The sequence below is a fragment of the Mesorhizobium sp. M0040 genome (genome assembly GCF_040323505.1).
Classification (GTDB): domain Bacteria; phylum Pseudomonadota; class Alphaproteobacteria; order Rhizobiales; family Rhizobiaceae; genus Mesorhizobium.
The window spans coordinates 1-40,765 of record NZ_JAMYVA010000050.1; the positions used below are offsets into that span (position 1 = coordinate 1).

37 protein-coding genes are annotated in these 40,765 nt (G+C 62.7%); 18 read left to right on the forward strand and 19 right to left on the reverse strand.

Annotated features, from left to right (window positions below):
* A partial coding sequence (locus tag NKJ91_RS27790; protein ID WP_352458077.1) for an NAD-glutamate dehydrogenase occupies positions 1 to 3,857 on the reverse strand: 3,857 nt, incomplete at its 3' end.
* A gap of 130 nt (positions 3,858 to 3,987) precedes the next feature.
* On the opposite strand from NKJ91_RS27790, the gene NKJ91_RS27795 reads away from it, so the two are divergent.
* Together NKJ91_RS27795 and NKJ91_RS27800 are read left to right on the forward strand one after the other, a co-directional pair.
* Positions 3,988 to 4,551 carry a peroxidase-related enzyme gene (locus NKJ91_RS27795; protein ID WP_352458078.1) on the forward strand — a complete coding sequence of 188 codons (564 nt, stop codon included), beginning with the start codon at positions 3,988 to 3,990 and terminating at the stop codon, positions 4,549 to 4,551.
* Positions 4,552 to 4,688: 137 nt separating this feature from the next.
* The gene (locus tag NKJ91_RS27800; protein ID WP_023678126.1) at positions 4,689 to 5,012 is read left to right on the forward strand and encodes a YciI family protein; all 324 of its coding nucleotides are present in this window, start codon (positions 4,689 to 4,691) and stop codon (positions 5,010 to 5,012) included.
* A 9-nt stretch (positions 5,013 to 5,021) separates the two neighbouring features.
* On the opposite strand, the gene NKJ91_RS27805 is transcribed toward NKJ91_RS27800, so the two are convergent.
* A complete protein-coding gene (locus NKJ91_RS27805) occupies positions 5,022 to 5,636 on the reverse strand; it encodes a LysE family translocator (protein WP_352458079.1) in 615 nt (204 codons plus the stop codon).
* A gap of 393 nt (positions 5,637 to 6,029) precedes the next feature.
* Between NKJ91_RS27805 and NKJ91_RS27810 the strand changes: the two genes are divergently transcribed.
* On the forward strand, positions 6,030 to 6,656 hold the full coding sequence (locus tag NKJ91_RS27810) for a DUF1062 domain-containing protein (protein WP_352458080.1): 627 nt from the start codon (positions 6,030 to 6,032) through the stop codon (positions 6,654 to 6,656).
* Between the two features lie 46 nt (positions 6,657 to 6,702).
* Here the strand turns inward: NKJ91_RS27810 and NKJ91_RS27815 are convergent, their stop codons facing one another.
* Both NKJ91_RS27815 and typA read right to left on the reverse strand, forming a co-directional pair.
* Complete coding sequence (locus NKJ91_RS27815; protein WP_352458081.1) at positions 6,703 to 6,912, reverse strand: hypothetical protein; 210 nt, start codon at positions 6,910 to 6,912, stop codon at positions 6,703 to 6,705.
* A 16-nt stretch (positions 6,913 to 6,928) separates the two neighbouring features.
* The gene (gene typA, locus NKJ91_RS27820) at positions 6,929 to 8,758 is read right to left on the reverse strand and encodes a translational GTPase TypA (protein ID WP_023678130.1); all 1,830 of its coding nucleotides are present in this window, start codon (positions 8,756 to 8,758) and stop codon (positions 6,929 to 6,931) included.
* Between the two features lie 198 nt (positions 8,759 to 8,956).
* Between typA and NKJ91_RS27825 the strand changes: the two genes are divergently transcribed.
* Positions 8,957 to 9,238: a hypothetical protein gene (locus NKJ91_RS27825; RefSeq protein ID WP_352451242.1), complete on the forward strand. Its 282-nt coding sequence runs from the start codon at positions 8,957 to 8,959 to the stop codon at positions 9,236 to 9,238.
* Between the two features lie 46 nt (positions 9,239 to 9,284).
* On the opposite strand, the gene NKJ91_RS27830 is transcribed toward NKJ91_RS27825, so the two are convergent.
* Both NKJ91_RS27830 and NKJ91_RS27835 read right to left on the reverse strand, forming a co-directional pair.
* Complete coding sequence (locus tag NKJ91_RS27830) at positions 9,285 to 10,859, reverse strand: alkaline phosphatase D family protein (RefSeq protein WP_352458082.1); 1,575 nt, start codon at positions 10,857 to 10,859, stop codon at positions 9,285 to 9,287.
* Positions 10,860 to 11,136: 277 nt separating this feature from the next.
* Positions 11,137 to 12,420 (reverse strand): MFS transporter, encoded by a 1,284-nt coding sequence (locus NKJ91_RS27835; protein ID WP_352458083.1) that lies wholly within the window; start codon positions 12,418 to 12,420, stop codon positions 11,137 to 11,139.
* A gap of 82 nt (positions 12,421 to 12,502) precedes the next feature.
* Here NKJ91_RS27835 and NKJ91_RS27840 point away from each other — a divergent pair, with 82 nt between their 5' ends.
* Both NKJ91_RS27840 and NKJ91_RS27845 read left to right on the forward strand, forming a co-directional pair.
* Complete coding sequence (locus NKJ91_RS27840; protein ID WP_352458084.1) at positions 12,503 to 13,108, forward strand: TetR/AcrR family transcriptional regulator; 606 nt, start codon at positions 12,503 to 12,505, stop codon at positions 13,106 to 13,108.
* A gap of 98 nt (positions 13,109 to 13,206) precedes the next feature.
* Positions 13,207 to 13,797, forward strand: coding sequence for a hypothetical protein (locus NKJ91_RS27845; protein ID WP_352458085.1), 591 nt, complete (start codon positions 13,207 to 13,209; stop codon positions 13,795 to 13,797).
* 17 nt (positions 13,798 to 13,814) lie between these two features.
* Here NKJ91_RS27845 and ppa read toward each other — a convergent pair whose 3' ends face one another.
* The 6 genes from ppa to NKJ91_RS27875 all read right to left on the reverse strand — a co-directional run bounded on the left by ppa (position 13,815) and on the right by NKJ91_RS27875 (position 18,285).
* A complete protein-coding gene (gene ppa / locus NKJ91_RS27850; protein WP_352451245.1) occupies positions 13,815 to 14,345 on the reverse strand; it encodes an inorganic diphosphatase in 531 nt (176 codons plus the stop codon).
* A gap of 116 nt (positions 14,346 to 14,461) precedes the next feature.
* Positions 14,462 to 14,968: a GNAT family N-acetyltransferase gene (locus tag NKJ91_RS27855; RefSeq protein ID WP_023678138.1), complete on the reverse strand. Its 507-nt coding sequence runs from the start codon at positions 14,966 to 14,968 to the stop codon at positions 14,462 to 14,464.
* A gap of 117 nt (positions 14,969 to 15,085) precedes the next feature.
* The gene (locus tag NKJ91_RS27860; protein ID WP_352458086.1) at positions 15,086 to 15,724 is read right to left on the reverse strand and encodes a TPM domain-containing protein; all 639 of its coding nucleotides are present in this window, start codon (positions 15,722 to 15,724) and stop codon (positions 15,086 to 15,088) included.
* Positions 15,725 to 15,734: 10 nt separating this feature from the next.
* On the reverse strand, positions 15,735 to 16,577 hold the full coding sequence (locus NKJ91_RS27865) for a TPM domain-containing protein (RefSeq protein WP_352458102.1): 843 nt from the start codon (positions 16,575 to 16,577) through the stop codon (positions 15,735 to 15,737).
* Positions 16,578 to 16,629: 52 nt separating this feature from the next.
* Positions 16,630 to 17,475 carry a TPM domain-containing protein gene (locus NKJ91_RS27870; RefSeq protein ID WP_352458087.1) on the reverse strand — a complete coding sequence of 282 codons (846 nt, stop codon included), beginning with the start codon at positions 17,473 to 17,475 and terminating at the stop codon, positions 16,630 to 16,632.
* Positions 17,476 to 17,640: 165 nt separating this feature from the next.
* Positions 17,641 to 18,285, reverse strand: a complete 645-nt coding sequence (locus NKJ91_RS27875) for a LemA family protein (protein WP_352458088.1) — start codon at positions 18,283 to 18,285, stop codon at positions 17,641 to 17,643.
* A 161-nt stretch (positions 18,286 to 18,446) separates the two neighbouring features.
* Between NKJ91_RS27875 and NKJ91_RS27880 the strand changes: the two genes are divergently transcribed.
* The 3 genes from NKJ91_RS27880 (at position 18,447) to NKJ91_RS27890 (ending at position 20,421) form a co-directional block, all read left to right on the forward strand.
* Complete coding sequence (locus NKJ91_RS27880) at positions 18,447 to 18,698, forward strand: hypothetical protein (RefSeq protein ID WP_352458089.1); 252 nt, start codon at positions 18,447 to 18,449, stop codon at positions 18,696 to 18,698.
* Positions 18,699 to 18,706: 8 nt separating this feature from the next.
* The gene (gene pdxY / locus NKJ91_RS27885; RefSeq protein ID WP_352458090.1) at positions 18,707 to 19,591 is read left to right on the forward strand and encodes a pyridoxal kinase PdxY; all 885 of its coding nucleotides are present in this window, start codon (positions 18,707 to 18,709) and stop codon (positions 19,589 to 19,591) included.
* Positions 19,592 to 19,653: 62 nt separating this feature from the next.
* A complete protein-coding gene (locus NKJ91_RS27890; RefSeq protein WP_352458103.1) occupies positions 19,654 to 20,421 on the forward strand; it encodes a DUF429 domain-containing protein in 768 nt (255 codons plus the stop codon).
* 12 nt (positions 20,422 to 20,433) lie between these two features.
* Here the strand turns inward: NKJ91_RS27890 and NKJ91_RS27895 are convergent, their stop codons facing one another.
* Positions 20,434 to 21,636 carry an aromatic ring-hydroxylating oxygenase subunit alpha gene (locus tag NKJ91_RS27895; protein ID WP_352458091.1) on the reverse strand — a complete coding sequence of 401 codons (1,203 nt, stop codon included), beginning with the start codon at positions 21,634 to 21,636 and terminating at the stop codon, positions 20,434 to 20,436.
* A 420-nt stretch (positions 21,637 to 22,056) separates the two neighbouring features.
* Here NKJ91_RS27895 and NKJ91_RS27900 point away from each other — a divergent pair, with 420 nt between their 5' ends.
* Positions 22,057 to 22,461: a hypothetical protein gene (locus NKJ91_RS27900; protein WP_023678146.1), complete on the forward strand. Its 405-nt coding sequence runs from the start codon at positions 22,057 to 22,059 to the stop codon at positions 22,459 to 22,461.
* A gap of 88 nt (positions 22,462 to 22,549) precedes the next feature.
* Here the strand turns inward: NKJ91_RS27900 and NKJ91_RS27905 are convergent, their stop codons facing one another.
* Positions 22,550 to 24,637, reverse strand: a complete 2,088-nt coding sequence (locus NKJ91_RS27905) for a PAS domain S-box protein (RefSeq protein ID WP_352458092.1) — start codon at positions 24,635 to 24,637, stop codon at positions 22,550 to 22,552.
* Positions 24,638 to 24,676: 39 nt separating this feature from the next.
* Complete coding sequence (locus NKJ91_RS27910) at positions 24,677 to 25,456, reverse strand: response regulator (protein WP_352458093.1); 780 nt, start codon at positions 25,454 to 25,456, stop codon at positions 24,677 to 24,679.
* Positions 25,457 to 25,502: 46 nt separating this feature from the next.
* On the opposite strand from NKJ91_RS27910, the gene NKJ91_RS27915 reads away from it, so the two are divergent.
* Positions 25,503 to 26,189, forward strand: coding sequence for a winged helix-turn-helix domain-containing protein (locus NKJ91_RS27915; protein ID WP_352458094.1), 687 nt, complete (start codon positions 25,503 to 25,505; stop codon positions 26,187 to 26,189).
* Between the two features lie 75 nt (positions 26,190 to 26,264).
* On the opposite strand, the gene NKJ91_RS27920 is transcribed toward NKJ91_RS27915, so the two are convergent.
* Positions 26,265 to 26,432 carry a hypothetical protein gene (locus tag NKJ91_RS27920; RefSeq protein WP_352451255.1) on the reverse strand — a complete coding sequence of 56 codons (168 nt, stop codon included), beginning with the start codon at positions 26,430 to 26,432 and terminating at the stop codon, positions 26,265 to 26,267.
* A 600-nt stretch (positions 26,433 to 27,032) separates the two neighbouring features.
* On the opposite strand from NKJ91_RS27920, the gene NKJ91_RS27925 reads away from it, so the two are divergent.
* Entirely contained in the window at positions 27,033 to 27,497 is a 465-nt protein-coding gene (locus tag NKJ91_RS27925; protein ID WP_352458095.1) for a L,D-transpeptidase, read from the forward strand.
* A 43-nt stretch (positions 27,498 to 27,540) separates the two neighbouring features.
* Here NKJ91_RS27925 and NKJ91_RS27930 read toward each other — a convergent pair whose 3' ends face one another.
* Positions 27,541 to 30,627, reverse strand: coding sequence for an efflux RND transporter permease subunit (locus NKJ91_RS27930; RefSeq protein WP_023678152.1), 3,087 nt, complete (start codon positions 30,625 to 30,627; stop codon positions 27,541 to 27,543).
* Entirely contained in the window at positions 30,624 to 31,901 is a 1,278-nt protein-coding gene (locus NKJ91_RS27935; RefSeq protein ID WP_502903641.1) for an efflux RND transporter periplasmic adaptor subunit, read from the reverse strand. The genes NKJ91_RS27930 and NKJ91_RS27935 overlap by 4 nt, the downstream gene beginning before the upstream one ends.
* 150 nt (positions 31,902 to 32,051) lie before the next feature.
* On the opposite strand from NKJ91_RS27935, the gene NKJ91_RS27940 reads away from it, so the two are divergent.
* The 6 genes from NKJ91_RS27940 (at position 32,052) to NKJ91_RS27965 (ending at position 38,820) form a co-directional block, all read left to right on the forward strand.
* The gene (locus tag NKJ91_RS27940; RefSeq protein ID WP_352458097.1) at positions 32,052 to 32,588 is read left to right on the forward strand and encodes a TetR/AcrR family transcriptional regulator; all 537 of its coding nucleotides are present in this window, start codon (positions 32,052 to 32,054) and stop codon (positions 32,586 to 32,588) included.
* A 138-nt stretch (positions 32,589 to 32,726) separates the two neighbouring features.
* Positions 32,727 to 34,331: an inorganic phosphate transporter gene (locus NKJ91_RS27945; protein ID WP_352458098.1), complete on the forward strand. Its 1,605-nt coding sequence runs from the start codon at positions 32,727 to 32,729 to the stop codon at positions 34,329 to 34,331.
* Positions 34,332 to 34,417: 86 nt separating this feature from the next.
* A complete protein-coding gene (locus NKJ91_RS27950) occupies positions 34,418 to 35,443 on the forward strand; it encodes a transporter (protein WP_352458099.1) in 1,026 nt (341 codons plus the stop codon).
* Positions 35,444 to 35,609: 166 nt separating this feature from the next.
* On the forward strand, positions 35,610 to 36,254 hold the full coding sequence (locus tag NKJ91_RS27955; protein WP_352458100.1) for a carbonic anhydrase: 645 nt from the start codon (positions 35,610 to 35,612) through the stop codon (positions 36,252 to 36,254).
* A gap of 13 nt (positions 36,255 to 36,267) precedes the next feature.
* A complete protein-coding gene (locus NKJ91_RS27960; protein ID WP_352458105.1) occupies positions 36,268 to 36,675 on the forward strand; it encodes a nuclear transport factor 2 family protein in 408 nt (135 codons plus the stop codon).
* Positions 36,676 to 36,765: 90 nt separating this feature from the next.
* Positions 36,766 to 38,820 (forward strand): M3 family metallopeptidase, encoded by a 2,055-nt coding sequence (locus NKJ91_RS27965; protein WP_352458106.1) that lies wholly within the window; start codon positions 36,766 to 36,768, stop codon positions 38,818 to 38,820.
* 377 nt (positions 38,821 to 39,197) lie between these two features.
* On the opposite strand, the gene NKJ91_RS27970 is transcribed toward NKJ91_RS27965, so the two are convergent.
* Positions 39,198 to 40,538 carry an LGFP repeat-containing protein gene (locus NKJ91_RS27970; RefSeq protein WP_352458101.1) on the reverse strand — a complete coding sequence of 447 codons (1,341 nt, stop codon included), beginning with the start codon at positions 40,536 to 40,538 and terminating at the stop codon, positions 39,198 to 39,200.
* Between the last annotated feature and the right edge of the window lie 227 nt (positions 40,539 to 40,765).

Sequence of the window (40,765 nt, forward strand, 5' to 3'; positions counted from 1 at the left end):
TTTTGTATAAGAGCCTGGGCATGCAGCCCGGCGCGCGGGGCCGGGGGGCGGGGCGCGCCGCGCGCTCCGCGCGCGCAAACACCCGCCGGCGACGGCAGCGTCTCGACGGCACGGTCGAGCAGCCCGCGCGCCTCGAGCGCCGCCATGAAGCGGCTCTGATGGGCAATGTCGGCAAGGCCGCGCTTGCGAGCAAGGGACAGCGCCAGCGTCTGCTGGTAATTGTTGGACAGCACCAGGGCGCTGACCTCGTCGGTCATCTCGGCCAGCAATTTGTTGCGCGCTGGCCGCGTCAGCGATCCCTTCCGCATGGCGGAAGCCAGCGCGATCTTGATGTTGACCTCGACGTCTGAGCAGTTCACGCCGCCCGAATTGTCGATCGCATCTGAGTTGCAGCGGCCGCCATTCACTCCGAATTCGATGCGCGCCCGCTGCGTGACGCCGAGATTGGCGCCTTCACCGATGACCTTGGCACGCAGGTCGAGCGCGGTGATGCGGATCGCGTCATTGGCACGGTCGCCGACGTCCTGGTTGGTCTCGCCCGATGCCCTGACATAGGTGCCGATGCCGCCGAACCACAAAAGATCTGCCGGCGCCTTGAGGATGGCACTCATGATCTCGACCGGCGTGGCCGTTGTCTTGCCGAGGCCGATAGCTGCAGCCGCGGCGGCCGGCAAGGTGATCGACTTCTGGCTGCGCGAGACGATGATGCCGCCTTCGGACAGCTTCGTCTTATCGTAATCCTGCCAGCTTGAGCGGGCGAGAGCGAACATACGCCGGCGCTCGGCCATCGAAGCGGCCATGTCGGGATCGGGATCGATGAAGATGTCGCGATGATCGAAGGCGGCGATCAGCCGGGTCTGCTCCGACAGCAGCATGCCGTTGCCGAACACGTCACCCGACATGTCGCCAACGCCGATGGCGGTGAACGGCGTGGTTTGGATGTCGCGGTTCATCTCGCGGAAATGCCGCTTGACCGCTTCCCAGGCGCCCTTGGCGGTGATGCCCATCTTCTTGTGGTCGTAGCCGGCCGAACCGCCGCTGGCGAAAGCGTCGTCGAGCCAGAAGCCGTGCCTTTCGCTGATGGCGTTGGCGATGTCCGAGAAGGTCGCCGTGCCCTTGTCCGCGGCGACGACGAAATACGGATCATCCTGATCGCGCCGCACGACGCCGGCTGGCGGGATGACGCCGTCCAGCCCGATATTGTCGGTGATCGACAACAGGCTGGAAACGTAATTCTTGTAGGCGGCCGTGCCGGCCTCGAAAATTGCGTCGCGCCCGGCGCTCATCGGCAGCTTTTTCGGGTAGAAGCCGCCCTTGGCGCCAACCGGCACGATCACCGCATTCTTGACCTGCTGTGCCTTGACCAGGCCGAGCACCTCGGTGCGATAGTCCTGCGCACGGTCCGACCAGCGCAGGCCGCCGCGCGCGACCGGGCCGAAGCGCAGATGCACACCCTCGACCTCGGAGCCGTAGACGAAGATCTCCCGCCATGGCCGCGGCGCCGGCAGCCCGTCGACCGATTGCGAATCGAGCTTGATCGCCAGCGATTGGCCTTTCCGTTTCGTATCGGCAACGAAATGATTGGTGCGCAGCGAGGCTTCGATCAGATTCAGATAACGGCGGATGATGGTGTCGTCGTCAATGTTGGGAACGTCTTCCAGCGCATCCGTGATCTTGGCTTTCAGATGTTTGGCCTGAACGACGCCTTCCGTCTCGGCCGTCGGGCTGAGGCGGGCGACAAACAGCGCATGCAGGCCGCGGGCGATCTCGGGATAACGGTTGAGTGCGGCGGCGATGAAATCCTGGCTCTGCGGGATGCCGGCCTGCTGCAGATAGCGGCCATAGGCGCGCAGGACGGTGATCTCGCCCGACCACAGGCCGGCGGTCTGGGCAAGGCCGTTATAGCCGTCATTGTCGACATCGCCGCGCCAGACGGAAAGGAACGCATCCTCGAACAGCGCGCCGCCATTGCCGAGGTCGATCGGCCTGCCGTAGCTGTTCTCGAGTTCCATGTCGTGGATGAAGACCATGCCGGGCTGATCACTATTGATCATGCCGGATTGAATGTCGCCGACCTCGAAAGTGCGCTCGCTGATGACGCGGAAACCGATGTTTTCCAGCACGGGCACGCGCCGCGACAGCGCCACCGGGCTGCCATGGTGATAGATCTTCAGCGCCGCCTGATGCGGCTTCTGGACGGTGTGACGGTAATAGTCGATGGCGATCGGATTTGACGCATCGAGCTTGGCGATGCGCCCGGCGTCGGCCAGCGCCACGGCCGGCGGAAAACTGTCGCGATAACTTTCCGAAAAACGCGAGGCGATGGCCGTGAGTCTCGCATCGGCGCCGGTCTCTGTCGCGGTCTCGCGCAGTGCATCGTCCCAGGTCCGTACGATGTCGCGGATCGCCGCCTCGATCGTCGCCTGCTCGACCTTCGGCGTCTTGCCGCCGGAGCGGCCGATGATGAAATGGACGCGCGCCAGCCCGCCTTCCGGGAAGGCCGGATAATAGGCCGACAGCCGGCCTTCGAAGACGGTCTTCAGATAGGTGCCGATCTTCTCGCGCACGACGCTGTCGTAGCGGTCGCGCGGCACGAAGACGAGCACGGAGACGAAGCGGTCGAACTGGTCGACACGCACCAATGCCCTGACGCGCGGTCGCTCGATCAAGCCCAGTATGGCTTCGGCATGCTTGCGCAGGATCGGCACCGGAACCTGGAACAGCTCGTCGCGCGGATAGCTCTCCAGCACGTTGATCAAAGCTTTGCCGGAATGGTCGCTTGGATTGAAGCCGGATTTGGCAATGACGGTTTCCGCCTTCGAGCGCAGGTAGGGGATTTTCATCACCGAGCGCGTATAGGCAGTCGAGGTGAACATGCCGACGATACGGAGCTCGCCTGAAAGCACGCCTTTGCCGGTGTAGGTCTTGACGCCAATGTAGTCGAGGTAGATGCGGCGGTGCACCGATGACTTGGCGTTGGCCTTGGTGACGATCAGCGGTTCCGGCCCATGCAGGAAGGCACGGATTTCCGGCGTCGTGCTCACCGCTTCGGTGCCGCGCCTGAGCACCAGCACGTCGGGATCGGAAAGGATGCCGAGGCCGGGCTTTTCGGCGCGCTCGAGCATGCCGCTCGTCTCGCCGCCAGTGTAGTTGAATTCGCGCATGCCGAGAAAGGTGAAATTGTCGTCGCGCAGCCATTCGAGGAAGGCGATCGCCTCGGTGACATGGGCCTTGTCGAGCGGCACTGGCGAGTAGCGGAATTCCGAGATCGCCTGGTCGAGGCGGGCAAGCATCGGCTTCCAGTCGGTGACGGCGGCTCGCACCTGGCCGAGCAGCTTCGTCAGGCGTGCGGCCAGGCCTTCGGCCTGCCCGGCCGAAAGGCGGCCGATATGGACATGGATGACGCTCAGTCGGTCATGGCTGTGGTCGCCCTTGGCATAACCGCCATCGCCGAGGATTTCCTCGACGCCGTTCTTGCCGTGCCTGACGACTATGACCGGATGAGTAACCAGCAGCGGCTCGCCGGCGCTTTCTGTAATCTCGCCGAGGACGGAATCGAACAGGAACGGCATGTTGTCGTTGACGACGGTGATCACCGTGATCGGCCGGCCCTGGCGGACGACACCGGAATCAACGTCTATGGCAACGACGCAGTCGTCCTTCTTGTGCCTGGCTACTGCGCGGCCGGCGAGTTCGGCAGCGCGTTCGAGATCGATGACGTCGTAGGCGGCGACATCTTCGGCCGGAGCTCGGGCCAGCAAGTAGTCGGCAAGCCTGCCGGGCTTTTCGCCACCCGCGGCTTCACCCCTCGTCACGCCGGCTTTTTTCAACCGGCTCGCTGACTTTACGCTGGCCATGAGTCCCTCCCGTCACATGTTTTTGCGGCTATGCTAACAGATGACGGGTATTTGGCGACAAAGGTTTGACGGCTTGCGACGAAATGTCGGAATTCATCGGCAGCCTGGCGAAAACGAGGAGAAATCCGCCATGACGGAGAAAATTACCGCGCTTGACCTGGCACCGGCGGAGCTGAGCGACGCGACCAAGGCCTATTTCGCCAAGTGCCGGGAGAAGCTCGGCCTCGTTCCCAATGTGCTGCTCGCCTATGCCTTCGACGAGAAGAAGCTGCGCGCTTTCACCGACATGTACAATGATTTGATGCTGGGTGAATCCGGCCTGTCGAAACTCGAGCGCGAGATGATCGCGGTGGCCGTCTCGTCGGTCAACCATTGCTACTATTGCCTGGTCGCGCATGGCGCGGCGGTGCGCCAGCTTTCCGGCGACCCGGCCTTCGGCGAGATGATGGTGATGAATTTTCGCGCCTCCGAGCTGTCGGACAGGCAACGCGCCATGCTTGAGTTCGCGGTGAAGCTGACCGGGCAGCCGGCAAAGATCGTCGAAGCGGACCGGGCGGCGCTGCGGCAAGTCGGCTTTTCCGACCGCGACATCTGGGACGTCGCCTCGACCGCGGCGTTCTTCAACATGTCGAACCGGCTGGCATCGGCAATCGACATGCGGCCGAACGATGAATACCATGCGATGGCGCGATAGGGCACCGCCGTTGCGAGCCAACCGCACATTATATTAGCTACTTCGCATTCTCGTTGCTTGTTTGCCGGTTTGGTCCGATGATTGGCATGCGGCATGACCGCATGCCGGTTCGATGCCGCCGATCAAAGGAGGAGAACATGGCGAAATTTCTCTACGTCTATCACGGCTCGGGCAAGATGCCGACCGAGGAGGCCGAACGGAAGGCAGCGATGGATGCCTGGAACGGCTGGTACGGCAAGCTTGGCTCAGCCGTGGTCGACGGTGGCAATCCAGTCGGCATGTCGAAGACCCTGCTGCCCGGCGGCAAGGTCGAGAACAATGGCGGTAGCAATCCGACCGCCGGTTACACCATCATCGAAGCGAAAGACATCGACGATGCCGTCGGCAAAGCCAAGGATTGTCCTATCCTGACGGACCCGGGTTTCAGCGTCGAGATTGCGCCGATAATCGAAATGGGTTGACGCGCCGGCTCAGGACCGCGCCGCGATAGCCGCCGCAGCGCCGGCCATGGTTCCGGCGCTGACGCGGTTGGCGATCTTCATCGCCCGCTTGCTTTTGAGCAGCTTGCGCGCCTGTGATGCGGCGAGCACCCAGGTCAAATCGATAGCGACCAGGACAACGGCCATGGTCGCGGTCAGTTCGACCCAGCCGATCATGCTGACCGAACCGAGGTCGATGATGGTCGGCAGCAGCGCCAGGTAGAACATCATGATCTTCGGGTTGCCGAGCGTCACCGCCATGCCGGCAAAGAACAGCTTGGTAGGCGAATCTTCGCGCGGCAGCGAACCTTCTTTTGCCTCGACCGGCGCCGTCCACATCTTCCAGGCCAGCCAGGCGAGATAAGCAACGCCGACCCATTTCACGACGACAAAGGCAAAATGGAACGTCTGCGCCACCACGGCGAGGCCAAACACCGCCAGGGACAGCCAGATCGCTTCGCCGATCCACATGGCAAGCAGGAACGGAAACACGTCGCGAAACCCTTTCGAGATGACCCGCGCCACAAGAGCGGCGATCGATGGGCCGGGCGAGCCGGCTGCAACAAGCAGGGCGCCGGCAAAAATCAGCAGCGACGTGAAATGCATGACGCGGTCTCGTTTGAAATGTTTGGGTCGTTCAACATAACCCAACTGTTCCGGCGACGGTAGCGTCTACCGAAAGAAGGCTTGTCGGCCAGGCACCTCACGGCTAGAGATGTCGTTCCGAAATCCTTTCCGAGCTTCACTTTGCCTACGTAACCGCCGGTCTCGTCAACTCCCCCAACACAGAGCAGGGCGTCGCAGTCGCGATGCCTGTTTTCACATCATGTGTTCCTCGGGTGGCGGTTCGAGACCGGTTTGGCACTGCTGAACCGCTGTCGCGCATAACCACCCGCGACACCTGATTTCCAACTGCCGCAGTCTTTCGCCACGCCGTGCCCGCAAGGGTTCTCGATATCGCCGATCTGACGAACTTCCCGACGGGAAGGGCTTTTCGGCATGCCTTCGATACTGCGTATCCGCTGGGCGATCACACCCAAGACCGCACCTCGACCTCACCTCAACTGCAATCGCTGCGGCGGCCTGAAAGCCTATCGCTGCAGCGGCAAATTCCGGGTCAATGCCAACGGCAAGCGCATTGACGCCTGGTTGATCTACCGCTGCATCGACTGCGACAATTCCTGGAATTTCGGCATTCTGGAGCGCTGCAGCCGCCGCGATATCGAACCGACAATATTGCAGGCGCTCGAAAGCAATGATCCGGTCCTGGCGCGGCGCCATGCTTTCGATGTTGCCGCATTGCGAAGCAGGATCGGGCGCGTCGAGGAGTTTCCCGAAGCCATCGTTCATAAGCAGGTGCTCGGGGACAGGCCGGAAAATACCAGCGCTCTCGAACTTCAGCTCTGGCTCGAAATGCCGACAACGCTGCGGCTCGACCGGTTGCTGGCCAGCGAACTCGGTGTCCCGCGATCGCGGCTACAGGTTTGGGAAGAGAAGCGATTGCTGGTGGTTGGTCCGGACGGGGCCAAAGCCTTGCGCCGTCCGGCGCGGGCGGGAACGGCGATCCGGATCCACCTGTCTGGCGAACCAGACCGGGACGAAATCATTTCGGCTGCAGGTGGATGAGGCGACGGCAAGGGAATCCGTAATCAGAGACAGTTACGGCCAGGGGTCAGTCGCCCTCTTTGGAGGCCGAGCCAATCAAACCCTTGGCCGCATCGAGATCGCTGTCGGCGACTTGCACATGGATCAAGCCAAGCCTGCCCGTGTCGAGAAGATAATTCGCGAGAGCATAAATTCCATACGCGTCGAGCATCGACACGCAAACTTCGGCCTCGGGTCGATTGTCGTATATGCCAGCCGTGACGAGTTTACCGCTCATTGCGCGGTATTGCCCTTTATGCCGCGCCGACCACTTTCGCCGACTTCTCAAAACGCTTGCGCTCGTTCGGATCGAGATAGAGCTTGCGCAGGCGGATGGTCTTCGGCGTCACTTCGACCAGCTCGTCGTCCTGGATCCAGGCCAGCGCGCGTTCCAGCGTCATGCGGATCGGCGGTGTCAGCTTCACCGCCTCGTCCTTGCCGGCGGCGCGGATGTTGGTCAGCTTCTTGCCCTTGAGCACGTTGACTTCGAGGTCGTTGTCCCTGGAATGGATGCCGATGATCATGCCCTGATAGACCTTGACGCCGGGGTCGATGACCATCGGGCCGCGGTCTTCCAGGTTCCACATGGCGTACGCCACCGATTCACCCTGTTCATTGGAGATCAGCACGCCGTTGGTACGGCCCGGCAGCTCACCCTTGTAAGGTTCATAGGCATGGAACAGCCGGTTCATCACAGCGGTGCCGCGCGTGTCGGTCAACAGTTCCGACTGGTAGCCGATCAGGCCGCGCGTCGGTGCGTGAAAGACGATGCGCTGGCGATTGCCGCCCGAAGGGCGAAGCTCGACCATCTCGGCCTTGCGCTCCGACATCTTCTGCACGACGACGCCGGCATGCTCCTCGTCGACGTCGATGACGACTTCCTCGACCGGCTCCAGCAATTCGCCGCTGTCGCCCTTCTGCATGACGACGCGCGGCCGCGACACGGCGATCTCAAAACCTTCGCGGCGCATCGTCTCGATCAGCACGGCCAGCTGCAATTCGCCGCGGCCGGAGACGAAGAACGAATCCTTGTCCGGCGATTCCTCGATCTTCAGCGCGACATTGCCTTCGGCCTCGCGCAGCAGGCGGTCGCGGATGACGCGGCTGGTCACCTTGTCGCCTTCGGTGCCGGCCAGCGGGGAATCATTGACCAGGAACGACATCGTCACGGTCGGCGGATCGATCGGCTGCGCATGCAGCGGTTCCGTCACCGACGGGTCGCAGAACGTGTCGGCGACGGTGCCCTTCGACAGACCGGCAATAGCGACGATGTCGCCCGCCTGCGCCTCGTCGATGGGCTGGCGCTCGAGCCCGCGGAAAGCGAGGATCTTCGAGATTCGGCCGGTTTCGACCTGGGTGCCGTCATGGTGCAGCACCTTGACCGCCTGGTTGGATTTCAGCGTGCCGGATTCGATACGGCCGGTGATGATGCGGCCGAGGAACGGATTGGCTTCCAGGATGGTACCGATCATGCGGAACGGGCCGGGATGAACGGTCGGCGCCGGCACGTGCTTGATGACGAGGTCGAACAGCGGCGCCAGAGCCTGGTCCTTCGGACCTTCGGGGTTTTCCGAAACCCAGCCGTCGCGGCCTGAACCATAAAGGATAGGGAAGTCGAGCTGCTCGTCGGTAGCGTCAAGTGCTGCAAAAAGATCGAACACCTCGTTGACCACTTCGACGTGGCGGGCATCTGGCCGGTCGATCTTGTTGATGACGACGATCGGCTTCAGTCCAACCTTGAGTGCCTTGCCGACCACGAATTTGGTCTGCGGCATCGGCCCCTCTGCGGCGTCGACCAGCACGATGGCCGAATCCACCATCGACAGAATGCGCTCGACCTCGCCGCCGAAGTCGGCGTGGCCGGGCGTGTCGACGATGTTGATTCGGGTGTCCTTCCAGTCGACCGAGGTCGCCTTGGCCAGGATGGTGATGCCGCGTTCCTTTTCGAGGTCGTTCGAATCCATGGCGCGCTCGGCGACGCGCTGGTTGTCGCGGAACGAGCCGGACTGTTTCAGAAGCTGGTCGACGAGGGTGGTTTTTCCATGGTCGACGTGCGCGATGATCGCGATATTGCGGATTTTCATGTTTCGGTCTCGGGAGCGTTGCAGGCAGCAGGCCAAAAGGCGCTGCCTCTTTCGGTTGGGCGGCTCATACAGGGTTTTTCGCAATTGCGAAAGAGGAGGCGAGCCACCAAATAAAGTCACCAAATCTTAAATGTCTTGGTGTGAAGTGGAATTATTAACCAAGGCGGAACCTTTCATGGTCCGGACAGTTCGAATTTCATGATCGAGATAGGCATCAAACTCCGGCCGATTTTGGCATGTACCGCGCTCGCCGTCCTCCTCGCGGCCGGCGCGGCGCAGTCGGCGGCGTCGTTCAAGGAGACGCGGTCTGCTTTGCCGTCCGACAAGCCGTCGGCGGAGCAGCTTTTTGCCGATGCTCCCGATGGCGTCGATCCGGTGGTGACCGGGCCGGTCAGCGCCGCCTTCAAGCAGCGGCAGCAAAATGCCGGATGCGACAGCGCCGTCTGGCCCAACATTCCCGTCGTCTGCTATCCCGATTGATATACGTCCTACCCTCGGGCTGGCCCGAGGGTAGTGACGCCGTCGCTCACGCCGACCGCACCGGATCGAGCGTGACCTTGTAGAGTTCGCTGTCGTCGCGATCCATCAGCCGCACCGTCAACTGCTCGGTGGCGCCCTCGATTTCGACGAGCCCGAAGAACTGCAGGCCGGCCGAAGGCGCCAGGTTTTGACCCTGTTCGGCAGTTGGTGCCTTTATGAACTTCAGCTCCGGGCCGAATGTCATATCGAAACCATTAGGCCCGAACGTGCCGGAATGGATCGGACCCGAAACGAATTCCCAAAACGGATTGAAGTCCTGGAACTGCGCCTTGTCCGGATTGTAGTAATGCGCGGCTGTGTAATGCACGTCTGCGGTGAGCCAGACAGTGTTGCTGATACCCGCATTCTTTATATAGCGAAGAAGGTCGGCAATTTCCAGTTCACGCCCTTTGGCCGGGCCATTGTCGCCATTGCTGACCGCCTCGGCCCCTACCTTCTTGGTGCCGTCGTTCCAGACGACGAGGCCGAGCGGCATGTCGGCGGCGATGATTTTCCAGGTTGCGTTGGAATTCGCCAGTTCACGCTTCAGCCACTTGATCTGCTGTTCACCGAGGATGCGCGATTGCGGCGTCATCGTCTCCTGCATATCCGGACCGTTGGGGCCGCGGTAGGAACGCATGTCGAGGAAGAACACGTCGAGCAGCGGACCATAGGCGATCTTGCGGTAGACGCGGCCGGGCTCCGACGGCTCGTAACGGATCGTCGTCATTTCGTGGAAGGCGCGCGCCGCACGTGCCGCCAGCACATGGATGGATTTTTCAGTGTAGCGATCGTCGGCGCTCAGGTCCTTCGAGTCCGACCAGTTGTTCAGCACCTCGTGGTCATCCCACTGATAGAAGGTCGGACAGATGGCGCTGAGCGCCAGCACATGCCTGTCCATCATGTTGTATTTCCACTGCGCCCGGTATTCGTCCAGCGTCTCGGCAACCTTGCGCTTCTCGTCGATCAGCACTTTGTTTTTCCACTTGCCGCCGTTGGGCAGGTCGACCTCGTCCTTCATCGCACCATCGGCATAGATCGTATCGCCCGAATGCAGGAAGAAGTCGGGCGCGTGCTTGGCAATGGTGGCGTAGGTCTTCATGCCGGTCTCGTCGATGCCCCAGCCTTGGCCGGCGGTGTCGCCCGACCAGGCAAAGCGAATGTCGCGCTTCGAGGCAGGTGCCGTGCGGAAGCGGCCGACGACCGGCTCGGAAACGGCGTTGATGTCGGCAAGATCGGCCGCGACCATGCGGTAGAAGATGTCCTGGTCGGAGGCGAGATCGGTAAGCAGCCGCTTCACGGTATAATCGCTGGCCGGCGAGGTATCGAGCGGCGCCAGGCGGACGGCATTGGTGAAGCTTTCGGTCGGCGACACCTCGAACATGACGCGCGACGGCCGGTCGGTGCGTGTCCAGACCATGCCGCTGGTGGCGTCGACGTCGCCGGACTGGATGCCATGGGTGAACGCCGGGCGCTGATTGGCGCGCGAGTAATAGGGAAGGGCGAGGCCCGAGGCGCCGACCAGGCCAACGGCGCTGGCCGACGTGACGAAAGCGCGCCGCGTCATCGATATCTTGTTCATGGCTGTCTCCTGGATGGCATTGAACGTCGCCGCCAAGCTCCAGCTTCAATGTTTCAGGCACATTTCGAAACGATGAAGGTTTGATAACAGTGAACAGGCTGGCGAATCTCCCTCCTTGAGGGGGAGATGTCGCCGAAGGCGACAGAAGGGGGTCGTCTCGCATGGAGCACCGACCTCTTGTGCCTGCGATAAGGGGCCGAGCCCGGTTGGACCGCCCCCATCAGGCTGCTTCGCGGCCATCTCCCCGTCGGGGAGATTAGCGCTCAGCCGTCGCAGCTCAAGCCGGCTGCGGTTCCGGATCAAACGCCGGGCGGCTGGTGTTGATCAGCAGCGAGATGCAGGCGGCGGCTATTGCCGTCATGCCGGCGATCAGGAAGGCAAGCTGATAGTTGCCCTGAAGCTCACGCATGGTGCCACCGAAGGCAGCGGCGGTTGCCGCACCCACCTGATGGCCGGCGACGATCCAGCCGAAGACGATCGGCCCGCTGCGGTCGCCGAACGCCTCGTTGGAAAGCCTGAGCGTCGGCGGCACCGTGGCGATCCAGTCCAGTCCGTAAAACACCGCGAAGATGATCAGGCTGGTCGCCGAGAAGCCGGAATAGGGCAAATAGATCAGCGACAGGCCGCGAATACCGTAATAGACGCCGAGCAGCTTGCGCGGGTCGAAACGGTCGGTAAGCCAGCCCGACAGCGTCGTGCCGATAAGATCGAAGATGCCCATCATCGAGAGCAGGCCTGCAGCCTGCACTTCGCCGATGCCCATATCGCCGCAAAAGGCGATCAGGTGCGTGCCGACCAACCCGTTGGTGGTGAAGCCGCAAACGAAGAAGGTGGCGAACAGATACCAAAAGACGCGCGTGCCGGCGGCGCGGCGCAGCGTGCTCATCGTATGCGCGAGGAAATTGCCTTGCGCGGCAGGTGGTGACGGCGGCACGTCGTCGAGCTCGGCGCCATAGCGCACCATGCCGATGGAGGCCGGCCGCTCCGGCACCAGCAGCCAGACCAGCGGCAGCAGGCAGGCGGTGGCAACCGAGACCGCGATGACAACCGGCCTCCAGCCGCCCGACTGGGCGAGCGAGGCGAGCAGCGGCAGGAAGACCAGCAGCCCGGTGGCACTGGACGCCGACATCAGTCCCATCACCAAGCCGCGATTGGTCTTGAACCAGCGGTTGACGATGGTCGCGCCGAGCACGGTGGCGACGGCGCCCGAGCTGACGCCGGAAAACACGCCCCAGGTGAGGAGCAGATGCCACGGTTTGGTCATCAACAGGCTGAGCGCGGTCGATCCCGACATCAATAGCAGCGCGGCAAGCAAGGTGCGGCGCAGCCCGATCCGCTCCATCAGCGCCGCGGCAAACGGCCCGGTCAGGCCATAGAGGAAGATGCCGGTGGCCGCCGCCAGCGACACCACGTCGCGCCGCCAGCCGAAACTGTTCTCCAGCGGCAGCATCATGACCGCCGGCGCCGAACGCAGGCCCGCTGCGATCAGCAGGCAGAGGAAGATGACGGCGACCACGACGAAAGCGTAGCGCTGGCCAAACGGGCGGGATTGAGCTATCATGTTACTGACCGGTACGTTGCAGGAGCGCGAAACATACGTACCGACCGGTAACATTGTCAACCAGCTAACCGGCAGACCAGGCATGAAAAGCATTGAACCAACGATCAAGGCGAATGACGCACCGCCGCCTCGCGCCGCCGAACGGATTCTCCAGGTGGCGCGAGACCTGTTCTACCGGCAAGGCATCAGGGCGATCGGCGTCGACGAGATCGTGCGGCGTGCCGGCGTCACCAAGCCCAGCCTCTACCGCAGCTTTCCGTCCAAGGACGAGCTGGCCGCATCCTACCTCCGGCACTATGACCTCGAATTCTGGGAGCGTTTCGACGAGGCGGTGGATGCCCATCCCGGCGATCCGCGCGCGCAGATCGTCGCTTTCCTAACGCGCGTCGGCAAGCGCACGCAAAGGCCCGATTATCGCGGCTGCGGCATGACCAATGCCGCGGTCGAATATCCCGAACCTGGCCATCCGGCCCGCGTCGTGAGCGAAGCCAACAAGCAGGAATTGCGCCGCCGCCTGCGTGCCATGGCGGCGGCGATGGGCGCCGGCGACGCCGAGACGCTGGGCGACGGGCTGCTGCTCCTGATCGAGGGCGCCTATATCAGCGGCCAGCTGTTCGGTGCCGGCGGGCCGGCGCAGTCGGTGGCCCGCAACGCCGATCTTCTGATAGAGGCAAGTTTGAAGAAATAGTGTTCCGTTTTACCAGACCACTGTGCGCAGCCTGACTTCCTCTAGGCTGCTGCTAAATTTGACGGTACGCTGCGCCCCCCGAACTGAGTTGTTCCGCCATGCGCGCTCTCTTGATCCCGCTTGCCCTCGCCGGTTTCTGCCAGGCGGCCCGGGCCGGCGACATATCCAGCGTCTATACCGATCTCGATTGGGAGAAGGACTGCGTCACCTATGCCCAAGCGGAAGAAGGCGACGGGGACTGGGCCGATCTCGCCTGTTCGGGCTACCGCGGTTACCCGGTGCTGGTTTCCTACGACGATGCGCGGGAATCGCTGTTCTACGGCTTTCCACCTGGCGATATGACCACGGTCTGGGAAAGCTTTTCCGGTCTCAATTCGGCTGGACCCAAGGTGGAGTGGCGGATCGAAACCAACGGCAAAACTGCCATTCCCTTCGCCGTCATTCATCGTCGCTCGATCAGCGATACCGAGGGCGAGAACAAGTCGACGGAAGTGCTGATCGTCGCCAAGGTTGCCCAGCCTGGCGCCCACGAAGGCTGCACGATCGGCCTTGTGCTCGCCACCGGCAATCCCGCCGCCAACGATCAGGCGCGCAAGCTTGCCGACGAGAAGGCACGCACCTTCGCTTGCGGCAAGGACAAGCGTGAGGTGCTTGGCGACGCGCCCGCTTTCGGCCGCGTCGACAACTGATTATTTGCGCCCGACAATTACTTGCGCCTGGCCCGCTCGATTGCCTCGACGATCATCTTCTTGGCATAAGCCGCATCGTACCAGCCTTCGATCTTGACCCATTTGCCGGGTTCGAGATCCTTGTAGTGCTCGAAAAAGTGCTGCACTTGCTGGCGGGTGATGTCGGGCAATTGCGTGTATTCGTGGACGTCCTCGTAACGCAAGGTCAGCTTGGGTGAAGGCACCGCGATCACCTTCTCGTCCTGGCCCGCATTGTCCTCCATCACCAGCACGCCGATCGGCCGCACATTGATGACGCAGCCTGGCACCAGCGCGCGCGTGTTGCAGACTAGCACGTCGATCGGGTCGCCGTCGCCCGACAGCGTATGCGGTACGAAACCGTAATTGCCGGGATAACGCATCGACGTGTGAAGGAAGCGGTCGACGAACAGGGTGCCGGCTTCCTTGTCCATCTCGTACTTGATCGGCTCGCCGCCGATCGGCACCTCGATAATGACGTTGACGTCCTCGGGCGGGTTCTTTCCGCTGGCAATCGCTTCGATACGCATCGCTTTATCCCTCTCTCGATTGGAGATCGATAGCGGGCGACGGCGAATGGTGCAATGCGGCGAATGGTACGGGGAGATCGTCCGAACCGAAAACCGGCCGGATCATGCGCTGGCCATCATTCCCAGACGAAAGCGACCTTCTTCAGCGCCTTCTGCTCGAATATCTCGACGCCTTCGGCAACATCGCGGCCACCGGCGCCGGCATAGAAGGCAAGTGCGTTCTGATTGTCTTCCAGCGCCCAGACCACCATGCCTTTCAGGCCATGGTCGGCCAGCCGTGCCCGCGCGGCCGAGAACAGCCGGCTGCCGAGCCCGATGCCTTGATATTCCGGCCGCAGGTAAAGTTCGTAGATCTCGCCCTGCTGCCTGAGTTCGCGGGCGCGGTTCTTGCCGATCGTCGCATAGCCGGCAATTTTGCCGCCGATTTCGACGACCAGGACGGTGGCAGCGCGGCGAATGGCATTCGCCCACCAGTCGGCGCCGCGGCGGTTGATCATCGATGTCAGCGTGCGGTGCGGGATGATGCCCGAATAGGCGCCGCGCCAGGCCTCGAGATGCACGTCGGCGATGGCGGCTGCATCGCGCGGTTCGGCTTTCCTGATGTCGATGCTCAGCGTATTCATGATTGGTTAACCATAAACCCGCCGCGCCCGATTGCAAGAGTCCGGTCAACCGCCGCGATGCTTTCACACAGCCGGACGGTGCGTCCTTGAGACGCTGCGAAACCGCTTTTGGCGAGATCAAATCTCGACCAGATGGTCGTCCAGTTCGTTGCTGTCGCCGGTCGAGACCGGAAAATGCTCGGCCAGTACCGCACCGACTGCTTGGATCGCCTTGACGAACCCCTCGGCAAGCCGATCGTCGCCGGCATGCGCCGTAAGGTCGCGGACGACACCGTCCCAGACATGCTGGCCGACACGAGAATCGATCCCGCTGTCGGCGACCACCTCGGCGTAGCGCTCGGCAATCGAGACGAACACCAGCACGCCAGTGCGCGCCGTGGTGCGGTGGACGTTGCGGGCGAGGAACTGCTTCATCGCATTGGCGTGGGCGGCCTGGTAGCGCAGCCGCCTCGGCACCAAATGGATGCGCAATGCCGGCAATGCCCACAACAGGATGAGCACACTGGCAAGCGCCAGAAGCTCGGCGATGACGAAATGCGGCAAGCGGATCGACAGCCACCAGGCTTCCAGCCCATAACCGACGCCGAGGCTGACGACGAGCATGCCGAGCATCGCCATGAAAGCGGCCGGAAAGAAATAGCCGTCGCTGGCATGCGCCACGACGCAGTAGATCTCGCCGTCGGTCTTTGATTCGGCAGCGCGGATCGCATCGGCGATGCGCTCATGATCCTCGGGGCTGATCGGTCGTGTTGCCATGATTGATGTCTCACCAGCTTCCTGAAGAACCGCCGCCGCCGGACGAGCCGCCGCCGCCTGAAAACCCGCCGCCGGAACTTCCGGACGACCAACTGCTGCCGGAACTTCCCGACGACCAGCCACTGCCGGACGAGGTCCCCGACGTCCAGGCACCGCCACCGGAGGATGACGAACCTGGCCCGCGGCCGTAGCGGAACGTCATGCCCAGCCACTTGTACACGCCCGGCGACAGTTTCGTGCCGAAGATCGGCGGCAGGAACGCCATTGCCAAGCCGCCGAAGAACATCGTCGCCCACAGGACAATGAACAGCATGAAGATGGGATCGACAGGATTGTCATTCGCCGGATTGCGCTTGCCGCGCGCCTCCAGTTCTTCGGGATTGCCTTCCAGCACCATGATCATGTCGTCGACGGCCTTGCTGATGCCGCCGGAGAAATCGCCGGCGCGGAAGGCCGGCACCATGTCGTTTTCGATGATCAGCTTGGTGTGCAGGTCGGTCAGCGTGCCTTCCAGCCCATAGCCGACCTCGATGCGCATCTTGCGGTCGTTCGGCGCCACCAGAAGCAGGACGCCGTTGTTCTCCTTCGCCTGGCCGAGTCTCCAGGCGCGGAACAGCCGGTTGGCGTAAGGCTCGATCTCCTCGCCGTCGAGGCTGGGGATGGTCGCGACGACGATCTGGTCGGACCCTTTGGTCTCGAACTCGGCAAGCTTCTGCGTCAGCGCCGCCTCGGTCGCGGCATCGATGATGCCGGCATTGTCGACGACCCGTCCGGTCAGCGCCGGCAGTGCGGCGGCGAAGGCCGCGAAGCCGACCAGCAGCACCGCCATGGCCAACAGCGCGGTGCCGATCATTTTGATGAAACGGCCGGATTCCACCGGGCTGATGGCGTGTCTTGTCATCTCGTCACCAACTTCCCGAGGAGCCGCCGCCGCCGGACGAACCGCCGCCGCCGGAAAACCCGCCACCGCTTGAACCCGACGACCATCCCCCGCCGGAACCTCCCGACCAGCCGCCGGACGACCGCCGGTTTGGCTCGAAGGTCATGCCCAGCCAGCGATAGCGGCCGGGACCGATCTTCTGGCCGAAGATCGGCGGCAGGATGGAGGCTGCGAGGCCGCCGAAAAAGATGATTGCCCAGATGGCTATGAAGATCGTGAAGAACAGATCGTCGCTGTTGAACGGCGGCTGCTGGTTGCGTTCGCCGCGCGCCTCCAGTTCTTCGGGATTGCCTTCCAGCACCATGATCATGTCGTCGACGGCCTTGCTGATACCACCGGAGAAATCGCCGGCACGGAAGGCCGGCACCATGTCGTTTTCGATGATCAGCTTGGTGTGCAGGTCGGTCAGCGTGGCTTCCAGCCCATAGCCGACCTCGATGCGCATCTTGCGGTCGTTCGGCGCCACCAGAAGCAGGACGCCGTTGTTCTCCTTCGCCTGGCCGAGTCTCCAGGCGCGGAACAGCCGGTTGGCGTAAGGCTCGATCTCCTCGCCGTCGAGGCTGGGGATGGTCGCGACGACGATCTGGTCCGAACCCTTCGTCTCGAAAGCGGCAAGCTTCTGCGTCAGCGCCGCCTCGGTCGCGGCATCGATGATGCCGGCATTGTCGACGACCCGTCCGGTGAGGGTTGGCAGGTCGGCGGCGAAGGCGATGACAGGGAGGAGGAGGAGAAGGCTTTGGAAGACGAGCAGGAAGGCCAGGCAGGCGTTCTGTCGCGCCCCCCTCTGTCCTGCCGGACATCTCCCCCTCAAGGGGGGAGATCGGCTGTCACGGCTGTTTTCGCCAATCTCCAACGTTGCAGGATGGGCGGTGAGGCCAAAGCTGCCAATCTCCCCCCTTGAGGGGGAGATGCCCGGTAGGGCAGAGGGGGGCGCTACGGAATACAAGGCCAACAGGCCAGGCTCAACAGGCGCCGTTCACCCGCCTTGCGTGGTGTTGGTGCCGAAATCGACCTTCGGCGGCTGCATCTTATCCTCCTCGATGGTGAAATTCGCAAACGGCTGGTTGCCGCGGAACCACAAGGTCGCCCAGATCACCGACGGGAAGGTCCTCAGCGTCAGATTGTACTCTCTCACTGCCTGGATATAGTCGCGGCGGGCGACCGTGATCCGGTTCTCGGTGCCTTCGAGTTGTGCTTGCAGCGCCAGAAAGTTCTGGTTGGCCTTGAGATCGGGATAGTTCTCCACCACCGCCAGCAGGCGCGACAGCGCGCTGGTCAGGCCGGCCTGGCTGTCCTGGAATTTCTTGAAGGCTTCCGGATTGTTCAGCGTTTCCGGCGTCACGGTCACCTGCGTCGCCTTGGCGCGCGCTTCGACCACGGCATCGAGCGTGTCCTTCTCGTGCGCGGCGTAGCCCTTGACCGTGTTGACAAGATTGGGGATGAGATCGGCGCGGCGCTGGTATTGATTCAACACCTCGCTCCATGCGGCCTTGGCGTTTTCCTCAGCCGTCGGAATGGTGTTGTAGCCGCAGCCGGCAAGCAGCGGCAGCATGACGGCCATAACCAGGAACGCAGCTAAATTACCAAAGATTGGCGGCGAAGAAAGGCGCTGGGCAAGCATGATAAGTCCCCTCGATAGCATTGGCAGGCGAAGCATTAGCACAATCCTTGCGTAAGAAAATGACTTCGGCCGAGAAGTGTTACTGGTTTCTGCCATTCGCCGTCGGGCCCTGTGACAGACGAGGCGAACGGGTTAAGCTCGGCATAAAACGGGACATCACCATGGCGAAACGCCACGACAGCGACGCGGAATCGCGCCGCATCATCGAACGGGTGGCGCGCGAGACCGACCCGGGGGGCACCTCGTTCCTTGCACGAACCACTAAAGGCGCGCACGACCACGTCACCGCGGCCGATGCCGACCGGTCGGACCCGATCGAATATTGGGGCACCCGCATCGGTCGGGCAGCGGGCTTGCTTATTGCCATCGGCCTGTTGATCTGGCTCGTGCTTTTCGTCACCAGGGGCAGTTAGGAAAATCAATGAGTGCCGAAAAAACCGAGGCGCCGTGCGCGGTCATCGTCGTCTCCAGCCATGTCGCCCGTGGCTCGGTCGGCAACCGTGCCGCTGTCTTTGCGCTGGAGACGCTCGGCTTTCCGGTTTGGGCGGTACCGACCGTCATCCTGCCCTGGCATCCGGGCCATGGCCGGGCCACCCGCATCGTGCCGCCGCTGGACCAGTTCAAGGCGCTGATGGCCGACCTTGAGCGCGCGCCGTGGCTGGGCGAGGTCGGCGCCGTGCTGTCCGGCTATCTCGGCGAGGCTGGCCAGGCCGAAGCCGTCGCTTCGCTGGTCGGCGCGGTGAAGGCGAAGACGCCGGACGCCCTCTATATCTGCGATCCGGTGATGGGCGATTCGGGCGGGCTCTACGTACCTGAGCCGACCGCAATCGCCATGCGCGACCGGCTGATGCCGATCGCCGATATCGCCACGCCCAACCGCTACGAGCTGGAATGGATGGCCGGAGCGCCGCTGCCCGACTTGAAATCGGCAATGGCTGCAGCCCTGCGGGCCGGCCCACCGGCCATGCTGGTCACATCGGCGCCGGCGATGATGGCCGGCGGCACCGGCAATTTACTGCTCGCCGGCAGAGAGGCACTGCTTGCCGAACACCGGCTCATCGACAAGCCGCCGAATGGGCTCGGCGACCTGACGGCGGCCGTCTACCTGGCGCGGATCCTGTCCGGCCAGCCGGCCGCCAAGGCGCTGCAATCGACCACGGCGGCGGTCTACGAGATCCTGGCGCGCACCGCCAAGCGCGGCGGCGACGAGTTGCAGCTCGAGACCGATGCCCAGAGCCTGTCGCACCCGATGGCGATGGTGCAGCTTCGCCATCTCCTACATCCGGAACGGGACCGCCGGGCGTGACGCAGGCCGAAGACGCCGTGCCCCAGGATGATGGGCCCAAGGATGTTGCGCCAGACGATGTTATGCCCTGGGGTGTTGTGCTTGTCGGCGTCGACGGTTGCAAGGCCGGCTGGATAGCCGTCCGCCGCGATCCCGGTGCGGCACCGTCGACAGCCGTTTTCCCAAGCTTCGCGGCGTTGCTCGACCGACTGCCCGCCGACTCGTTGGTAGCGGTCGATATGCCAATCGGCCTGCCCGATTTCTCCCAAAGAGGCGGTCGCGGCCCGGAGGCGCTGGTGCGGCCGCTGCTTGGGGCCCGGCAGTCCAGTGTCTTTGCCATCCCCTCCCGCGCCGCGCTCTACGCGGAGATCGAAGCCTTCACCACGGTCGACGCCTGGTACGCCGCACATCGCAAGGCAAGTGAGGTAGCCAAGACGACCTCAGATCCGCCGCGCGGTGTCTCGATCCAGGCCTTCGGCATCTTCGCCAAGATCCGTGAGATCGATTCGCTGCTGATCGCGCGCCCCGAACTACGCAGCCGCGTGTTCGAATCGCATCCGGAAGTTGCCTTCTGCAAACTGAACGGCGACCGGGCGATGCGCCTGCCAAAGAAGATCAGGGGCAACATCAATCCGGCCGGCATGGCCGAACGCAAGGCGCTGCTTGCCCGGCATGGTTATAGCCAGGATTTTCTCGACCAGACGCCGCCGCGCGGCGCGGCCGCCGACGATTTCCTCGATGCCGCGGCGATGATGGTGGTTGCCGGACGCATCGTCAGAGGCGAGGCAATGCCGTTTCCGGATCCGCCGCTCGCCGATCGTTTCGGCATTCCGGTCGCCATTTGGGCCTGAGGACCGGGGGCGTCAGGAGCGTGATCTGAGCGCCTCGTTGAGTGCCCACATATCCTTCTCCTCGGGCGCGGTCTCCAATCCGAGCACGGGAACTTGCTTACGCAAATGGTCGTGGTGGGTGCGCACGCCATATTCGAGATCGGAGAGGTAAAAACCTCCGAAGGCTTCGGACAGCATGGATTCGTTGGACCATATCGAAAGCTGTACATCCTCGGCCAGCGTGTCGCGGTCGATGCGGTAGGATAGGTAGCGGGCTGCCGCCTGTTCCCTGGTCTCGTCGCGATAGCGGTAGATGGCGCCGCGCAGCAGCGTCTCACCCGTCGACAGCGGAAATTCCTGATAGAACTGCACCGATTCCGGCATGATCGACAGCGCGTTGTTCGGGAAGATGCCGTAGTAGATCCAGGCCTTGCGCAGGTGTTCCGGCAGGTGCTTCGCCTCGGGTGCGAGCTGGATGTACTGCGCGACGCTCCAGCGCCGTCCGGCATGCGGATTGTAGGTGGCGAACGAGCGCGACACGCCGTTGACGAACGGCTCGTCGAAATAGGTCGCACCGTAAAGGTCCTGCAGCGCCGGATGCGCCATGGCGACGTGGTAGCCTTCATTGTCGACATCGCGCACCGACTTCCAGTTGACTGGCGTCTTTTGGGTCCAGATGCCCCAGGACGGCACCATCTCGGCCACGCCGTAATGGGCAATCTCGGCTTCGATCGGCTTCAACAGCTCGGCCACCGATGGCTGCCGCCCACCCTTGCGGAAACGGATGAAGATGAAGCCCATCCAGATTTCGAGCTCGAGGGGCATCAGGCCGAATTCGGTCTTGTCGAGGTCGGGGAAGGAACGCGGGCGGGCAGCACCGCGCAGCGTGCCGTCGAGATTGTAGACCCAGCCATGAAAGGGGCAGACCAGCGCATTCTTGCAAGTGCCCTGGCTGTCGGCAACGACGCGACTGCCGCGGTGGCGGCACATATTGTTGAAGGCGCGCACGATGCCATCCTTGCCGCGCACGATCAGCGCCCGCTCGCCGACCACATCCATCGTCAGATAGTCGCCGGCATTCGGCACGTCGCAGACATGGCCGGCGATCTGCCAATGGTTGCGGAAGACGTGCTCCTTCTCGAGTTCGAGCAAGGCGTCGGAATGATAGCTCCAGCCCGGCAGCCCCCGCCGATCCCAATCGTTGGGGATTGCCACGTCACGCAGATGCGGGTTCATAAAAGGCTCTTTATTTATTGAATGCTCGTTCAATAAAAGCATATTTTCCGTTGAAATGCAATGGCTTGGAAAAATGGGGCGAATTCTCGACGGGAAATCGAGCGGGATTCGAGAGCCCAGTCCGAACGATCGAAGCCGGGAAAATCCCGGGAATTCCAGACGTTAATCCCTTAACACTTGTTAAGCGCCCGACGCTCCGTGGGCCTGGAAAGGCGACGTGGATCTGGTGCCGTGGGTAGCGGAAAACGAGCACAGAATGCCACCGGTGCTGCCAGCTACGCCGGATCGGTTTGCCCGGGAATGGCCGCGGGCTTGGTTTCATGCCGGTTACACAATCGTTAATCCATCATCGTTGGCCGGTTACAAGGTGCGATTAAGTTCGTTTCAACAGGGAAAAGAAGAAGACCGAAGGAAACGACGATGCGTACGAAAATCCAGATCACCGATACCGACCTTCGCCAGCAAGGTCCCCAGCGTAACGACCGACGCCCGAAGCTGGCGCTGCGCCAGCGCGCCAGTGATCATCCGATGGCGATGTTCATGCTGCTGGCGGCTGCCGCATTTGCCGGCATGGCGTTGACGCCGACCGTTGGTCCGGCCTTCGCCTCACTGAACCCGCCGGCCAACCTCATCGATGGCGCGACAACCACCACCAAGACGGCGCGCCTGCCGATGCCGGAGATCGATTTTGCCTGCAAGGGGCAGGCCTGGGGCGCCGAGAGCCTGGATTGCCTGCGCGTCATCGCTGCCCAGTCGGGCAAGGCACGACCGGTCCGCATGATCGCCAACGCCGCCCCGCTGGCCGATACGCCGAACGTTTTTTGATTTTTTTGCGAGCGCCCTCCAGCACTCCAGTCAGGCTCCCGCCGCAATGTCGGCCGGGAGCCTTTTTCTTCCGGGAGAGATCGCGGAGTTAGCCGCCCAGAGCGGCCTGCTCGGCAATGGCCGAGAGCACGCCGCGCACGTCCAGGGTGCTGAACGGTTTTTCGAGGATCGGCGGCCGCTGCTGCGCCGGCAGCGCTTCGATCTCGCCTTTCGCGCCGATTAGATCGCCGGTGACAAGCACGAAGCGCCGCGCCAGACCCGGCATTTCGGCGAGTAGCTCGCGATAGGCGGCTATGCCGCTGGTGCCGGGCATGCGCAAATCGGAAAACACGATGTCCGGCGGCACATGGCCGCTCAGCGTCGCGGCGGCCGAGACCCAGGCCGGCACGACCCGCGACTTGATGCCCATCAGCTCCAGAATATCGGACAGCGACGCGGCGACATCCGGCTCATCGTCTATGATCAGCGCGTGACGCAAGCCGCTCGACCGCGACGGAGCTTCGCCGGCGGCGGCCGCGCCGGCCGCGATCGCCGGCAGCTGCACGACAAAGCGCACACCTCTCGGCGAAACCTCCTCGAACCAGATATTGCCATTGTGCCGCTCGATGATCGATTTCGAGATCGACAGACCGATGCCGGTACCGACACCGACCGGCTTAGTGGTGAAATAGGATTCGAATATGCGTGAACGTATCGCTTCCGGCACGCCTGGCCCGTTGTCCTCGACCGAGAATCCGGGATTGCCGCGGTCGCTGCGAAACGTCCGGACCTTGATCCGGCGGTCGCCGGCAACGCCGGCCAAGGCGTGCTGGCTGTTGATGAGGAAGTTGGCGGCCACCTGCGTCACGTGGTCGGCATCGGCCATGGCCAGCAACGGGCCGCCGGCGAAATCGGTGTCGATGATGATGCCGCTCGACCGTGCACCATAGGCGGTCACTTCGAGTGCGGCGCGGATCACCTGGTTGAGGTCGGTTTCGGCTTGTGCGGCCGGGTGCAGGCGGACCATCGATAGGAAGCTCTTGACGATACGGCCGCAGCGCTCGGCAGCGGCGCGCACCTTTTCGGCGCGCACCTTGGTCTGGGGATCGGCGGCGAATTCGTGCAGCAGCGTCGACTGGGCGACAACCACGGCCAGCGGGTTGTTGAGCTCGTGCGAAACGCCGGCAAGCAGCGAGCCCATTGCCGCCATCTTCTCGTTCTGGTGCAGTTTTTCGCGCTGGCGGTTGATTTCCTCCTCGGCGCGCAATCTGTCGCGCAGGTCGCGGATAGAGCCGAAGATCAGCTGGCGATCGGCGACCCGCATCTCGGTTGCCGTCAGCTCGATCGGAAAAACCTCGCCGGCGGCGTTCTGGGTGACCGTTTCGAGCCGCTGGCCGACCATCGGCGCGCCGCGGCCCGACATATATTCGGCGCCGGACGCATAGCCCTTGCGGTAATATTCCGGCACGACCGTGTCGAGCAGGTCCTTGCCGAGGATATCGCTGCGCCGATAGCCGAACATCTTTTCGGCGGCCGGATTGAATTCGATGATCGAGCCGGTCTCGTCGATGACGATGATGGCGTCGAGCGAGGCCTGCAGCATGGTGCGGCGAATGACGTCGCTGGCATGCGCGTCGGAGGGCGATCGTTCGATGGCATCGCCGATGGCGAGTGCCACCATGTGCAGCGCCGCCTCTTCCTGGTCGGTCCATTCGCGTTCGTTGACGCAATCGTTGACCGCCAGCGTGCCCCACAAATTGCCGTGCGAAAAGACCGACACCGACAGGAACGACTTGATGTTCTGCTTTTCGAAATCGGTCCGCAGAAAGCCTTCGAGATCGCGTGTGTGCCCGGCGAAGATCTTGCCTTGGCGCTCGTCCTCCGCCAGCCGTTCCAGCAATGGGTCCGAATCGACGACGGACTGCACGATGACGGTAGGCGACGTCAGTTCGCCGCCAAACCGGGGGGCGATCCAATAAGCGGCGACCGACTGGGCGAAACCCTGGCCGGGCAGTTCGCGCAGGCGAAACAGGATGCCGCGGTGACAATCCATGGCTTCGCAAAGCGTCTGGAGAATACCTTCCATCTCGCGCTGCCAGTCGCCGGCTTCGCGCAGCCGGCGAACCACATGCACGGCCACCATCGCCGCGCCCTGCCTGGCGCCCTGCGTATCCGCGCGTGCTGTTTCAGCCGTCATGGTCATTTCCTGGCCTTGGCTTGCTCAAGCCGCCGGGCCTCAGTTATTTTCACCGGCCGGCAGCGAGAAGATATAGCCTTCGCCGCGCACCGTGCGCAGGAATTTCGGATTGGCCGGGTCCGCCTCGATCTTCTTTCTCAGCCGCATGATGCGGATGTCGACCGCGCGGGAGGATTCCGGGTCCTCGACGAAACCGATCGCCTCGGAGATCGCTGCCCGCGTCAACAGCCGGTTGGCGCGCGTCAGGAACACCTCCAGCACGTCGAACTCGCTCTTGGCCATGTCGATGACCGCGCCGTTGGCGCCGGTGACGAGCCTGCCGTCGAGATCGGCGTGAAAGGGTCCGAAGCTCACGGACCGACGGCCGCCGGATGTTTCAGCCTTGGCCTTTTGTGGCTCGGTCGGCTCCGGAACGCGGCGCAGCACGCTGCGCACCCTGGCCAGCACTTCGCGCAATTCGTAAGGCTTGACGATGTAGTCGTCAGCGCCGAGCTCCAGTCCGACGATGCGGTCGAGCGCGGTACCGGCGGCCGTCGCATAGATGATGCCGATCGGCATTTTCGACCGCATCCAGCGGCCGAGCGACAGGCCGTCCTCGCCCGGCATGGCGATGTCGAGAATGGCCAGATGGAAGGACTGGGTTCCCAAAAGGTCGCGCGCCGCCGCCGCACTTTCGGCCGTGGCCACATCATAGCCGCTGGCGCCGAGATACTCGGCGACCGCATCCCTCAGGTCGGGCTCGTCCTCGACAATGACAATTCGTGCCCGCACGATGCTTTCGCTCCCGCTTTCAGCGGAAAGTAGATTGGGTATAAACATGATGTCCAGCACTCTTCTTGGGTTGCCGTATGCGGGGTAGAAAAACATGGCTGCACGATCCGTTATCGCGCTTGTTTCCGTCGCTGAAGTAATTGCGACCGATCTTGCCGATCATCTCGAGCGGCGCGGTCATGACGTCCGCGCGGCGCGACAGCCGTGGGAGGCCGAATCGCTGCTTTCGGAAAAGGATATCGATGTCGTGGTTGTCGGCGACAGCGTCAGCCAGGCAGAGGGGCGCGACCTGCTCAGGCGACATGGCGGCGAAGGTGGACCGGATTTCATCCTGATCTGCCGCCCGGCCGATCTGGTCGACAAGGTTCTGGCGCTCGAACTCGGCGCCGCCGACGTCGTCGAAAGCCCGCTCAATGTCAGGGAGCTTGCCGCTCGCGTCGGCGGCCTTCTGGCTCGGCGCGGCAGGAGCGCCGGGGAACTGATCGTGCTGGAGAACGCGACCGTCGATCTCCGATCGGCCATCGTCATGCACCGCTCGGGCACGGAAGAACAGCTGTCCCCCGGGCAGGTGGCGCTGCTCAGGCTGTTCCTGGCCAGCCCACGCAAGGTGCTGACGCGGGACGACATCATCGCCGCCGCGCCCGCCGAAAATGCCGAAGCCTTCGATCGGTCGATCGATTCGCGCATCGTGCGGCTGCGCCGCAAGCTCGATACCGAAACCATCACCACCATACGGGGTGCGGGCTACCGGTTCGATCCGCCCACGCAATTCACCGATTGAAGGCAGGACGGCCACCCTTTTGTCTTGAGCATCGATTTTCCCAAAACCGGTTTCCACTTTGGGGTCCGATGCTCTTCAGCGCACCACGAGAAGCGACGGGCCGGACAGCATGTCACTGTTCGTGCTGACCTCGCCGGCATGGGCACGTTCCTTCAGCAGCACGGTGGCGAGGCCGGCAATGCCGAGCAGGCCCTGGACGTAAAGCAGGGCGGAAAGCACGGAAGCGGCGAATTTCGTTTTCATCCTGTTCGTTCCTCAAAATTGGAATTTACGGGCACTTCAGGGGAACCCCCGAAGCGCCCGCGCCGCCAGCGGAGCCCCCCGTTGCGGCGCGGGCCTTCGGTCCTCTCGGCTGCAAGTTGCCGGAGGCGCCGCGCATCCTCAACGGCCCTAAGCCGCCCCCGCCAGAGGGGCTTGAGCCGGTCGACGCGCAGGCTGGAAACTGTCCAGACCAATCCAGACCGTAGCGAAAACAGTGTTGGCTTCCGATCGTTCGTTGACCGCTGTTTTCGTTAGGTCAACTGTGCCTGTTCGCTGTATCCGGATCATGCCGCCGAGGCTGCGCTTTGTTGCAGCTCGGTTTCGGAGTCAGGTGAATTCCTATCAAACGAAAGGCAATCGCGTATTCGCGCCGCGGTTTGGCCGATCCGCCTAGGCAAACACGCCACCGTCATGACGACGTCGTGCAACTGCAAGCTGCTTTGCACGGACCTTTTCTGTTAACCAGGGGAAACAGAATCGAAACACAAACGAGCATCTAGCGAAATCGGCTTGAAACATGACGCCCCGATAAGCCGGTCATCGAATTGAGCCGGCCCCGACCGGCAGAATAGGGGAGACATCATGTACACTGCCATTTCCGCCAAGCTCATCAACATCGCCGCCGCCGTCATCACCGGTACTGCCTTGCTTGTCAGTGCCGGCAACGGCGCAGCCCACGCCGCCGCCAACAAGATCGTCGCGCGTGTGTCGCTATCGCAGCAGACCATGGAAATCCTGGTCGACGGCCGGCCGACATTCGCCTGGAAGGTCTCGACCGGCGACAGGACGCACGTCACGCCGACCGGTTCGTTCAAGCCGACCCGCATGCATGAAATGTGGTACTCGAAGAAATACGACAACGCCCCGATGCCGCATTCGGTCTTCTTCAGCGGCGGCTACGCCGTACATGCGACAAGCGCCATCAAGCGCCTCGGCCAGCCAGCCTCGCATGGCTGCGTGCGTCTGCATCCGGACAACGCCGCCGATTTCTACCAGCTCGTCGAGGTCTTCGGCCCGGCCAACACCAGCATCGTCATCGTCAAGTGAGCGATGCTTCTCGTCGCTCCCAGGGGCCGGAAATTAGCGCAGTCTAGTCCGGCATTACCGGCATCAGCTTCGGATCCGGCTTTTCGGCGTGATGCGGCAGGTCCTTGCTGGCGATAAAGGTGTAGAACATCGGCACCACGAACAGCGTGAACATGGTTCCGACCAGGATGCCGGTGAAGATCACCAAGCCCATCGAATAGCGTGCCGCCGCACCAGCGCCGCTGGAGATGATCAGCGGCACCACGCCGAGCGCCATCGCCGCCGTCGTCATCAGGATCGGCCGCAGCCGCACCCTGGCCGAGGCGATGATCGCATCGCGCCGCCGCATGCCGTGCATTTCACGCTGCTGGTTGGCGAACTCGACCAGAAGGATGCCGTGCTTGGTGATCAGGCCGATCAGCGTGATCAAGCCGACCTGCGTGTAGATGTTGAGCGTGCCGAGCCCGACATTAAGCGGCACGATCGCGCCGAAGATCGACAGCGGCACCGCCATCATGATGATCAGCGGATCGCGGAAACTTTCGAATTGCGCCGCCAGCACCAGATAGATGACGAGCACCGCCGCCGCGAAGGCGATGATGATCGTGTAGCCCTGTTCCTTCTCCTGCCGCGATTGACCGGTATAGTCGATGAAGAAGGTGTCGGGCAGGCTCTGCTTGGCAATGTCCTCGATCGCCTGTAGCCCATCCCCGGTGGTGATGCCGGGCCGCGGCAAGGCAGAGATCGTCGCCGAGTTGAGCTGGTTGAACTGCTCGATGGCGGCCGGCGACGCGTTGGTCGAGATCTTCACCACCGCCGAGAGCGGCACCATCTCGCCCGATACGCTGCGCACGAAATACTCGCCCAGTTTTTCGGGATTGTCGCGGAATTGCTGCGGCACCTGCGGAATGATGTCGTAGCTGTTGGATTCGCGGTCGAATTGCGCCACTTCGGCGCCACCGACCAGGAGCGTCAGCGTCCGGCCGATGTCGGCTATCGGCAGGTTGAGCGCGGCGGCGCGATCGCGGTCGATCGTCACCGTCACTTGCGGCGCGTCGAAGGTCATCGAATTCTGCACGACGATGAAGCGGCCGGAGGCCTGCGCCTTGTTCTTGATGTCTTCGGCCGCCTCGTACACCTGCGAGGCGTCGCCGGTCGAGCGCACGACCATCGTTATCGGCAGGCCGCCGCCGGAGCCGGGCAGCGTCGGCGGCGCGAAGACGAAAGCTTCGACGCCCGCCACCTTGCTCAGGCGGCCCGTAATGTCTTGCTGGATTTCCTTCGAGTTGCGCGTGCGGTCAGCCCAGTCCTTGAACGCAAAGCCGACGAAAGCGCTGTTTGTCTGGCCACCACCGAAGGCGACCGCCGAGAACTGTGCCCGCGTCTCGGGCAGATCCTTGACCAGGCCGAGTATCTGATTGACGTAGGTTTCGGTATAGTCCGACGTCGCGTACCGCGGCGCGGTCACCAGCGAAAGCAGGAAACCCTGGTCCTCTTCCGGCGCCAGTTCGCTCGAGGTCTTGGTGAACATGAAACCGGTCGTGGCGACCAGCGCGAGGACGATCATCAGCGTCACCGGGCGATAGTTCAACGAACCGGTGACGAGCCGCTCATAGATGTGTTCGACGCGCCCGAACGTATTGTCGACAATGCGCTGAAAGCGGCTGTGCGAGCCGGACCTCAGGATACGTGCCGACATCATCGGTGTGATGGTGAGGGCGACGACACCCGAAAGCACCACCGAGCCGGCAAGCGTCACCGCGAATTCGCGAAACAGTGCGCCGGTCAGGCCGCCGGTGAAGGCCAGCGGCGCGAACACGGCGGCCAATGTTATCGTCATGGCGACGACGGCGGACGAGATCTCCCGCATGCCGTTGAACGCCGCCTGCATCGGCGACAAGCCGTCTTCCTCCATGTGGCGGTGGATGTTTTCCACCACCACGATGGCATCGTCGACGACAAGGCCGATCGCCAGCACCATGGCCAGCAACGACAAAAGATTGATCGAATAGCCCACTGAAAACAGCAGGAAACAGACGCCGATCAGCGACAGCGGAATGGTCACGATCGGCATCAGCACCGAGCGGAACGAGCCGAGGAAGAGCAGGATGACGACGATGACGATGGCGACCGCCTCGCCGATGGTCTTGAATACCTCCTCGATCGACGCGCTGATCTGCTCGGTTGAGTCGTAGACGATCTCCATCGTCATGCCGAGCGGCAGCGTCTCCTGAATGGTCGGCACAATCTTGTGGATTGCCGCCGCGGTGGTCAGCGGATTGGCGGCCGGCGTCGGAAAGATAGCGAGAAAGATGCCGGGCTTGCCGTTGAAGCTGACCCTGGTGTCGGTGTTCGCCGCGGCGAGTTCGACGCGGGCCACGTCGCGCAGTCTCACCACATTGCCGTCCTTCGACCGGAGTGGAAGGGCGGCGAAAGCCTCCGGCGTCTGCAGCGTCGAGCGAACGGTGATCGAAGAAACCACATATTCGTTTTCGGTGTCGCCGGGCGCGGAAAGGAAATTCGATTCGTTGATGGCGGCCAGCACTTCCGCCGCCGTCACGCCGCGTGCCGCCAGTTTGATCGGGTCGATCCAGACCCGCATCGAATATTCGGCTGCGCCGAAGATCTGCACGTCGGCGACGCCTTCGACCGTCGAGATACGCGGCCGCACGACGCGCTCGATATATTCGGTGAGTTGTTCCGGCGTCATGTTCGGGTTCTGCATCGAGATGTACATCATCGCGAACTGCTGGCCGGTGCCCTTGACGATCACCGGGTCTTTGGTTTCGTCCGGCAGATCGCCGCGAACGCTCTGCACCTTCGACAAGACTTCGTTCAGCGCGACGTCGGGGTCGGAGCCGAGTTTCATCTGCACTGTCACGGTGCTGGATGACGGCCGGCTCGCCGATGTCACATAATCGATGTTTTCGGTCGACGCGACGGCACGCGCGATCGGCGCGGAAATGAACCCCTGGATCAGGTCGGCGCTGGCGCCGGGATAGGCCGTGGTGATGGTGATGGCCGTTTCTTCAACCTCTGGATACTGCCGGATCGAAAGGTTGAAGATGCCCTGAAAACCCAGAAGCAGGATCATGCAGGCAAGCACGGTCGAAAGGACCGGGCGGCGGATGAAGAGGTCGGAAAAGCTCATTGCTGGGCTGCCTGCTGGTTCCCTGGCTTGCTCGGATCGATCGTGTTGTCGACGGCAACGGACATGCCGTTGGCGAGCCGGTTCTGGCCGGCGGTAACGACTTCATCGCCGGGCGCGATGCCCTCCAGGATCTCGACCAGGCCGGCGTTGCGGCGGCCTGGCTTGACGAACACCTGGGCGAGCACGAGCTGCGGCTTCTGTTCTTCCGCTGCCGGCTTGGCTTCCTCTGCCGGTTTGGCTGGGGTAGCAGCCGGCTTTTCTTCGGGTTTTGCCGCGGGTGCTTCGGCTGCGGGCTTGGCAGCATCTGCAGCCGGCTTTTCTTCCGGCTTTGCCTCGGGCGCCGCGCCGTTGGCTTCGGCGGATTTGGCCGGGCGCACCACGAAGACGAAGTCGCCGTACAGGCTGGAAGTCAGCGCCGTCTGCGGCAGCGCCAGCACGTCGTTCTCCTCGGGCAGTTCGACGCGCACCTGGACGAACTGACCGGGCGTCAGCTTGCCTTCGGGATTGCCGACCTCCGCCCTCACCGTCACCAGCCGGCTCGTCGGGTCGATCTTCGGATCGATACCGCGGATGCTGCCGGTGAACGGCATGTCGCCGCCGCCGACGCCCAACCGCACCGTCTGTCCGATCTTCAGCTGCGGAAGCTGCTGCTCCGGGACGGTGAAATCGACACGCATCGTGTCCATGTCCTGCAAGGTCACCACGGCGGTGCCGGGTGTGAGATACTGGCCAATGTCGATTTTCGGAATACCGACGGTACCCTTGAAAGGGGCCGTCAACTGCTTTTGGTCGAGCACCGCTTGCAGCTTGTTTACCTGCGCTGCGGAGACCGACGCTGCTGCCTGCGCTGTGTCGAGCGTAGCGTCGGTGCCGACCCCGCGCTTCTGCAGCTCAAGAGCGCGCATCAGCGTCGTCTGGTCGGATGTGGCTTGCGCCTTCGATGCCACGAGGTCGGCTCGCTCGACTTCATCGTCGAGTTGCAGCAGCACGGCGTTGGCGGCGACCTTCTGATTGGCATGGAACAGGATGTCCTTGACGATGCCCGCGGTTTCGACCGTCAGGTCGACGCCGCGTACGGCACTGACAGTGCCGATCGCCTCGATGCCGGGCGTCCAGGACATCGGTTTGACGATGACCGTCGACACGGTCGCGGCCGGCGGCTTCATGGTGGCGAAGAACTGTTTGATCGCATTGTCGCGAAACAGGTTGAAGCCGACGATGCCGCCGCACACCAGCACGAGCAGAATGAAGGCGATGATGAAGCGCTTGATCACGAACAGTCCCCTCGGCCACGGCCCAGCATAACGGTCGGACGACCGGAACACATACCTGTGACTGGTCCCAATTTCAAATGACGGCGATCTTACTGTACCGTCTGGACGGTCTTGTCAATTCCGCCTAAGCTAATGAATGGGGAACGCTTGATGAAAGTCCGCAGAGCAAATTCGCGCGAGAAGATTCTCGCCGCCGCCGCCGACGTGGCGCGCGAGACGGGTCCTGGCAGCCTGTCGCTGGATGCGGTCGCCAGCCGTGCCGGCGTGTCGAAGGGTGGTCTTCTCTACAATTTCCCGACCAAGGCGAAATTGATGCAGGCGCTGGTAGAGGATTACCTGCGCGCCTTCGAGCAGGCCCTGGAGTCCGCCCGCACGGCCGGCGTCAACGGCGAAAGCCCGCTTGCAACTTATATCAAGCTGTCGGCTGAGCATGCCGAGGAATCGAAACCGTCGGCATCCTGGATATTTTCGGCGATTGCCGAGGATCCTGATTTCCTGACGCCGATAAAATCGTTCAGGCGGCAGGTGTTCGAGCGGCTGAAGGAGGAGACGCCGAACCTCAAGGCGCTGCTGGTCTGCTATCTCGCCATCGAAGGGCTTCGCAGCATGAACCTGTTCGATTCGGACATTCTCTCCGCCGAAGAGCGCCGGCTGCTGATATCGACCCTGCTGGACATCGCGGAATAGTCTACGCCGGCCGGGTTCAATTGCCTCGGTCGCTTCGATCGCCCGTTGCGTCAACCCAAAGTGCCTGCCGTCACACAGGCTTCATCGTGCCGACATAGCGTCCTCCCATTCTTTGCTGCAAGGCAGGAGGAGTGGGGTATGGTAGATATTGTTTCAAGCGAGGCAGGAATTCCAAGGCCGGAGCATCCGCTTGACCGGCCAAACGGCACCGGTAAATGGTTTCTGCCGGCCTTTGCCGTCATCATTCTGGGCGGCCTTGCCTATGTCGGCTACGCACTCAGCCAGGACCTGACCAGCACCGTCGCGGTGCCGTGGATCCTACTTGGGCTGGCGCTGCTGATCGCGCTCGGCTTCGAATTCGTCAACGGTTTTCACGACACTGCCAATGCGGTGGCAACGGTGATCTACACGCATTCCATGCCGGCCGAGCTTGCAGTGATGTGGTCCGGCTTCTTCAACTTCCTCGGCGTGCTTACCGCCAGCGGGGCGGTCGCCTTCGGCATCATATCGCTGCTGCCGGTCGAATTGATCCTTCAGGTCGGATCGAGCGCGGGGCTGGCCATGGTCTTCGCGCTGCTGGTCGCGGCGATCATGTGGAATCTCGGAACCTGGTATCTCGGCCTGCCGGCCTCGAGCTCGCACACGCTGATCGGTTCGATCATCGGCGTCGGTCTCGCCAACCAGTTCATGGCCCCGGCCGGCTCCGTCACCAGCGGCGTCGACTGGTCGCAGGCGTCCAATGTCGGCCTGTCGCTCCTGATCTCGCCGCTGGTCGGTTTTGGCCTGGCTGCACTGCTGCTTCTGGTGATGAAGCTGCTGGTCAGGAACCGCGAGCTTTACGAGGCGCCGAAGTCGAGCGCGCCGCCGCCGCTGTGGATTCGGGCGCTGCTTATTTTCACCTGCACCGGCGTCAGCTTTGCCCACGGCTCCAATGACGGGCAAAAGGGCATGGGCCTCATCATGCTCATCCTGATCGGCGTCGTGCCGACCGCCTTCGCGCTCAACCGCACACCGGACGTGAACTATCTCGAAGGTTACAAATCGGCGGCGACGCAGGTCGAAACGGTATTCGGCAAATACGTCAAGCCCGGCGTCGCCGTGACCGATGCGGCAACCGTGGTCGGCAACGCCGTTCGCACCAAGACCTGGAAGGACGAGACCACGCCTGCCCTGCAGAGCTTCATCCACGACACCAGCGCCATGTTGTCGCCCTATCCGTCCGTGGAAAAGCTGCCGACAACGCTGGTCAGCAACGCCCGCAACAACATCTATCTTATCGGTGAAGCGCTGAAGCTGATCGACAAGAAGAAGCTGCTGCCGATGGAGGCAGACGACCTGAAGGCGGTGACGACCTACCATAAGGCGGTCGACAACGCGACGAAGTTCATCCCGCTCTGGGTCAAGGTCGCCATCGCGCTGGCGCTCGGCCTCGGTACCATGGTCGGCTGGAAGCGCATCGTCGTCACCGTCGGCGAGAAGATCGGCAAAAGCCATTTGACCTACGGTCAGGGTGCGTCCGCCGAGCTTGTCGCGATGGCGACGATCGCATCGGCCGACTATCTCGGCCTGCCGGTCTCAACCACCCATGTGCTGTCCTCGGGCGTTGCCGGCACCATGGCGGCGAACGGCTCGGGCCTGCAATGGTCGACGGTGCGCAACATGCTGATGGCCTGGATACTGACCCTTCCGGTCTCCATCTGTCTTGCCTTCGTGTTGTTCGTCATCTTCCGCCAGGTGTTCTGAGCGGGGGCAGGGTTTGACCAGAATGTCGCGGCACCGGCCCCGGCGCCGCCCGGATCACCTAAACGTGCATCGTTTCGGCGGCGGCCATGAATGACGCATCGCATCTGACATTGCTTGCCGCGGACGACCAGCATCATGCTCCCGGGCTGGTCTGGGCCTATCATGCCGCTCCCGGCAAAGCTCCCGAATCGCTGGCGCCCCGAGACATAGAAACCGCGCTGGCCTTACCGGACGGCTGGGTCTGGCTGCATGTCGACCTTGTCGACCGGCGCGCCCATTCCTGGATCAGCCATGCCTGCGCGCTGCCGGCGTCGGCTCATGCAATCCTCGAAGGACATGAGGACAGCCTGGTGCTGGCGCATGAGAATGGCGTCGTCCACGGCATTTCGGCCGATCTGCATGGCGAGATCGCCCATCAGTCGACGACCATCGGCAGATTGCATTTTGCGGTCTCGGAACGGCTGCTGGTCACCGGCCGCCGGCATCCGCTGGCGGCAGTGGAGGAAGTGCACACGGCCCTTGCCGCGGGGCTGCGGCCGCCCACGGCATTCGAGCTGTTCGAAACGCTGGTCATGGCTTTTTGCAAGACCACCAGCCTGCGGCTCGCCGCGGCAACGAAGCGGCTGGATGCAGTCGAGGATCATCTCGTGACCGAGCGGCTTGCCGACGAAAGACGGCAGCTGAAGGATGTGCGCCGCCTTGCCGTATCCCTGCATCGGCCGATCTCGGCCCTGGCAGCGCTTTTCCAGGATGAAGACCGTTCCGCCTGGAACCTTTCCGCCGGCGCACATGAAGTTCTGCGCCGGCTTGCTGCGCGCCTTGAACGGCTCGACCGCGAGGTCGTCATGATCAACGACCGGGCAAGGCTGCTGCAGGAGGAGCTTGCGGCTGAGCTTGCCGACGAATCGAACCGTAGCCTCAAGGCGCTGGCGGTGATGAGCGCGCTGCTTTTGCCAGGAACGCTGATCGTCGGCATTTTCGGCATGAACACAGGCGGACTGCCATTTGCCGAGAGTCCCAGCGGCTTCTTCCTGGCGATGCTGCTGGCGGTTGGCGCGACCGGCCTGTTCTACTGGCTTCTACTGCGCGCCGGCGCCAATCTGCGGTTCTGAGGCCGATTAATGGCGGCGTTCGTCCACCTGTGTCAAAATACGGGCTGGCACGTCGAAACCACGCCATCCCGCCTTCCGAAAATCGGTTCCGATTTTCAGGCCGATGCGCTAGAGCCTTTCGGGATTGAACCGTGCCTTTAACCCGGAAAGGCTCCCACCGCTGCCCATGCCCCATCTTCCCGAGCATCTTCTCACCGGCTACCGCAATTTCATGAATGGCCGCTATCTCACCGAAAGCGGCCGTTATCGCTCGCTGGCGCGGGAGGGCCAGGCACCGGAAACGATGATCGTCGCCTGCTGCGATTCGCGGGCCGCGCCCGAAGCGATCTTCGATGCCGGGCCCGGCGAGCTGTTCGTGCTGCGCAACGTCGGCAATCTGGTGCCGCCCTATGCGCCCGACGATCAGTTCCACTCGACATCGGCGGCGCTCGAATTTGCCGTGCAGAGCCTCAAGGTCAAGAACATCGTGGTGATGGGCCACGGCCGCTGCGGCGGCATCCGTGCGGCACTCGACACCACGGCCGCGCCGTTGTCGCCGGGCGATTTCATCGGCAAATGGATGAGCCTGATCGCGCCGGCGGCCGAGACCGTGTCGTCCAGCACCTTCATGACCGCGACCGAGCGCCAGACGGCGCTGGAGCGCATCTCGATCCGCTATTCCATAGCCAATCTGCGCACCTTCCCTTGTGTTTCGATCCTCGAAGGCAAGGGGCGGCTGTCGCTGCACGGTGCCTGGTTCGATATTTCGACCGGCGAGCTTTGGGTGATGAACAAGGACACAGGCGATTTCGAGCGGCCGGAGACGGAGTAGGAGACGAGGCATGATGCGAGCTCGGTTCGCGTTCGCGGCGGCGGCACTGCTGTGCTCGGCAAATGTCGCCCGCGCCGACGATAGCGCGATCATAGACCGCTGGTATTCGGCACTGCTGATCGCCGACCGCACCGAATTGTCGGACCTGCTTGCCGACAACGTCCGCATCAAGCTCGACGACCTCGGCGTCGTGCAAAGCAAGCAGGAATTCATCGCCTCGATCGCCGAGTGGCAAGGCGCCGTCGCCGGGGCCGAAATCCGCCACCGGATCGAGAAATCCGAGAGCGGCGTCACCACTGTGATCGCCTGCTATGATTTTCCCAGCAACGACATGCTGATGCAGGAGACCTTTGCCGTCGCCAACGATCAAATCACCGCCAGCTCGCAGGCCGCGATCGCGGAAAACTGCGACGGCTACTGAGGAAATCATGAACGGGGCGTGCTGTTGCGCGCAACCGGCCGGCGCCTTACATCGGTGACGATCCATCTTCTCCCGCCACTCAGCGAAAGTTTGCCCATGCCGTCCACCGTCGACCTCGCCGCCCATCCGCTGACCGCATGGCAAGGGCCGCTCGGCCTGCCCGATTTCACGCGCATCGGCGACGGCGATTTTTCTCCGGTCTTCGACGCGGCCCTGAAGGCGCATGAAGCTGAGATCGAGGCGATTGCCGGCAACACCGGGACACCGACCATCGACAATACGCTTGCCGCGCTCGAGCTTGCCGGCGAGGCGCTCGACCATGTCTCCTCGATCTTCTGGTGCCGCGCCGGCGCCCACACCAACGAAGCGATCCAGGCGCTGGAGCGCGAGATCTCGCCAAAGATGTCGCGGCATTTCTCGGCAATTTCGATGAACGAACGACTGTTTGCCCGCATCGACGATCTCTATCAGCGCCGCGAGGCTTTGAAGCTCGATGCCGAAACGCTGCGGGTTTTGGAAAAGACCTGGAAAAACTTCGTCCGCTCCGGCGCCAGGCTCGACGCCGAAGGCAAGAAGCGGCTTGCATCGATAAACGAGGAGTTGTCGTCGCTCGGCACCAATTTCGGCCAGAACGTGCTTGCCGACGAGCGCGACTGGGCGCTGTTCCTCGGTGAGGCCGACCTTGCCGGCCTGCCGGAATTCCTGAAAAGCTCGATGGCGGAAGCCGCCGAGATGCGCGGCCAGAAGGGCCGCTACGCCGTCACTTTGTCGCGTTCGATCTACGAGCCGTTCTCGACCTTCTCAGAACGCCGCGATCTGCGCGAGACGGCGTTCCGCGCCTTCATCATGCGTGGTCAGAATGGCGGCGCCACCGACAACACGGAAGTGGTGCGCGACATGCTGCGCCTGCGCGCCGAGAAGGCGAAGCTGCTCGGCTATCCTTCCTACGCCGCATTGAAGCTCGACGATACCATGGCCAAGACGCCGGAGGCGGTGCACGCGCTGCTCGATCCGGTCTGGGAAAAGGCGGTGGAAAAGGCCGCAAGCGACCAAACCGAATTGCAGCGGCTGGCGGCCGAAGCCGGCAGCAACGAGAAATTCGCTGCCTGGGACTGGCGCTTCTATCAGGAGAAGCTGCGCGCAGAGAAATTCGCCTTCGACGAGGCCGAGCTGAAGCCGTACCTGCAGCTCGACCGCATCATCGAGGCCTGTTTCGACGTTGCAACACGATTGTTCGGCATTTTTTTCGAGGAAAAGAAGGGCATTGCCACGTGGCACCCGGACGCTCGGGTTTTCGTGGTGAAGAATGCCGACGGAAGCGAGCGCGGCCTGTTCCTCGCCGATTATTTCGCGCGACCCTCGAAGCGCTCCGGCGCCTGGATGAGCGCGCTGAAATCCGGTTATAGGCTTGGCCCTGGCTCGAAGCCGGTCATCTACAACATCATGAATTTCGCCAAGCCGCCGGCCGGCGAGGCAGCCTTGCTGTCGGTCGACGAGGCCAAGACCCTGTTCCACGAATTCGGTCACGCGCTGCACGGCATGCTGACCGACGTCACCTGGCCATCGGTCGCTGGCACCTCGGTCAGCCGCGATTTCGTCGAGCTGCCCTCGCAGCTCTACGAACACTGGCTGACGGTGCCGGCGGTGCTGGAAAAGCATGCGCTGCATGTTAAGACCGGCAAGCCGATGCCAAAGGCGCTGGTCGACAAGATGCTGGCGGCGCGCACCTTCGGCGCCGGCTTCGCCACCGTCGAGTTCACCGCCTCGGCGTTGGTCGACATGGCCTACCACGCCCGGCCGGATGCACCGGAACAGGCGCTTCGTTTCGAAGCCGAAACGCTCGAAAAGCTCGACATGCCTGACACCATCGCCATGCGTCACCGCACCCCGCATTTCGGCCATATCTTTGCCGGCGATGGCTATTCGGCCGGCTACTATTCCTACATGTGGTCGGAAGTTCTTGACGCCGACGCGTTCGCCGCCTTCGAGGAAACAGGCGATCCCTTCAACCCGGCGCTGGCCGAGCGGCTGCGCAAGAACATCTACGCCGCCGGCGGCTCGAAGGACCCCGAAGAACTTTACACCGCCTTCCGCGGCAAGATGCCTTCACCGGAAGCAATGATGGCCAAGCGCGGGCTGGTGTGATGCATGCCCGCTCTTGTCACCGTTCTCTTTCCATCCTGATTGATCTCGGCTGTCATGGCGGCGGGTTGCGCACCGCCTGATCCGGTTTCCGCCGGTCCCGCTCGGCCTCGTTGGCTGCGGCCGCGTCGTTGAGGTGACTGCACTTAATGCGGTCTCCATCGTTCCGGCCGAAGGAGCCGCGTTCATGGCGGCGCTACGGGCTGTGCGGGGTAGGCAACGACAGCTTGCCCGCTATGCTGATCGGCCGCTGCCGCATCTGGATCGCGCCTTGCGACGACCGATACGGAAACTCTCAGTCGCGAACGTCAGCCCCGCCAACGGAAGGCGGGGCTGGTAAGTTGATTGTCCCGGCAAGCTTTTTTGCCGGGGCGATTGGCCTAGGCAGGCACAAAGCCAAAATAGGCTTTGTAGGAAGCCCCCTCGCCGGAAATCAGGGGCGTTTCCACTTTGAACCCAATCCCGCTGAAGGTGGTATTGTTCGTGCGTGCCGCGAGCAACACCATCTGCTTTGCGGAGATGGTCACTGTCGCGCTCCCGATCCTGTCATCGCCCCAATCGAAGAGATCGCTGATGGCGCCGCCGATCGATGGCATCAAGGATCCCAGAGCCGGGCCGGCTATCGCGGCAATGATAGGTCCTGCCACCGGAATGAGGCCCAAAGCCAGCGTACCCGCCGTATGGACGCCCATCACGACCTTCTGCACTTCGTCCTTGTACTTGTTGGGATCGCCAAAATCGTTTTCCATCAGCACCGTACCGATATTGATGCCGTAGGGCTTGCCTCGATAGACCTCCATCAGGTCGGGTCTCGTATCTCCCGCATCGACGTCGCCATAGACCTGGCTGCGCTTGGTGTCGGCGATCTGCGGCGTTGCCACGCTGACGATGACATAGGGCTCGTCCGCACCACCCGGCCCCTGATCCCAGTCGGTCTCGCCGAAGCAATGGAGGCCGGTATAGTGGACGACGACGTCTCGAAGGTCGATCGCGCCGGTGTCGGGCCACCAGTATATGCCACCGTTTTCAAACAAATTGGCGCGGCCACCATCGGCAAATTCGGTCTCGTCGGTCGTGGGATAGCCCAGATATGACTGTTCCCAGCCCAGGCTCTCCCACTTCTTGCGGATGTCGCCGTACACCACGTTGGCTCCTGTGTTCGGTGTCCAGTAGATCGAGCCGGCATTGGCAAAATGGTTGTAGCGCCCGACGCCGTCGGGAGTTCCGGTTTCGTCGGTGACCGGATAGCCGAGAACCGAGCGCTCCCAGCCCATTGCTGCCCATTTGCCGCGAATTGCCCCCCAAATCGCTTGAGCACCGGTGTTCGGTGTCCAGTAGATCGAAGCGGTATTGTTGTTGAAGTGATTGTATCGGCCGACGCCGTCGGGAGTTCCGGTTTCGTCGGTGCAGGGAATGCCCCACGCGAGACCGCCAAGCGCAATCCACTTCCTGTAGATTTCGCCATGGATTTCAAAGGCGTCGTGCATGGCATCGTTGTAGCAAATGCATGAGCCGTTCTTGAGATACCAGGCTTTTCCAGTGTCCTTCCTGTCGATCTCGGCGAAGCCGGCGCCTCCAAGGGAGTTGTACTTTTGCTGTATGACAGCTTCGGGCGAGAGGAGCGACCAAGGCCCGATCCTGAGCTGGTCGGAAAGTCTTGTGGCTCCAGCGCGGATGGTGCCGGCACGCACTCTCGAAGTTGCTCTGGCAGTATACGGCATGACCTTTTCCTTCCTGTGAGTGTTGGTATCGGGGGCTTCAGGCCTCCGGCGATCGGTTTTGATCGACGGGCCGAGGTTCCCAGACCGCGACTTACGGACGGCTTACGGAGTTCCGAGCTGCGCCAGAGTATCCGTGTTGGTCAAGGGAGAGATGGTGTCCAGGTCCGATTGTCCCTGAGTAGTGCGTTTGCGAGGATGATGAGCTTTCGCATGATGGCTGTGATGGC

Excerpts from the sequence above, each read along its gene's own strand:
- NKJ91_RS27795 (WP_352458078.1), top strand. The coding sequence starts at position 3,988 with ATGACGGAGAAAATTACCGCGCTTGACCTGGCACCGGCGGAGCTGAGC.
- NKJ91_RS27800 (WP_023678126.1), top strand. The coding sequence starts at position 4,689 with ATGGCGAAATTTCTCTACGTCTATCACGGCTCGGGCAAGATGCCGACC.
- NKJ91_RS27805 (WP_352458079.1), bottom strand. The coding sequence starts at position 5,636 with ATGCATTTCACGTCGCTGCTGATTTTTGCCGGCGCCCTGCTTGTTGCA.
- NKJ91_RS27810 (WP_352458080.1), top strand. The coding sequence starts at position 6,030 with ATGCCTTCGATACTGCGTATCCGCTGGGCGATCACACCCAAGACCGCA.
- NKJ91_RS27815 (WP_352458081.1), bottom strand. The coding sequence starts at position 6,912 with ATGAGCGGTAAACTCGTCACGGCTGGCATATACGACAATCGACCCGAG.
- typA (WP_023678130.1), bottom strand. The coding sequence starts at position 8,758 with ATGAAAATCCGCAATATCGCGATCATCGCGCACGTCGACCATGGAAAA.
- NKJ91_RS27825 (WP_352451242.1), top strand. The coding sequence starts at position 8,957 with ATGATCGAGATAGGCATCAAACTCCGGCCGATTTTGGCATGTACCGCG.
- NKJ91_RS27830 (WP_352458082.1), bottom strand. The coding sequence starts at position 10,859 with ATGAACAAGATATCGATGACGCGGCGCGCTTTCGTCACGTCGGCCAGC.
- NKJ91_RS27835 (WP_352458083.1), bottom strand. The coding sequence starts at position 12,420 with ATGATAGCTCAATCCCGCCCGTTTGGCCAGCGCTACGCTTTCGTCGTG.
- NKJ91_RS27840 (WP_352458084.1), top strand. The coding sequence starts at position 12,503 with ATGAAAAGCATTGAACCAACGATCAAGGCGAATGACGCACCGCCGCCT.
- NKJ91_RS27845 (WP_352458085.1), top strand. The coding sequence starts at position 13,207 with ATGCGCGCTCTCTTGATCCCGCTTGCCCTCGCCGGTTTCTGCCAGGCG.
- ppa (WP_352451245.1), bottom strand. The coding sequence starts at position 14,345 with ATGCGTATCGAAGCGATTGCCAGCGGAAAGAACCCGCCCGAGGACGTC.
- NKJ91_RS27855 (WP_023678138.1), bottom strand. The coding sequence starts at position 14,968 with ATGAATACGCTGAGCATCGACATCAGGAAAGCCGAACCGCGCGATGCA.
- NKJ91_RS27860 (WP_352458086.1), bottom strand. The coding sequence starts at position 15,724 with ATGGCAACACGACCGATCAGCCCCGAGGATCATGAGCGCATCGCCGAT.
- NKJ91_RS27865 (WP_352458102.1), bottom strand. The coding sequence starts at position 16,577 with ATGATCGGCACCGCGCTGTTGGCCATGGCGGTGCTGCTGGTCGGCTTC.
- NKJ91_RS27875 (WP_352458088.1), bottom strand. The coding sequence starts at position 18,285 with ATGCTTGCCCAGCGCCTTTCTTCGCCGCCAATCTTTGGTAATTTAGCT.
- NKJ91_RS27880 (WP_352458089.1), top strand. The coding sequence starts at position 18,447 with ATGGCGAAACGCCACGACAGCGACGCGGAATCGCGCCGCATCATCGAA.
- pdxY (WP_352458090.1), top strand. The coding sequence starts at position 18,707 with ATGAGTGCCGAAAAAACCGAGGCGCCGTGCGCGGTCATCGTCGTCTCC.
- NKJ91_RS27890 (WP_352458103.1), top strand. The coding sequence starts at position 19,654 with ATGCCCTGGGGTGTTGTGCTTGTCGGCGTCGACGGTTGCAAGGCCGGC.
- NKJ91_RS27895 (WP_352458091.1), bottom strand. The coding sequence starts at position 21,636 with ATGAACCCGCATCTGCGTGACGTGGCAATCCCCAACGATTGGGATCGG.
- NKJ91_RS27900 (WP_023678146.1), top strand. The coding sequence starts at position 22,057 with ATGCGTACGAAAATCCAGATCACCGATACCGACCTTCGCCAGCAAGGT.
- NKJ91_RS27905 (WP_352458092.1), bottom strand. The coding sequence starts at position 24,637 with ATGACGGCTGAAACAGCACGCGCGGATACGCAGGGCGCCAGGCAGGGC.
- NKJ91_RS27910 (WP_352458093.1), bottom strand. The coding sequence starts at position 25,456 with ATGTTTATACCCAATCTACTTTCCGCTGAAAGCGGGAGCGAAAGCATC.
- NKJ91_RS27915 (WP_352458094.1), top strand. The coding sequence starts at position 25,503 with ATGGCTGCACGATCCGTTATCGCGCTTGTTTCCGTCGCTGAAGTAATT.
- NKJ91_RS27920 (WP_352451255.1), bottom strand. The coding sequence starts at position 26,432 with ATGAAAACGAAATTCGCCGCTTCCGTGCTTTCCGCCCTGCTTTACGTC.
- NKJ91_RS27925 (WP_352458095.1), top strand. The coding sequence starts at position 27,033 with ATGTACACTGCCATTTCCGCCAAGCTCATCAACATCGCCGCCGCCGTC.
- NKJ91_RS27930 (WP_023678152.1), bottom strand. The coding sequence starts at position 30,627 with ATGAGCTTTTCCGACCTCTTCATCCGCCGCCCGGTCCTTTCGACCGTG.
- NKJ91_RS27940 (WP_352458097.1), top strand. The coding sequence starts at position 32,052 with ATGAAAGTCCGCAGAGCAAATTCGCGCGAGAAGATTCTCGCCGCCGCC.
- NKJ91_RS27945 (WP_352458098.1), top strand. The coding sequence starts at position 32,727 with ATGGTAGATATTGTTTCAAGCGAGGCAGGAATTCCAAGGCCGGAGCAT.
- NKJ91_RS27950 (WP_352458099.1), top strand. The coding sequence starts at position 34,418 with ATGAATGACGCATCGCATCTGACATTGCTTGCCGCGGACGACCAGCAT.
- NKJ91_RS27955 (WP_352458100.1), top strand. The coding sequence starts at position 35,610 with ATGCCCCATCTTCCCGAGCATCTTCTCACCGGCTACCGCAATTTCATG.
- NKJ91_RS27960 (WP_352458105.1), top strand. The coding sequence starts at position 36,268 with ATGCGAGCTCGGTTCGCGTTCGCGGCGGCGGCACTGCTGTGCTCGGCA.
- NKJ91_RS27970 (WP_352458101.1), bottom strand. The coding sequence starts at position 40,538 with ATGCCGTATACTGCCAGAGCAACTTCGAGAGTGCGTGCCGGCACCATC.